Consider the following 56,301-nt stretch of genomic DNA (forward strand, 5'->3'; position numbering starts at 1 on the left):
CAACCCGCCGGGCCGCAGCAACGCGGACCGCCGCAGTGCGGTCGACCCAGACCGCGCCGGCCCCGCCGCGCTTGACCACGACCCGCCGGGCCGTCGCCGACAACGCCCGCCCCTGCGCCGCCGGGTCCAGCCCACCGGCGAGCACGGTGGCCTCGTCCGCGTTGACCAGCAGCAGGTCGACGTCGCGTACCCAACTCAGGAACGCCGCCGCGCCCACTCGCCGCAGCGGCGCCGCGGAGGCCGCGTCGACGCTGGTGGTGAGCCCACGCTCGCGCGCGGCGGCCAGCGCCCGCAGCCCGGCGTCGCGCGACCCGGCGTCCAACAGGGTGTACGCGGACAGGTGCAGATGCCCTGCGTCGGGCACCGCCGCGAGGGCCCGCTCGACGTGCGCGCCGGTCAGCCGCAGGTTCGCGCCCCGCTGGCTGATCATGGTGCGCTCGTCGTCGGTGGCCAACACGATCACCGTGCCGGTCGCCACGCCCTCGACGCGTTCGATCGCGCAGTCGACACCCGCCCGCTCCAGCTCGGCCACCCGGTCCCGCCCGGCGTCGTCGTCACCGACGGCGCCGACGAGCGTGACGTCCACCCGCTGCGCGGCTACCCAGGCGGCGGTGTTGGCCGCCTGACCGCCGCCGCCGATGCTGATCTCGGCTCCGGTGTCCGAGCCGGCCGCGAGCGGCCCGGACAGCACGGCGACCACATCGGTGATCACGTCCCCGACGACGACCATCCGGGCCGGTCGGGTCATGCCGAGGCGGTGGTGCGGCGGGCCGCTGCGGCGACCGCGATCCGCGCGGCCAGGTCGGCGTTGCGCAGGATGATCCGGACGTTCACCGCCAGGCTCGCGCCCTCGGTGGCCGAGTGGAAGTACGACAGCAGGTACGGCGTCACGGCCTTACCGGTGACCCCGTCCCGCTCCAGCAGGGCCAGGCCGTCGGCGAGCGTCCGGTCGTGCAGCTCCGGGTCGAGCTGCTCCTCGACCGGCAACGGGTTGGCGACGAGCAGTCCGCCGGTGTGTACGGCGTGCTCGTCGCGGGCGGCGAGCACGGCGGCGACCTGCTCCGGCGAGTCCACCGACCAGTCCAGGTCGAAGCCGGCGTCGGTCAGGTAGAAGCCGGGGAACCGGCGGGTGCGGTAACCCACCACGGCGACCCCGAGGGTCTCCAGCCGCTCCAGCGTCGCGCCCACGTCGAGGATCGACTTGACCCCGGCGCAGACCACCGCGATCGGAGTCTGGGCCAGGGTGCCCAGGTCCGCCGACTCGTCGAAGGTGTGCGCTGCCTCCCGGTGCACCCCACCCAGCCCGCCGGTGGCGAACACCCCGATCCCGGCCGCGGCGGCCACCGCGCTGGTCGCGGCGACGGTGGTGGCGCCGTCCGCGCCGGTCGCCGCCGCCAGCGCGAGATCGCGGACGGAGAGCTTGGTCACGCCGTCGACGGTGGCGAGGCGGGTCAACTGTGCGTCGTCGAGACCGACCACCAGCCTGCCGCTGATCATGCCGATCGTCGCCGGGACGGCCCCGGCGTCCCGGACCGTCTGCTCGATCTCCCTGGCCACCCGCAGGTTCTCCGGCCGGGGGAGGCCGTGCGAGACGATGGTGCTCTCCAGGGCGACGACGGGCAGGCCGTCGCGCAGGGCTTCGGCGACCTCGGTTCCGTAGCTGATGCGAAAGTCATTCACACGAGCACGGTACGGGGTGGGGCATGGGCCGGCCTCAAGTGGACCCGGCCGTGATGACCTGCCAAACTTGTCGGTTGGAGGTGCAGACGTGAGCACAGAGGTTCTCGAGCGTCCGGAGCTGAAGGACGCCGACACCGGTCCCGAGATGTTCCACTACGTCCGCAAGGAGAAGATCGCCGAAAGTGCCGTCATGGGCACCTACGTCGTCGCGCTCTGCGGCGAGACGTTCCCGGTCACCAAGGCGGCCAAGCCGGGTTCTCCGGTCTGCCCCCAGTGCAAGGAGATCTACGACTCGTACCGCGAGTGAACCTCGGCCGGTGCTCCGGCCGGCGACGTAGCCTGCGGCGGTGACCACCTCCACCGCCCTGCTCCTCGCCGACCTGACCGGGGTGGCGGTGTTCGCCGCGTCCGGGGCGTCGGCAGCGGTGGCGAAGCGACTGGACCTGTTCGGCGTCGCTTTCGTCGGTTTCGTGGCCGCCCTCGGCGGCGGGATCTTCCGGGACCTGGTCATCGACGAGGTGCCGCCGCTGGCCTTCGCCGACTGGCGGTACGCGGCCACCGCCGCGATCACCGCCCTCGCCGTCTTCTGGCTGCACCCGCAACTGGCCCGACTGCGCACCACCGTCCTGGTGCTGGACGCGGCGGGCCTGGCACTGTTCACCGTGACCGGCACGCTCAAGGCACTCGACGCCCGGGTGCCAGCGGTCGGTGCCTGCCTGATCGGCATGCTCACCGCCATCGGCGGCGGGCTCGGCCGCGATCTGCTCACCGCCGAGATCCCCGTCGTGCTGCGTCGGGAGATCTACGCCCTCGCCGCGCTGGCCGGCTCGGTGCTGGTGGTGCTGCTCTACGTGACCGGGCAGACCGGGCCCGTACCGCTCACCGCCGCTGCCGCCCTGGTCTTCGGGCTACGTCTGATCGCGTTGCGTCGGCGCTGGTCCGCGCCGGTGGCGACACTGCGCCCGCCGCGTGCCGATGGGGCGGATCCCCGCGCCGACCGGGAGTGGTGAGGCCATCCGCGCCAGGGTGGCGAATGTGACCAGCGTGGCGTCGCCTGGGCCGTGGGGCTCGCGCTGGTTATGCTGAGTCGGCCTTCGCGGCAGCTTCTGCGCGGAGGCGTTTTCATGGGCGGCGGTCATCGTGGCCCTCGCCCCGGGTCCGCCGTCGTGCGGTCGGAGAGGAGCTTTCGCGTGGCAGCCCGGACGCCGGTGCTCGAGACGTTCCCGGCACTACGCGCCTGGCAGCGCAAAGCCCTGGTGGAATACCTGCGCCGGCGCACCGAGGACTTCACAGCGGTCGCCACGCCGGGCGCCGGCAAGACCACCTTCGCCCTGCGGATCGCGGCCGAGCTGCTCGGTGACGGCACCGTGGAGGCGGTCACCGTGGTCGCCCCGACCGAGCACCTGAAGAACCAGTGGGCCGACGCCGCGGCCCGGGTCGGCATCCAGCTCGACGCCGCTTTCCGCAACGCCGACGTGCACTCCGCAGCCGACTTCCACGGCGCGGTGGTCACCTACGCCCAGGTGGGCATGGCACCGCAGGTGCATCGGCGACGCACCATGACCAGACGCACCCTGGTCATCCTCGACGAGATCCACCACGCGGGCGACTCCCGGTCCTGGGGAGACGGCGTGAAGAACGCCTTCGACCCCGCCGTACGCCGGCTGATGCTCACCGGGACGCCGTTCCGCTCCGACGACAACCCGATCCCGTTCGTCAGCTACGAGCGGGGCGGGGACGGGCTGCTGCGCTCACGTGCCGACTCCGTGTACGGCTACTCCGACGCCCTGCGCGACGGCGTGGTCCGGCCGGTGCTCTTCCTGGCGTACTCCGGCGAGACCCGTTGGCGGACCAACGCGGGGGAGGAGCTGGCCGCCCGCCTCGGTGAACCGATGACGCAGGACCTGGTGGCACAGGCGTGGCGTACCGCCCTGGACCCGGCCGGGGACTGGATGCCGCAGGTGCTGCGCGCCGCCGACGCCCGACTGACCGTGCTGCGCAACGCGGGCATGGCCGACGCCGGTGGTCTGATCATCGCCACCGACCAGCAGACCGCCCGTTCGTACGCCAAGCTGATCGAGCAGGTGACCGGCGAGAAGGCCGCCGTGGTGCTCTCCGACGACCAGGGCGCGTCCGCGCGGATCGCGACGTTCGCGGCGTCCGACCAGCGATGGCTGGTCGCGGTGCGGATGGTGTCCGAGGGTGTCGACATCCCCCGACTGGCGGTCGGCGTCTACGCCACCAGCGCCAGCACGCCGCTCTACTTCGCCCAGGCGATCGGCCGGTTCGTGCGAGCCCGCCGGCCCGGTGAGACCGCGTCGGTCTTCCTGCCCAGCGTGCCCCACCTGCTCGGCCTGGCCAGCGAGATGGAGACCGAACGGGACCACGTCCTCGGCAAACCCAAGGAATCCGACGGGCTCGACGACGATCTGCTGGAACGGGCGCAGCGCGACGACCAGGCCAGCGGCGAGTTGGAGAAGCGGTTCGCCGCGCTCTCGGCCACCGCCGAACTGGACCAGGTGATCTTCGACGGCGCGTCGTTCGGCACCGCGGCCCAGGCCGGCACCCCGGAGGAAGAGGAATACCTCGGCCTGCCCGGCCTGCTCACCGCCGACCAGGTGTCGCTGCTGCTGACCAAGCGGCAGGCCGCACAACTCGCCGCCCAACGCCGCCGTACCGCCGACGGGGCCGCTCAGCCGGCCTCTGCGCCCACGGCGGCGCCACCGGCACCCATGAGCGCCGCTCAGCGTCGCGTGGCGCTCCGGCGCCAACTGAACGCCCTGGTGGCCGCTCGCCACCATCGCACCGGCCAGCCGCACGGCAAGATCCACGCCGAGCTGCGCCGGCTCTGCGGCGGCCCTCCGAGCGCCCAGGCCACCATCGAGCAGCTCGAGGAACGCATCGCGACCGTCCAGACCCTCTAGACCTGCCGCATCGGCGATGCCTGCGGCCGAGGTCTGCGGTCGGGTCTGCGGCCGTGCTTGCTTCCGGCGTGATCCATTCGGTTTCCTTGAAAACGCGGTATTCGAGCGCGGCGGAAAGCGCGACTTCCGTGAAGTCGAGTGGATCACGGGCTGCCTGGGGTGAGACCGAGGTTTACGTGCCCGGGACGCCCGCGCGGGCCCTCTGCGGAGCGTCCTACTTCAAGATCGCGCAGTAACCGGGATGTAGTGGCATCGGCGCGTCGATGAGGCCACTACATCCTGGTTCGAGCACGATCTTGGGCGCGGGGCGCGGGGCGCGGGGCGCGGGGCGCGGGGCGCGGGGCGCGGGGCGCGGGGCGCGGGGCGCGGGGCGCGGGGCGCGGGGCGCGCGGGGCGCGGGGCGCGGAGCGCGAAGATCCGCACAGTTTCGGGGAAGTTGCTGCCTCGCGGGCGCCGGAGGCAGCAACTTCCCCGAAGTAGTGCGGATCTTGGCCGCACTCCGGCGGCGTGCGTTCCCTGGGGCCGGCGCGGGCAAGCGCGCGGGCGGGGCAAGCGCAACGGGAGGTGGGGCGAGCGCGCGGCATGGGTGGGGCGAGCGCGCGGCATGGGTGGGGCGAGCGCGCGGCATGGGCGGGGCGAGCGCGCGGCATGGGCGGGCGAGCGCATGAGCACGGGCGGGGCAAGCGCGGGGGGCAAGCGCACCGGGCGGAGGCAAGCGCGGGGCGGGCAAGCGCACGGGCGGGGCAAGTGCACGGGCGGGGCAAGCGCGGGGCGGGCAAGCGCACCGGGCGGGGCAAGTGCGGGCGAGGGCGATGGCCGGGCCGAGGTGGTTTGGGTAGCGAAAAGCCGACCGGAGACACCCTCGGGGTGCCTCCGGCCGGCTATGTCGGTTTGCGGATTTAGTTCGCCATCAGATCGGCGCCACGCCAGCTGAAATCGGGCTCCGTCGCGAACCGCTCGGTGATCTTCACGAGATCCTCCGCGTACTTGTTCGCATGGTGCCCGCAGAACACCAGCTCACTCCCACCCGTCAGGGTGATCCGGAGCTTCCCGGCAGCATTGCAGCGGTCGCACCGTTCATCGGCGGCTGGGGGAGCCGCCGTCACGGGCGGCGGCGTGAGGGTCGGGGTCATCGCCTTCCTCCTCTGGTCGTCACCGATGAACAATCTCTTCGGTCGTTGCTCACCTATGGTGCAACACCCTTACTAGGCACTGCCTTCCCTGTGTGCCCGCGGGGGACCGAGGTCACACCTGGCAGGGACAGTGTGCCGTGCACCCAGGGTGCCACGTCAACGATCACATTCGTGCATCCGGACGATCACCATCTGGTGTTGCACACCAGGTGGTCAAAACGACACGTTCGGTTGACGAAACCCGCTCAGTCCAGGTAATCCCGGAGGACCTGCGACCGGGACGGGTGACGCAGTTTGGACATCGTCTTGGACTCGATCTGCCGGATCCGCTCCCGGGTCACCCCGTAGACCTGGCCGATCTCGTCCAGCGTCCGCGGCTGACCGTCGGTCAGGCCGAAGCGCAGGCGTACCACACCCGCCTCACGCTCGGAGAGCGTCTGCAACACCTGCTGGAGCTGGTCCTGCAGGAGCGAGAACGAAACCGCGTCAACCGCGACCACGGCCTCGGAGTCCTCGATGAAGTCACCGAGCTGGCTGTCGCCCTCGTCGCCGATGGTCTGGTCCAGTGAGATGGGCTCCCGAGCGTACTGCTGGATCTCCAGCACCTTCTCGGGTGTGATGTCCATCTCCTTGGCCAGCTCCTCCGGAGTGGGCTCGCGGCCCAGGTCCTGGAGCAGCTCACGCTGTATGCGGCCAAGCTTGTTGATGACCTCGACCATGTGCACCGGGATGCGGATGGTGCGGGCCTGGTCGGCCATCGCGCGGGTGATCGCCTGCCGGATCCACCAGGTGGCGTACGTGGAGAACTTGTAGCCCTTGGTGTAATCGAACTTCTCCACCGCGCGGATCAGGCCGAGGTTGCCCTCCTGGATCAGGTCGAGGAACGCCATTCCACGGCCCGTGTACCTCTTGGCCAGCGACACCACCAGTCGGAGGTTCGCCTCCAGGAGGTGGTTCTTGGCCCGCTCGCCGTCGCGGGAGATCCAGCCCAGGTCACGGACCATGTCACGGACGAGCTTCTCCTCGCCCTCGTCGGCCGCGCGCAGCCGCTCGGCGGCGTAGAGCCCGGCCTCGATCCGCTTGGCCAGCTCCACCTCCTGCTCGGCGTTGAGCAGCGGAACCTTGCCGATCTGCTTCAGGTATGCGCGGACCGAGTCGGCGGAGGCGGTCAGCTCGGCGTCGCGCCGGGCCTGCTTGAGGGCCTCGGACTCCTCGTCGTCCCACTCGAAGTCGTTGTCGGTCGCCGAGGCGGCGGCGTCGGTCTCGGCGGCCTGGGCCAGCTCGGCCGGCTCCTCGACCACCACGTCCTCGATGGCGGCGGCCAGCTCCTCCGGGTCGATCTCACCCTCGGCGCCCTCGCCCTTGGCCTTGGTGCCGGCCTTGGCGCCAGCGGCGGCGACCGTGGCCTTGGTGGCCCGGGTCGACTTGGTGGCCTTCGCCGGCGTCGCACCGCCCTCGGCGGGGGTGGCCTTGCGGGCGGCCACCTTGCGCGGGGCAGGCGCGGACGGCGCGTCGTCGGAGGCGGGCGACTGCTTCGGGGCGGGCGCCGCGGCCTTCTTGGTGGTCTTGGCAGTGGTGGCCCGGGACGCCGGCGTGGTCGAACGGGCCGCGGCGACGCGGCGGCGGGTGCTCGCCGAGCCGTCCACCACCACGGTCACTCCCGCCTCGGAGAGCGCCCGCAGAATCTTCTTGGCCTGGGCCGGAGTCACCTCGGCGGACTCGACGGTGCGCGCGAGCTGGGCCGACGTGAGCTGACCACCGGCGCTCTGCGCGTGGGCGATCAGGGTGTCGGTGAGCGAGCGAACGTCGGCGCCGGTCTGGCGGGGTTCTGTCACGAATGACCTTCCGGAGGCGAAGAGCGGGCACGGCCGGGTTGTCCGGCACAGCGTGGGGCAACCGGGCCGGGCAGTGTGGTTGAGGGACCCCCGTGTCCCGGACCGGCCGGTGGTCGGCGGTCCGTGGCGCGTGGGCAGGGGTGAATTGTAACGCCGTCTGCCGCGATCTTCCTGCGCCGCACTGCTTAACGGCGGTGGGACCGCCGATTCGGCGCTGATGTGGACTTTGTAAGGATGATACTCGCGCGGGGCGCGGAACGCCCCGGTCGCGTGGAAGGGGACGTTGGGATGGACCGTTCGGCGCCGTCACCTCGGGAACTTTTGGCGGTCGCGCTGGGCGTCGCGCGCGATGCGGCGGCCACCGCGTACCGGATGCGGGTCGAGGGTGTCTCGGTGGCGGCGACCAAGAGCACTGTCACCGACGTTGTCACCGCGGCGGACCGGGCGGTCGAACGGCAGGTGCTCGACGCGCTGAAACAGTTGCGGCCGGACGACGCGGTGCTCGGCGAAGAATACGGCATTCGGGACACCGGGCCGGTCGCGCCGGGCGGGGTGCGCTGGATCGTCGACCCGATCGACGGCACCGTCAACTACCTCTACGGGCTGCCGTACAGCGCGGTGTCGCTGGCCGCCGAGGTGGACGGGGTGGTGGTCGCCGGCGTGGTGCGCAACGTGAACACCGGCGAGGAGTGGACGGCCACAGTCGGGGGCGGGGCCTGGCGCGACGGTGTCCGGTTGCGCTGCTCCGGCGAGACTGACCTGGGGCAGGCGCTGGTCGGCACCGGCTTCGGCTACGACGCTGGACGCCGCACGCACCAGGCCCAGGTGGTGGCCGGGCTGATCGCACACGTCCGGGACATCCGTCGGCTCGGTGCCGCCGCGCTGGATCTCTGCCTGGTCGCGGAGGGTCGGCTCGACGCGTACTTCGAGAAGGGCCTCGCGGCCTGGGACCTGGCGGCCGGCGGGCTGGTGGCCGCCGAGGCGGGCGTGCGTGTCGCCGGCCTGGCCGGTGGGCCGCCGGGGCCCGATCTGGTGGTCGCGGCCCCGCCCGCGCTCTTCGGGCCGCTGCATGACCGGCTGGCCGAGCTGGATGCCGCCGGCGGGCCCTGAGCGGCCGTCAGGGCGGTCAGGCCGTCACTTGGCGACGGGGGACGGGCAGGAGCCCTTGGGTGCCCGTGGCGCGCCGATGTCACCGAGGGACTGGTTGACCTCGGTCGTGGTGGCGAGCTGCTGGAAGCCGTTGCCCAGCACCACGTCCACGACGTCGTCGGTGCGCTTCTCGTCGTAGCCCGGCACGGCGTTGTTGAGGAAGTACGCCTGCAGCAGGTGCGCGGAGCCGACGCCCTTCGGGCCGTAGCGCAGCACTGCCACGTCGTCGATCCCCTTGGGGTCGTTGCCGACCTTCTTGACCTGGAACTTGCGGTTGCGGAAGTCGTCCGCGACGGTGCCGGCCCGGCCGGGCTCGTCGGTCGCGTTGAACACGTTGATCTTGACGTCCTTGGGCTCGTGCAGTGTCACGTCGGCCAGCGGCCAACCCTCCGGGCAGCCCGCGGCCGTGCCCGCCTTCCCCTGGGTGTCCCGGATGATCGCGGTGACCACGAACGCCAGGGCCAGCACCCCGAGCAGGCCGACGACGACGAGTGCTCGCACTCGCGCAAAACTCATCTGGGCACTCCCGGGACCTCAGGTGGGTGGCGGCAGCCGGCAACGATCAGACTGGCCGCCGGCCGTCGAATACGCCGCTGAGGTTAACGGTTGTCCGGCCGTCGCGTGGAAACAGCCCGACATGCCGGCGCGCCGACCGCGAACCGGGTACTACTACCCCTATCTTCGTGTCGCCTGAATCACATTGGGAACAACTTCGCGTGCGGGGGCGTACATCTCAGCCGCAAGGGCGGTATACATGCCTCGCCCAAGGGGGGGTAAGGTTCCGCGCTCGCAGGGGAGTCGCCCCAGCGAGCTCGACCCGTTCGGTCCTCGGGTCGGGTGCCCGACACAAGTGGTGGCCGGCCAGCGGAACCGAAACAGCGTCGTCCGGCGTTACAACCGGAAGCGACAACATCGATATGGGAGAGTGAAACCGATGGCCACCGACTACGACGCCCCGCGTCGCGACGAGGTCGACCTCGGCGAGGACAGCCTGGAAGAGCTCAAGGCACGGCGCGTCGACTCACAGTCGGGCGCGGTGGACGTCGACGAGGCCGAGGTGGCCGAGAGCTTCGAGCTGCCCGGTGCCGATCTGGCCGACGAGGAGCTCACGGTCAAGGTGCTTCCGATGCAGCAGGACGAGTTCCGGTGCGCCCGCTGCTTCCTGGTACATCACCGTAGCCAGCTGGCAGTCGAGCGTAACGGCGAGTTGATCTGCCGCGAGTGCGTCTGACAACCACGACACCGGCGGCGGCCTCCTGAACGGGGCCGCCGCTGCTGGTGTAGGCGTGCGCCGGTAGTGGGTACCTGCTTGACTCGTAGCGGGTAGCCACAGCACCGGGAGGTCCGATGAGCGATCGAGGCGGCACCACCGACGATGGCACGGGCAGCCTCGGTGCCACCGGCGGCACGGACGACCTCGGCGCCACCGTCGCGGCGTTGACCGCGGACGACCTCGCTCCGGCCCGTCGCCGCCAACTGCTGACCCGGATGGTCGGGCAGGCCCGCGCCCGGGGCATCTCCGACCTGTTCAAGCCCCGTGCCGCCGTGCGCTGGATGGTCGACACCGTCACCGAGGTCGCCCCGCACATCCCGGTGCGGGACCTGGCCACCCTGCGCCGGCATTTCCCCGGCCTGGACGATGCCGCCCTGGCCGACCGGCTCATCCGCAACGCGTCCCGGGCCACCGCCGCGATCGGCGCGGCCGGCGGGGGAGTCGCCGCCGTCGAGTGGACGGTCGCCCCTACCCTGCTCTCCGCGCCGGTGCTGCTCGCCGCCGAGACCGTCGCCGTGGTGTCGGTGGAACTGAAACTGGTCGGTGAGCTGCACGAGGTCCACGGCGTGGCGCTACCGGAGGGCGGCAGCCAACGGGCGGTCGCCCTGGTGCACTCCTGGGCCACCCAGCGTGGGGTCAACCCGATGGTGCCCGGCGTGGGGGTGGGCGCGGTGCTCGGCACCGCGGCCCGCAAGGAACTGCGGGACATGCTGCTGCGGCGTTTCGGTCGCAACCTCACCACGCTCGGGCCGTTCCTGACCGGCGCGGCCGTGGCCAGCTTCCTCAACCGCCGGGCCACCCAGCAGATGGCCGAGCAGCTTCAGGTGGACCTGCGCCGGCGGGGCATCGCCCGACCCGCGCCACCGGCAGCCCTGCCCGGCCCACCGACCGGCACCTGACCGGGTCGGCGGCGTCGGATCAGCCCTGCTCACCCGTGGTGGGTCGGGAGAGCGCCAGAGCGTCCCGCGCGGCCAGCACCGCCTCCGCCAGCTCGACGGGGTGCCGCGTGCTCACCACCCAGAACGGGGTCGGATCGGCCGGGTCGTCGAGCACCACCTGCACGGCGCCGCCGATCCACGGCCGCTGCACCACGAAGGCGAGCGGGTCCGCGCCGACCCCGAGCACCTCACGGCGGCCGGCCGCGTCCAGCGGCACCACGTCGGCCACGAAGCGGACCGGCAGGCGGGCGTCGTCCACCCGCAGCTCGGAGTCGGCGACCCCGATCCGGATCCGGCCGAGCCACCACAGCCCTGCCGCGGTGAGGGGCAGCAGCACGACGAACGGCAGCCAGGCGCGCACGCCGGCGGCGCCCATCCAGATCTCGACGGCCAGCAGCGCGGCGGCCACCAGCCCGCCCAGCCACAACCACCAGGGCAGATCCAACCGTTCGGCGTACGCCGGGCGGGCGTCGACCGGCGGCTGATCGGCGGAGGGAGAGGGCGACATGCTCACTCCTGCGAGGGTACGGCGCACGGCGGCTCGGCGAACCGGCAGGATGGCAGGGTCACCCCGAGAACCGGACGGAAGAGGGGACCCGTGACCGACGTCGTACCCGTGCCCGTGCAGCTGCTCGACTCCGAGCTGCCGCTGCCCACGTACGCCCATCCCGGCGACGCCGGGGCCGACCTGGTGGCGGCCGCGGACGTGGAACTGCCGCCCGGTGGCCGTGCCCTGGTGCCCACCGGCGTGGCCATCGCGCTGCCGGAGGGGTACGTGGGTCTGGTCCATCCCCGTTCCGGTCTGGCGGCCAGGCTCGGCGTGACGGTGCTCAACGCGCCCGGTACGGTCGACGCCGGCTACCGGGGTGAGATCCTGGTCAACCTGATCAACCATGATCGGGATGTGCCGGCGAAGATCTCCCGCGGCGACCGGATCGCGCAGCTCGTGGTCCAGCAGGTCGCACGGGTGCGGTTCGAGCCGGTGGTCGAGCTGCCCACGTCCCGGCGTGGGGTCGGCGGGCACGGGTCGACCGGCGGGCACGCCGGGCTGGTGCCGTCGCCGACGGGCCAGGACCGGGTCGAGCGGCGGCCAGACGAGCCGGGCCGCGGGCAGACGGAAGAGGTGGCAGGGTGAGTGTGAACAGCGGAGGGCAGGCGCAGTGATCTTCTCCCGAAAGCGGGCCGACGCCGAGCGGCAGACCCGTGACGAGCGGGCCACCCAGGTCCCCGACCAGGGCGATGCGGCGCCGACGTTGGAGCGCGGCCCGTACGACATCTCCGAGAGCTACGACGACGTGCAGCGACTCGACCTGGGCAGCCTGCACATCCCGGCGATCGCCGACGTCGAGGTGCGGGTGCAGGCCGACCCGCAGGGTGTGGTCCAGCAGGTGGTGCTGGTGCATGGCGACAACGCACTCCAGCTGGGCGTCTTCGCCGCCCCCCGGTCCGAGGGGATCTGGGGCGAGGTGCGCGAGGAGATTCGGCAGTCCCTGCTGCGCGACGGCGCGAGCGCGCAGGAGGTCGAGGGCGAGTACGGCCCGGAGCTGCACGCCCAGGTGAACACCCCGGACGGCCCGACGAACCTGCGGTTCGTCGGCATCGACGGGCCGCGCTGGATGGTCCGCGGGGTGTTCCAGGGCCCGGTGGCCACCAACCCGGCCGTGGCCGGGCCGCTGGTGGAGTGCCTGGACGGCCTGGTGGTCGACCGTGGCCAGGAGGCCAAGCCGGTCCGTGAGCCGCTGCCGCTGCGGCTGCCCCGCGAGATCGCCGACCAGGCCGACGCCGAGGCGGGCGCCGCCGACGCCGAGCCGCGCCAGGTCTGACCCGCGCGCACCGGCCCGCCGGAACCAGCCCCGTCGGCGTACGCTGGCGGCACGGTTCCGGCGCCGCCGGTGCCGGCCGGGGACGGCGAGCGTGGAGAGGGTGACGCGGAGGTCATGACGACCGACGAGGGCCGGGTGTCGCTGCGGCGCATCCTGCAACGGTTCACCGCCAGCGAGGCCGAGATAGACGCGCAGGAGCTGCGGCGCGAGAGCGCCCAGTGCGGCGGGATCCCGGCACAGCAGTGCTCCCGGGGTCAGCTGGTGTCGGTCGCCGGTCGGCTGCGCACGGTGGTCTACACGCCGCGCACCAACCTGCCCACCCTGGAGGCCGACCTGTATGACGGCAGCGACGTGGTCACCCTGGTCTGGTTGGGTCGACGGCACATCGCCGGGATCGAGCCGGGCCGGCACCTGACCGCCCGTGGCCGGGTGGCGGTGCGCGACGAGCGCAAGGTCATCTACAACCCCTACTACGAGCTGGACTCGCCGAAGTGACGGCGTTGCGGACGGAAGGCCGGCGATGACGACGGGACAGCACCGGGCGGCGCAGCCGGAGACCGGCCCTCCGGAGGAGGAGCCGCTGCCGACGATCGCCGAGCAGATGGCCGACCAGCTCGGCGGCTGGCGGGGGCTGGTCGAGTCGAGCATCCCGGTCGTGGTCTTCGTTCTCGCCAACGTCATCGGCGAGCTGCGACCGGCGGTGATCGCCTCGGTCTCCGTCGCGCTGCTGATCGCCGGGCTGCGGCTGGCCCAGCGTCGGCCGATCCGGCATGCCATCAACGGGCTGTTCGGCGTCGGCGTCGGCGCGGCCATCGCCTGGCGCACCGGCGACGAGCGCGATTTCTACCTTCCCGGCATCCTCTACGGCATCGGGTACGGCGTCGCCCTGCTGATCTCGGCGGCGATCCGGCAGCCGCTGGTGGGCTGGATCTGGTCGGTGCTGGTCGCCAAGGGCCGCTCGGAATGGCGCACCGACCCGAAGCTGGTGCGCACCTTCACTCAGCTCACCGTGCTCTGGGGCGTGGTCTGGTTGGCCAAGGTGGGCGTGCAGGCCGGGCTCTACCTGGCCCATCAGGACACCGCGCTGGGCGTGGCCCGGCTGGCGCTGGGCTACCCGCCGTACGCGCTGCTGCTGCTGATCACGGTCTGGACGGTGCGCCGGGTCACCCGGGAGTCGTCGCCGACCCCGCTGCCCGGCGCCTGACCGAACGGCCCGTCGGCTCAGCGTGAGCCGCGGGTCCGCTCGACGCTGTCCGGCCCGAGGATCACCGCGCGGACCTGGTCCTCCACCTCGGCGGTGCAGACGAAGATCAGCTCGTCGCCGGCCTCGATCGGGTCGTCCGGGCTGGGCACCAGGACCCGCTTGCCACGCAGGATCGCCACCAGCGCGGAGTCGCGGGGCAGCGGCACGGCGTGGATCGGCTGACCGACGTAGGGCGCGGTCGGCGGCAGGGTGATCTCGACCAGGTTCGCCTCACCCTGGCGGAAGGTCATCAGCCGGACCAGGTCGCCGACGGTGACCGCCTCCTCGACCAGAGCGGCCATCACCCGCGGCTTGCTCACCGCGACGTCGACGCCCCACTGCTCGGTGAACAGCCACTCGTTCTCGGCCCGGTTGACCCGGGCCACCACGCGCGGCACCGCGAACTCGGTCTTGGCCAACAGCGACAGCACCAGGTTGGTCTTGTCGTCGCCGGTCGCCGCGACCACCACGTCACACCCGGCGACGTTGGCCTCCTCCAGGCTGGCCACCTCGCACGCGTCGGCGAGCACCCACTCGGCCGCCGGCACCCGGTCCGGGCGCAGCATCTTGGGCTGGCGTTCGATCAGCATCACCTGGTGGCCGTTGTCGATCAGCTCCTGGGCGATCGAGCGGCCCACGTTGCCCGCGCCCGCGATGGCGACCCGCATGGCTCAGTGCCCCCCTTCCGGCGGCGCCGCCGCCACCGACGTGACCGTCGCCACGATGTCATCGCTGACCAGCATGAACACCTGGTCACCCTCCTGTACGACGGTGGAGCCGGTGGGCAGCGTGCCGATGCCGAAGCGGATCAGGTAGGCGATCCGTGCGCCGGACGCCTCCTCCAGGGTGCGCACCGACCGGCCGATCCAGTCCTTGTGGACCGGCACCTCGACGATCGACACGGTGCTCGTGGGGTCGCGGAAGATCTCCACGTTGCCCTCCGGCACCAGGTGCCGCAGCATCCGGTCGGCAGTCCAGCGCACTGTCGCGACGGTGGGGATGCCCAGCCGCTCGTAGACCTGCGCCCGGCGCTGGTCGTAGATGCGGGCGGCGACCCGGGACACGCCGAACGTCTCGCGGGCCAGCCGCGCCGAGATGATGTTGGAGTTGTCGCCGCTCGACACCGCCGCGAAGGCGTCCGCGCGCTCGATGCCGGCCTGTCGGAGCACCTCGCCGTCGAAGCCGGCCCCGGTCACCGTGATCCCGGCGAAGTCGGGGCCGAGCCGGCGGAAGGCGTCGGCGTCCTGGTCGATCACCGCCACCGAGTGCCCTCGGGACTCCAGGCTGTGGGCGAGGGTCGACCCGACCCGGCCACATCCCATGATCACGACGTGCACGCTGTCCCTCCCAAGGTGCGTACCGCCCCCGCTTCCGGTGGCCTCCGAGTGCGAGCCTGCCACGTCCCGGTGGGAAGCGGGGACCGACCGTACCCCGTCGTCGTGAGCAGCCGTGATCGCCCACCCCCTCGCCCCCGTCGTGGTGGTCGTACCCTTGGCGTTCGTGGCCAGTCCCACCTCGCTGCTGAAGCGGCTCCTCCTCGGTCGACCGTTCCGGTCCGACCGGCTCCAGCACACCCTCCTGCCGAAGCGCATCGCGCTGCCCGTGTTCGCGTCCGACGCGCTGTCCAGCGTCGCGTACGCGCCCGACGAGATCCTGCTCACCCTGTCCATCGCCGGCGCCTCGGCGTTCCTGTTCTCTCCATGGATCGCGCTGGCAGTGGTCGTCGTGATGCTCACCGTGGTGGCCAGCTACCGGCAGAACGTGCACGCCTACCCGTCCGGCGGTGGCGACTACGAGGTGGCCACTGTCAACCTGGGCCCGAAGTTCGGCGTCGGGGTGGCCAGTGCGCTGCTGGTCGACTACGTGCTCACGGTGGCGGTGTCGGTCTCCTCCGGGGTGGCCAACCTCGGCTCGGTGGTGCCGTTCGTGGCCACCCACAAGGTCCTGATCGCGGTGATCGCGGTGGTGCTGCTGACCGCTGTCAACCTGCGCGGGCTGCGCGAGTCGGGCACGGCGTTCGCCATCCCCACCTACGGTTTCGTGATCGTGATGCTCGGGATGCTGCTCACCGGGCTGTTCCGGGTCTTCGTGCTGGGCGACGACCTCCGTGCCCCGAGCGCCGACCTGGTGATCCAGGCCGAGCACAGCGTGACCGGGTTCGCGCTCATCTTCCTGCTGCTGAGGACGTTCAGCTCGGGCGCCGCCGCGCTCACCGGCGTGGAGGCGATCTCCAACGGTGTGCCGGCGTTCAAGGCGCCGAAGAGCCGCAACGCGGCCACCACCCTGCTGCTGCTCGGCACCATCTCGGTGAGCATGCTGGTCGGGATCATCTGGCTGGCCCGGCTGACCCACCTGCAGTTCGTCGAGGACCCGGCCCTGCAGATCGTCTCCGGCCCCGAGGGGTACGTGCAGAAGACCGTCACCACCCAGCTCGGTGAGACGGTCTTCGGGTCCGGGTCGATCCTGCTCTACGTGCTGGCCGGGGTGACCGCCCTGATCCTGTTCCTGGCCGCGAACACCGCGTTCAACGGGTTCCCGGTGCTCGGTTCGATCCTCGCGCAGGACCGCTACCTGCCCCGCCAGTTCCACACCCGCGGCGACCGGCTGGCGTTCTCCAACGGCATCACCTTCCTCGCCCTCTTCGCGATCGTGCTGATCGTCGGCTTCCAGGCCGAGGTGACGAAGCTGATCCAGCTCTACATCGTCGGGGTCTTCGTCTCGTTCACCGTCTCCCAGGCCGGCATGATCCGGCACTGGAACCGGCACCTGCGGACCGAGCGGGACCCGGAGGCGCGCCGCAAGATGTACCGGTCCCGGGCGATCAACACGTTCGGCATGGGCCTGACCGGCACGGTGCTGGTGATCGTCCTGGTCACGAAGTTCCTGCTCGGCGCCTGGATCGCGATCGCCGCGATGGCGGTGATCTACGTGCTGATGCTGGCCATCCGCCGGCACTACGACCGGATCGCCGTCGAGCTGACCCCGCCGGACGAGGGCCGGGCCACGCTGCCCGCCCGCAACCACGCGATAGTGCTGGTCAGCAAAGTCCACCAGCCGACGCTGCGGGCCATCGCCTACGCCCGGGCCACCCGGCCGGACACGCTGACCGCCGTGACCGTCAACGTGGACGAGAAGGACACCCGGGACCTGCAGGCCGACTGGGAGCGGCGGGAGATGGCCATCCCGCTCACCGTGATCGACTCGCCGTACCGGGAGATCACCCGCCCGATTCTGGACTTCGTCGCCTCCACCCGCCGCAAGTCACCCCGCGACGTGGTCACCGTCTTCATCCCGGAGTACGTGGTCGGCCGCTGGTGGGAGAACCTGCTGCACAACCAGAGCGCCCTGCGCCTCAAGGGCCGGCTGCTCTTCGAACCGGGGGTGATGGTGGTCAGCGTGCCGTGGCAGCTCGCGTCGACAGCGAGCAAGAACCTGGACCGGCTGGACGCCACGCTGTCCCGGACACCGGCGCGGGGGCCGCGCGGCACCGTGCCGCCGCTGGTCTCCGCACCGCCGGTGGTTTCTCCGCCGCCGCCTGGTGAGGGCGGCCCGGCGGACCGCGCAACGGAAGGAAACGGCCGTGACTGAGTCGGGCGGACAGCGAACCGCGACAACCCCGGTGCCACCGGCACCCGAGCGTGGGCTGGCCGAGGCGGAACGGGTCGAGCTGACCGTCGACGCGGTCGCCCCCGGCGGGCACTGCGTGGCACGGGTGGACGGGCAGGTCGTCTTCGTCCGGCACGCGCTGCCCGGTGAACGGGTCATCGCCGAGGTCACCGAGGTGCACCGGGGGTTCGTCCGGGCCGACGCGGTGACGGTGCTGGACCCCTCACCGGACCGGGTCGAGCCGCCCTGCCCGTACGCCAGGCCGGGCGCGTGTGGCGGCTGCGACCTGCAACACGTCGCCCCGGACGCGCAACTGGCCTGGAAGACCGCCGTGGTGCGCGAGCAGCTGGTCCGCCTCGGCGGGCTGACCGACGCCGAGCTGGACCAGCTCGGCATCCGGGTCGAGGCGCTGCCCGGCGGGCTGCTCGGCTGGCGCTCCCGGGTCCGGTACGCCGTGGATGCCGCGGACCGGGCCGGTCTGCTCAAGCACCGGTCGCACGAGGTGGTGCCGATCGACCGCTGCCGGATCGCCCACCCGGCCATCCAGCAGCTGCCGGTGCTCACCGAGCGCTGGCCGGCCGCCGAGGCGGTCGAGACGATCGCCAGCACCGGCGGGGACGTGACCGTCACGGAGATCCGCGACGGGGTGCCCACCCTGGTGAGCGGGCCGGCCGAGGTCCGCGAGGTGGCCGCCGGACGGGACTGGACGCTGCCCGCGTCCGCGTTCTGGCAGGTGCACCCGGCCGCGGCGGACACCCTCTGCGCGGCGGTGCTGGACCTGCTGGACCCACAACCGGGCGAGACCGGATGGGACCTCTACGGCGGCGCTGGGCTGTTCGCCGCGGCCCTCGCCGGACGGGTCGGCGACGCCCGGATCACCCTGGTCGAGTCGAGCCGGGACGGGGTGGACGCGGCCCGGGCCAACCTGGCCGACCTGCCCCAGGTCGAGGTGGTCGCCGCCCGGGTGGAGACCGCGCTGACCCGCCGACGGATCACCGGCCCGGTCGACGTGGTGGTGCTCGACCCGCCGCGCTCCGGCGCGGGCGCCCAGGTGGTGCGTGACATCGTCGCCGCCGGCCCGCGAGCGGTCGCGTACGTGGCCTGTGACCCGGCGGCCTTCGCCCGGGACGTACGCACCTTCACCGAGCTCGGTTGGCGGCTGGCGGCGCTGCGGGGCTTCGACCTGTTCCCGATGACACAGCACGTCGAGCAGGTGGGGCTGCTGCTCCCGCCGCGGATCGCGCTCTGACCAGGGGCTCAGCCGACCCGCACGGCCCGGGCCTCTCGGCCCAGGCTGCGGAGTACCGGGCGGCCGATAGACTCTCCGGTCATGAGTGTTGAAGAGGACACGGCCAACCACGGCCGGCTGCTGGGGACGGTACGCGGTCCGCAGGACGTCAAGCGGATGTCGGGCGAGGAGCTGGACGTCCTCGCCGCCGAGATCCGGGACTTCCTGATCGCCAAGGTCTCCCGCACCGGCGGGCACGTCGGGCCCAACCTCGGTGTGGTCGAGCTGACGCTGGCCATGCACCGCGTCTTCGACTCGCCCCGGGACCGGCTCCTGTTCGACACCGGCCACCAGGCGTACGTGCACAAGATCCTCACCGGACGCCAGGCCGGCTTCGACAAGCTCCGTCAGCGCGGTGGCCTCTCCGGCTACCCCAGCCAGGCGGAGAGCGAGCACGACCTCATCGAGAACTCGCACGCCTCCACCGCGCTCTCCTACGCCGACGGCCTCGCCAAGGCGTACGCGCTGCGGGGTGAGGCCCGCAGCGTCGTGGCCGTGGTCGGCGACGGCGCGCTCACCGGTGGCATGTGCTGGGAGGCGCTGAACAACATCGCCACCGCCGGCAACTCCCTCGTGATCGTGGTCAACGACAACGGCCGGTCCTACTCGCCGACCATCGGCGGGCTGGCCGACCACCTCTCCTCGCTGCGGCTCAACCCCGGCTACGAGAAGGTCCTCGACACCGTCAAGGACGCCCTCGGCTCCACGCCGCTGGTCGGCAAGCCGATGTACGAGGTGCTGCACGCGGTCAAGAAGGGCATCAAGGACGCGGTCGCCCCGCAGGCCATGTTCGAGGACCTGGGCATCAAGTACGTGGGCCCGGTGGACGGGCACGACGTGGCGGCCGTCGAGGCGGCGCTGCGCGCGGCGAAGAACTTCGGCGGCCCGGTGATCGTGCACGCGGTCACCCGCAAGGGCTACGGCTACCGCCCGGCCGAGGAGGACGAGGCGGACTGCCTGCACGGCCCGAGCAGCGCCTTCGACGTCGAGACCGGCGCGCTGCTGGCCGCCCCGTCGGTGAAGTGGACGCACGTGTTCGCCGACGAGCTGCTGGCCGTCGCCGACGAGCGGCCGGACGTGGTGGGCATCACCGCCGCGATGGCCGAGCCGACCGGCATCGCCAAGCTGGCTCGCAAGTACCCCGAGCGGGTGTACGACGTGGGCATCGCCGAGCAGCACGCCGCCACCTCGGCGGCCGGGCTGGCGCTCGGCGGTCTGCACCCGGTTGTCGCGGTCTACGCCACCTTCCTCAACCGCGCCTTCGACCAGGTCCTGCTGGACGTGGCGATGCACAAGCTGCCGGTGACCTTCGTGCTGGACCGGGCGGGCATCACCGGCCCGGACGGCCCCAGCCACTACGGCATCTGGGACATGTCGGTCTTCGGGGTGGTGCCCGGGCTGCGGATCGCCGCTCCCCGAGACGCCGCCACGCTGCGGGAGGAGCTGCGCGAGGCGGTGGCCGTCGACGACGGCCCCACCGTGGTGCGCTTCCCGACCGGCGCGGTCGCCGCGGACCTGCCGGCGCTGCGCCGGGTGGGCCCGGTCGACGTGTTGGCCGAGTCGGCGCGTACCGACGTGCTGCTGGTCGCTGTCGGCTCGTTCGGCCAGCTGGGCATGGAGGTGGCCGCCCGGGTCGCCGAGCAGGGCTACGGCGTCACCGTCGTCGACCCCCGCTGGGTGCGTCCGGTCCCGGCGGAGCTGGTCGACCTGGCCTCCCGCCACCGGCTCGTGGTCAGCGTCGAGGACGGGGTCCGGGTCGGCGGGGTGGGCGACGCGCTCGCCCAGGCCATGCGCGACGCCGATGTCCGGGTGCCGCTCAAGGACCTGGGCGTACCGGCCGAGTGGCACCCGCACGGCACCCGCGCGCAGATCCTCGCGGACCTGGGCCTGACCGCCCAGGACGTGGCGCGCAACGTGACCGGCTGGATCTCCGGCCTGGACGCCACCCCGGACCGCCTCACCCCCAGCGACGCGGCCGCGCAGAACTGACGAAACGACAACGGCGGGCGCCCCTCCCGAGGGACGCCCGCCGTCGTCGTTCGCACGAGCGGGTCAGTTGGTTGGCTTCACCGAGCGGTAGTGGGTCTTGTCGGTGTTGGCGAGGCTGTAGGTCTGGGAACGGGACGGGCCGGGGATGACCGCCAGGCCGGGGCGCTCGACCAGCAGGGGAGTGCCCGGCGGAACGGACAGGGAGCTGTCCCGGGTGGCTCGCCAGCTCAGCACCACGAGCGGCTGACCGGGCACCGGCAACTGGTACGCCTGCAACGGGGTGGCCCGGTCGGCGGGTGAGACGACGGGCGCGCTGCCGTCGGCCGGTCGGTAGACCACAGCGGTCATCGCGCCGGCGTCGGTGTCCCAGCTGAGCTGCTGCAACTCGGCTGCCTCACCACCGCCGAGGGCGACCTCGCCGAGCGAGCGGACGGTGAGTTTCGCCATCGGCCAGGACGTCGGCACCGAGCGCGGCGCGTCCCGGTCCCCGATCCGGCGGGGGATGCTGCCGAACGGGCCCCGGTCACCGCCCAGCACGCAGGTGTCCAGCCCGGTGAGCGCCTTCCGGCCGGTGCCGGACTCGTCGCGTACCAGTGGATAGCGCGGGTCGACGGTGCCGGTGCCCAGGTCGAGCAGCCGGTCAGCGGCCCGCCCGCGGGGCAGCGACTCGGTGGTCCGCAGGGTCGCTGTCACTCCGACCGCCGTGCAGGACGGCACGTCGACCGGCGCGCTGAGGCCGTCCGTGACGGGCAACGTCCGATCCTGTGGCCCGACCAGCGTCTGCACCCGCGCCGAGACCAGGTAGCGGCGGCCGGCGGCGGTCTGCACCGGCAGCACGTCGGAGTAGACGAGGTAGCCCGGGTCGGTGTACTCGGTGGCGCGGGTCACCGCGTACCGGTCGCCGTCGCGGGTGAGTTGCAGCAGCCAGGAGGCGCTCTCGCCGGGCACGTCGGCGGCCACGAGTGCCACCGGCGCGCCGTCGACCCGGCCGGAGAAGAGGATGCCGGACGAGGGCAGGTGCGCGCGGTCATCGGCCGGTGACCGCCAGTCGCGGACCGTCCTGGTGACCGCTGCCGTCACCGTGGAGTCCCCCGAGAGGTCGCCCCGGGGCGGCCACACGGCCAACGCGCCGTCCAGGCTGTCGTAGCCGACCCGTAGATCCTGCGGCTTCCTCTCGGCCACCGGACCGCAGGCCGTGGCGGCCAGCAGCGCGCTGAGCAGGACGGGAAGCGCCCTGCCGTACCGACGGCCTGGAGTCACCTGGTCCGCCCCCGATCGCCTCGCCGTCGCTGTCGGAAAGCGCCATAGTACGAGATGTCCGGTGCGGGACCCCAGGTGGTCGCCGTCAGACCCACCACAATGGACGTCACCGGGGCTTTAGTGCGTTTTCGTTGCTCCGGTAGACTCCGCCGACTGTGACGCCTGCCGAGTCCCGCGCCCTGCCCGCGCCGCACCCGGAGGCCGCAACCGGCCCCGACGAGATGGTGAGCTACCGCACACCGGGCGGCCTCTTCGCCGCCACCGCCCCCACCGAAGCACCGGCCGAGCCCGAAACACCGACGGACCCGGACACGCCGTCAGGGCCCGCGACGCCATCAGGGCCCGCAACGCCGTCCGAGCCCGCAACGCCAGCGGCCCCGCACGCGCCGGCGGAGGACGTGGCGGTGGCCGACGGCGCGGAGGTCGTACCGACGCGGGCGCGGTGGCGTCGCTGGACCCGGCGACGGCAACACCTCGCGGTGGGTGGCCTGTTCCTGCTCGCCGCGCTCTGGGTGACCAGTCGGATCTGGCTGGACCCGTCCGGTCGGGTGGCCTCGCTCTACACCGGTGACCCGGCCCAGGTGCAGTTCTTCCTCGCCCACTCGGTACGCGTGGTGCTGCACGGCGAGTACCCGTTCTACACCGAGCAGTTCAACTACCCCGACGGCGTCAACCTGATGGCCAACACGGCCGTGCTGGCGCTGGGCATCCCGATGGTCCCGGTGACGCTGCTCTTCGGGCCGGCGGTCTCCTTCGTGGTGCTGGTGACGCTCGGCCTCGCCGGCACCGCCATGGCCTGGTACCTCATGCTCTCCCGCCACCTGGTGCGTACTCCGCTGGCGGCGGCGGTCGGCGGCTGGTTCTGCGGCTTCTCGCCCGCGATGCTGTCGCACGCCAGTTGGCACCCGAACATCATCAGCCAGTTCCTGCTGCCGTTCATCGTCTGGCGGGTGCTGGTGCTCACCCGGTCCCGTCGGCCGGTCCGGGACGGGGCGCTGCTCGCCCTGCTGGTCACCGCGCAGGCGTTCATCAACGAGGAGATCCTGCTCTTCACGGCGCTGGCCTGCGGAGTGTTCCTGCTGGCCGTGCTCGCGCAGGAACCCGCCCGCTGGTCGGCGGCCTGGCGACCGCTCGGCATCGGCGTGGTGACCTGCGCGCTGCTGGCCGGGGCGCTGCTGGCGTACCCCCTGTACGTGCAGTTCGCCGGGCCGATGGCCTACCACGGGCTCAGCGATGCGGTGAAGGACTACGGCAACGACATCGCCGCCTTCTTCGCCCCCGGCTCGCCCACCCTCGGCGGCAACCAGCGAGCCAACATCAACCTGGCGCCGAACTACTCGGAGGAGAACGCGTTCTTCGGCTGGAGCCTGTCCATGCTCGCCATCGGCATCGTGGTCTGGCTGCGCCGGGAGCTGATCGTCCGGGCGCTCGCGGTGACCGGCCTGTTCTTCGCCGTCCTGTCGCTCGGTGAGCGGGTCTCCTGGTGGGACCGTGAGCTGGTCAGCGGGCCGTGGCAGTTGCTGGTCCACCTGCCGTTGCTGGACGCGGTGGTGCCGACCCGGTTCGGTCTGATCACCAGTGTGGTGATCGGTCTGCTGCTCGCGCTCGCCGTCGAGCGGGCCTGGGCGTTGCGACCGGCCGACCGGCGCACCGTGCGGACGCTCACCGCGGCGGGGCTGGCGTTCGCGCTGCTGCCGATCGCTCCGATGCCGCTGCGGATGGTCTCCCGACCGCCGGTGCCGGACTTCATCACGGCCGACCGCTGGCGGGCGTACGTCGGGCCGGACCAGACGCTGGTGCCGATCCCGGTGCCCAGTATGGGTAACACGCACGGGATGCGCTGGGCGGCGACCACCAACCTCGACTTCAAGATCCCCGGCGGTTACTTCCTCGCCCCGCGCAACGGCAACACCGGTGACGCGGGTCGGTTCGGTGGCCGACCCAGCGGGGTGGGTCAGATGCTGGAGGAGGTGGCGACCACCGGGCGGATGCCGAAGCTCGACGACCGGCAACGCCGCCGCTTCGCCGACGAGCTGCGTCACTGGCGGGCCGCGATCCTGGTGCTGCCGCTCCGTCAGCAGAACGCCGAGCCGTTGCGGCGTACCGTCGAGGACCTGGTCGGCCCCGGCCGCCAGGAGCTGGACGTCTGGGTGTGGGACGTCCGGGCGCTGACCGACCGTTCGGTCTGATGACCACCGGGACGACGTCCCCGGCCACCTCGCCCCTGGCGGTGGTGCCGACGTCCCGTCCGGTCTGGCTGCGGGACCTGCTGGTGGTGGTCGGCTATCTGGGCCTGGCCGCGGTGCTGACCAGCGCCCAGTGGGGCCAGCCGGGGCGGCTGTTCCACCAGGCGGGCGACCAGATCCTCTTCGAGTGGATGCTGGCCCACGCGGCGCACGCCGTGGTTGCGGGGGACAACCCCCTCCACAGTGCCGGGTTGAACGCGCCCGACGGGGTCAACCTGATGGCGAACACCTCGGTGCTCGGCCTGGGTGTCCCGTTGACCCCGGTCACCCTGCTCCTCGGCTCGCAGGTGGCGTTCTGCGTGGCGGTCGTCTGCTGCCTCGCCGGCACGGCCGCCGCCTGGTACGCGCTGCTGCGCCGTCGGCTGGTCACCACCCGTTCCGCCGCCGCGGTCGGTGGGCTGATCTGCGGCTTCGCCCCGGGAATGATCGCCCAGGCGGGCGCGCACCTGCACATCGCCGCGCAGTTCCTGGTGCCCCCGATCCTCGCCCTGGTGTTCCGGCCCGCCGTGGACCCGGCGCACCGGCTCGTCGGCGTGTGGCGGCCCGGCATCGTCCTCGGGCTGCTGCTGGTCTGGCAGGTCTTCATCGGTGAGGAGGTGCTGGTCTTCCTGGCGCTCGCGGCGGGGGTGTTCGCGCTGGGCTACGCGCTGGCCGACCGGGTGGCCGCCCGGCAGCTCGCCCCGGCCCTCCTCGGCCGGCTGGCGGTGGCGGCCGGGGTGGCGGCGGTGCCGCTGGCATACCCGCTGTGGTTCCAGTTCCACGGCCCGCAGCACTACTCCGGGATGGCGTTCGCCACGCACGCCTTCCAGTTGGACGCCGCGTCGTTCACCGCGTCGGCCCGGCAGACCGTGCTCGGCGACGACTGGCTGCCGGGCCTGCTCGCGCCGAACCCGACCGAGGAGAACTCCTTCTTCGGCCCGGGGCTGCTGGTGCTCGCCGTGGTGATCGTGATCTGGCTGTGGCGACGGCCGCTGGTCCGCGCGCTGGCCGGCTGTGGGCTGGTGTTCGCGCTGCTCTCCCTCGGCACCGAGCTGCGGGTCGACGGCACCGCCACCGGCATTCCGGGGCCGTATCGGCTGGTCGCCGGGCTGCCCCTGCTCGACCTCGCGGTGCCGGCCCGGTTCGCGCTGGTCTGCGTACCGGTGCTGGGTGTGCTGGTGGCGCTCTCCCTGGACCGGGTGCGGGCGGCGCGTCGGCTGTCGGCCGCACCCGGGCTGCCGGTGCGGCTGCTCTGGGCCGGCGCGGTGGCCGCCGCGTTGCTGCCGCTGGTCCCGACGCCGATCCGGGTGGTGCCGGTCACGCCGGTGCCGGGGTTCGTCGCCGACGGCGGGTGGCGTCCGCTGGTGCCGCCCGGCCGGACGGTGGTCGCCGTACCGCCGGTCACCGGCGCGGCGCAGAGCCCCGCGATGCTCTGGTCCGCCCGTACCGGTCTGGCGTTTCCCACGCCGGGCGGTTACTTCATCGGCCCGAGCGGCCCGGACGACCCGGCGGCCCGCTGGGGCGCGCCGGATCGGCCCACGTCGGTGCTGCTGCGGCGGGTCGCCGAGACCGGCACGGCGCCGGTGCTCACCGACGCCGACCGCCGCCAGGCCGTCGAGGACCTGCGGCACTGGCGGGCCGCCGTGGTGGTGCTCGGCCAGTTGACCAACGGCGAACCGGTCCGTCGGACCGTCGACGGCCTGCTCGGGCCGGGCCGCCAGGTCGACGGCGGGTGGATGTGGGACGTCCGGAACCAGGCCGACTGATCAGCTCACCAGGGCGCGGACGTCCCAGACCCAGACGTCGTCGACCCGCTGGGGCGGCCCGATCAGGCCGGTGATCAGCTCACGCAGCACCGCCTCGCGGGGATGCGCCCCCAGCACCACCACCGACGCCTGCCAGAACCGCAGATCCTCGACGGCCTGGCGGCGGTTCTCGTCGGTGAGCACCGGGACCGCGCCGGCGTCCATCGTGGAGTAGATGAGGGTGCTGGTGGGCCGGTTCGGCGCGCCGAAGACACCCTCGCCCAGCTCGTTCGGCCCGATGAAGTAGCCGCCCGGGACGGGGAACTCCTGCCTGGTCAGCGCACTCCACCGCAGCGTCGGCAGGCCGTGCACGTTGCTCGGGATCGGCACCGGCACCAGGGTTCGACCCGCCGGCACGTACGGCCGCCAGCCGCCCGCGCTGATGAAGTGCGGTGGCGGGTCGATCTGCTGGGCGGGCAGCGGCCGGGGAAAGAGCGGCAGAACGGCGAGGGCGACAGCCGCGTACCCCACCGGGCGCAGCCACCGGCGGCCCGCCGCGACCGGCGCGGGCGGGCTCGGCTCGTCGGACGTCGCCGGGGCCGCCTCCCCGACGCGCTGGGCCGGCACCCGCGGCTGGTCGGCCACCGGGCGCCCCTGGCGGTGCGCGGCGTCCCAGGTCAGCGCGAGCAGTACGCCCACCGCGGCGGCCACCACCAGCGTCAACCGGGTCGGCATCATCATCTCGACCAGCGGCAGGTCGTCCGGCACGTACGACCACGGGCCGCGTACACCGGTCTCGACGCCGTTGAACCGCACCCAGGGCCCGATCGACGCCACTGTGAAGACGACGATCAGCACGGCGGCGATCCGGGCCGGCAACGATCGGCGTACGAGCAGCACCAGGGCGACCACCGAGAGCAGCACCAGGGGCCAGCCGAACCAGGTGTTCTGCTCGGTCAACCCGATCGTCTTCTCGACGGCCGGATCACCGGCCCAGGTGTCCCGGGCGAAGGTGACGAAGGCGACCAGGTCCTCGCCCCAGTTGTGGAACACGCCACCCTGCAGGCCCCGGTAGGACTGCGGGCCGTTGAACTGGAACCAGATCGGGTAGGCGGCGAGCACCAGGGCCAGCCCGCCAGCGACGCCGAGCCCGGCCAGGAACGTGCCGGCGACGGCCCGGGTGGCCGTCGGGCGCTGCACGGCGTACGCCAGCACGACGACCAGGCAGGCCAGCGCGGTGAGCAGCAGCATCTCCTCGTTGATGAAGATCTGGTACGTCACCAGCGCCCCGAGCACCAACCCGTTGCGCCGCCACCGGCCGGGCTCGCCGAGGCGCAGCACCCGCACCACGATCAGCGGCAGCAGGAAGTTGGACACGAAGTTGGGCTGGCCGTTGGCGTGGTGGATGATTCCCGGCGCGAAGCCGAGGAACGCGCCGCCGACGAAGGCCGCCGCCCGGGAGCGCACCAGGTGGCGGGAGAGCATCCAGTAGCCGGTGCCGGCGGTGGCGGCCAGCGCCGCACCGAGGTAGAGCGCGTACATCACCTGCGGGCCGAGCAGCATGGTCAGCGGGGCCAGCGGCAGGGTCACCCCGAGCAGCGAGGTGTTGGCCATCATGTTCACCCCGTCCGGGGCGTTCTGCTGGGCCGTGAACAGCGGGTTCTCCAGGTGCCGCACCGAGTACGCGCCGTGCGCGAACAGCCACTCGAACCAGCTGTGGTCGGTGGGCAGGTGCGAGGAGACCCGGCCGGTGACGTCACCCCAGTAGTTGAGGCAGACGAAGACGCCCAGCAGGACATAGGCTCCGAGGGCCAACAGGTCGGCTCGGGCCGGGCGGCGTCGAGGCCGCCGTGTCGACTCGGCCTCGGCCGGGTCGGCGTCGGTCAGGGGATTCAGCGAAGGGTCTACCACCGGCACAGCCACGACGCGCCATCGTACAGGCGGGGTTCCGCCGCTTTTGCCGGCCCGGTGCGCTCACGGTCGGTTTGCCGGACGGTCACCCGTCGGTCAGCCTGAGTGGTGACGGAAGGACGATCGTTGTCGATCATCGAGCTGGGCGAGATCCGGGAGGAGCCGGCGTCGGCGCCTGCGGTCCGCCGCCCGCGCGCCGCCGGTCGCCCGCTGCGCAGCGCGGCGGTGCTGGTGCTCAGCCTGGTGGTGCTGGCCGGCGCCACGCCGTCACCGCAGCGAACGGTGAGCATCGTGCCGGCGTCGCCCACGGCCACGGCATACCTGGCCGGGGACGGCATCTTTGTCATCGACCCGCCGACACCCGACGGGGACCGCTACCTGACCGCCTACGCCCAGCCGGCACCATCCGGAACAGTCGTGCGGCGGCGGTGGCAGACGCCGCTGGTCCGCACCGGTGACTACCTGGACGTCCGGGTCGAGCGAGGGTTGGTGTTGACGATGGCGGTCAGCGCCCCGAACAGGGTGTTCCAGACCACCGCCTTCGACACCGTCACGGGCCGGCAACGCTGGCAGCATCCTGGTGCTCCCCAGCTGACAGCCAGCGGCGCTCTGCTGGTGACCGACGGCCGGGAGGACGGGTCGGGCGCGGTGAGCGGGGTCGAGCCCGACACCGGCCGGGTGCTCTGGTCGGTGTCGGTCCCGCCGGCCGCCAACCCGTCCTACCACCTCACTCCCGAGGGCCAGGTCGACCGGTTCGTGCTCCTGCAACCGACCGGCGAGGTGCAGTTGCACGACGCCAGCACCGGCCGCCTGCTGCGCAGCATCGACACACTGCCCGGTGACCGGTCGGCGTACCAGCGGGTGCAGGTCGTCGACGACCTGCTGCTGCTCGTCCCGCCCGGCAGCACCCGGCTGGTGAGCTACGGGCTGGCCGAGTTGGAACCACGATGGACGGCCGAGGTGACGCTGGTGTCGCATGTGGTCGACTGCGGCGCTCTGCTCTGTGCGGTACCGCAGACCGGCGGCCTCCAGGTGCTCGATCCCGCCACCGGCGCGGTGCGCTGGTCCGAACAGGGCCAGGACAACCTGGCCGACGTCCGGTACGGCCGGTTGCTGATGGCCAGGCCCGGCCAGGGGTACGAGGTGCGGGACGCGGCGACCGGGCAGGTAAGGACCGAGCTGGGCGCGTGGGGCCTGCTGCCGGTGCTCGGGCCGGACGATCCGCTGGTCGGCCTGCGCCAGGGGGCCGACGGCCGGATGGTCGTCGCCGAGTTGGACCTGGTGGCAGGTCAGGCGCGGATCCTCGACGTGCTCCGGGTCATCGCCGGCAGCTGCCAGGCGTCCCTGCCGGTCCTGCTCTGCCAGCGTGTCGACGGCGCGACCGCGTTGTGGCGGTTGACGCGGTGAGCGACTCGGTGATCGACCTCGGCGAGCTGCGGCACGGCACGGACCCGGAGCCGTTACCCCGCCCACCCCGCGCCGACGGCCGGCAGCTGCGCTGCGCGCTGGTCCTGCTCCTCGCGCTGGTCACGCTCGCTGCCTCCGCCGTGCCGCCACCCCGGCGGGCCCCGGTGACGCTGCCGACCCAGCCCGGGGCCGACGTCCTGGTCGACGGTGACCTCGTTCTGGTCATGGAGCCGACCAGCCCGGGGCGGCAGGGGCGGCTGGCCGCGTATCGGCTGCCCGGCGGCGAGCCGGTCTGGCAGGCGCCGCTGTCGGCGGAGGCGCGGTACTGGGGAATGACTCCGCTGGCCGGGATGATGCTGGTCACCGGGTACGAGATCGGCCCCGAGGGCCGGGAGACACGCACCGTCGCTCTGGACCGGGCGACCGGGGCGTACCGGTGGCAGCAGCCGGGCAGCGTCTTCGAGCTGACCGACGGCAACCTGCTGCTGCGTACCGGTGGCGAGACCCAGCCGTCCGGTCTGCGCGTGGTCGATCCGTGTTGCGGCACGGTGCGTTGGCAGCTGCCCGCCACCACCGCCGAGATCAACGTTCGGGACATCGGGCACGGAGTGGACCGGGTGGTGCTCAACCAGGTGGACGGACCGGTCGAGGTACGCGACGCGGTCACCGGCGCAGTGCTGGCCCGCGCCGACCTGCGCCCGCCCGACGGTGGTCCGATCAGAGTGGACCTGACGAAGGACCTGCTGCTGGCCATCGACAGAGGTTCCGGCACGGTCGCCGCGTACGGGCTGGACAAGCTCGACCAACGCTGGAGCCGCGCGGGTGTCAACGTGGACTTCGCGCTGGACTGTGGCCCTGTCCTGTGCGTGCGCACCGGCAACAACGAACTCCAGGCGATCGACACCGCAACCGGCGCGTTGCGCTGGCGCAACACCCGGTGGGGTTGGGCCTGGCCATACGACGGTCGCCTGCTGGTCAACGTGTTGAGCAGCGAAGACGGGCCGGAGCACTTCGTCGTGCTCGATCCGCTGACCGGGCGGGAGTTGGCCGACCTGGGCCGGTGGGACCTCTACCAACTCAGTCTCGGTGGTCGGCTGGTCGGCACACGACGGCATCCCGACGGAGGGGTGGTCGTCGGCGAGGTGGACGTCCGCGCCGGGAAGGTGCAGGTCCTGGACGTGCTGCCCCAGGCCATCGGCGAGTGTCAGGCGATGACCGGTCACCTGGTGTGCGGTGCCGCCCCGGCCGGCGCGTACCGGATCTGGGAGTTGCCGGACTGACTACCAGTTCGCCTGAGGGGGCGGTGGGGGCAGCGGCACCGACGGGGGCCGCAGCACGTACGCCACACCGCCGCTGCCGCTCTGCCAGACCGCCTCGAACCGCTGCCGGGGCACGGTACGGCGGACCGCGTCGTCGTCCGGGGCGTACGGGTCGTTGAGCACCGGGTCGCCGTCGACGGTGAAGCCGACCAGCACCATCAGGTGCCCTGCCGTGTCGTACCCGAGCCCCGGCACCTCGTCGGCCCGGAACGCGGCGGAGACGATCAGGGGGATGCCGGCCGCGATGAACGCCTCCGCCTCGACCAGCGACCGCAGCCGGGTGACGAACGCGTCCACCCCGTACCGGCCGGCGTACGCGGTGTTGAACGACCAGTTGCCCGCCCCGGCGTACGCGTGGTCGTAGCAGTGTCGGGCGGCGTGCACCACCACCGGACGTGGGCCGGGCGGCTCCACCCAGGCGTAGTGCTCCGGGGTCGGCTCGGCACCCCAGTGGGCGAGCACCATCGAGGTGCAGGTGGGGCTGCACCAGGAGTCGCCGCCGCCTCCCCACTGCGGGTACTGGCCGGCGTGCAGCCGCTGCGAGTAGCGGGGCACGTCCAGCACCCGGCCCCAGGCGGCGGACGAGGCGGGCTGCGCGTACCCCTGGTCGGTGCCCGTGGGACCGGTGGCGACCGCGCCGACGCTGCGCAGCACCGGGCCGGTCGGGCTTTCCGCCGGCCGGCACAGGGTGACCCGCGCCTGCCAACCGGTGACCGTCGCGCCGGTCACGATCAGGGTGTCGGTGTCGACCCGGGCGTCGCCGTCGCGCTGCCCGGGCACCGAGGTGCGTTCAACCGCCAGGTCGTCGGCCGCCCAGCGGGCCAACCGGTACCAGCCGGTGCTCGGCGCGTCATCGTGCCAGCCGCGCAGCTCGACCTCGATCCAGCAGCCGGCCGGGGTGTCGGCGGTCCAGGACGGCACCACCTCGCTGACGGGGAAGCCGACCCGCACCGGCGGCGACGTCCAGGTGCCCCGCTGGTTCACGCCGTCGAGGGCCAGCCCTCGACCGGTGGCGAGCAGGCCGTCGCCGTTGCCGGCCGTCGTGTCGGCCGGGAGGTGGAAACCCCGGTAGGCGATGTCCCGCCCGGTGGGTGGTGCCGCGATGGTCATGCCAGGTCCGTCCGTCCCTCGGTGCCGCGGGCCAGCATCGCGTACGCCGAGGTGGTCCGCAACGCCGACCGGTGCGGGCGGCGAGGGACGATGGTTGCCGACCGGCACTAGGTTGTCGGTGGTCAGCAGCGAGGAGGCCGGGATGCGGGTACTGGTGGTGGAGGACGAGCGCAACCTCGCCGACGCGATCGCGCGAGGGTTGCGCAAGCGGGGGATGGCCGTCGACGTGGCGTACGACGGCGACGCCGGCCACGAGGCGGCGTTCGTCACCCGGTACGACGTGGTGGTGCTCGACCGGGACCTGCCGGGTGTGCACGGTGACCAGATCTGCGCCGACCTGGCCGCCTCCGGCGCGCTGACCCGGGTGCTGATGCTCACCGCGAGTGGCACGGTGGCCGACCGGGTGGAGGGGTTGCAGCTCGGAGCGGACGACTACCTGCCCAAACCGTTCGCCTTCGACGAGCTGGTCGCCCGGGTGCAGGCGCTGGGCCGGCGGGCGACCCCGGCCGCGCCGCCGGTGCTCGAACTGGCCGACCTGGTGCTCGACCCGGCCCGTCGGGTGGCCACCCGCGCCGGCGTGCCCGTCGACCTCACCAACAAGGAGTTCGGGGTGCTCAGCGAGCTGCTCAAGGCTCGTGGCGCGGTGGTGTCCAGCGAGGAGCTGCTGGAACGGGTCTGGGACGCGAACACCGACCCGTTCACCACCATCGTCCGGGTCACCGTGATGACGCTGCGCAAGAAGCTCGGCGACCCGCCGCTGATCGAGACGGTGGTCGGAGCGGGTTACCGCACCGCCGAGGTTGGCGCATGAGCCGCCGGTTGCGGCCCACCCTGCGGTTGCGGCTGACCCTCCTCAACGGTGTGCTGCTGATCGGGGCCGGTGCGATCCTGGTGCTGCTGGCCTGGCTGCTGGTCCGTGACGCGCTGCGACCCACCGACGAGTTGCTGCCCGGCACGGTCGTGCTGCTGGCCGACGGCGAGTCGATGGACGCCGCCCAGTGGCAGCGGCAACTCGTCGACGCCGCCTCCGGAGAGTTGCTGGCCAAGGGCCTCGTCGCGCTGTTGGCGATCAGCGTCGTCGGGGTGGCCGGCGCGTACGCGGTGGCCGGGCGGGCGCTACGCCCACTGCACCAGGTCACCGCGACCGCCCAGCGGCTCGGCGAGGCGACCCTGGACCAGCGGATCGGCTACTCGGGCGCAGACGACGAGGTGGCCGAGCTGGCCAAGACGTTCGACGCCATGCTGGACCGGATCGCGTCCGCCTTCGAGGCGCAGAAGCGTTTCGTGGCCAACGCCTCGCACGAGCTGCGTACCCCGCTCGCCGTTATGCGCACCGAGATCGACGTGACGCTCAGCGACGACGACGCGGACGCCGCCGAGTACCGCCGGATGGCGACAGTGGTCCGTGACGCCTCGGAGCGGGCCAACGGCCTGGTGGACGCGCTGCTGGTGCTGGCCCGCAGCGAGGCCCAGGCCGGGCGGCAGTTGGGCCGGCGTACCGAGTGTGACCTCGCCGCCGGCACTGCCAACGCGCTGTCCGCGATGCGCCGGGAGGTGGAACGGATCGGGCTACGGGTCCAGACGTCACTGGAGTCCGCTCCGGTGGTCGGCGACCCGGGGCTGCTCGACCGGTTGGCCGGCAACCTCATCGAGAACGCGGTCCGCTACAACCACCTGCACGGCCGGCTCTGGGTGCGCACCGGCACCGACGGCGACCGGTCCTGGCTGGTGGTGGGCAACACCGGCTTCGAGGTGGACCAGGCCGACGTGCCGGGGCTGTTCGAGCCGTTCCGTCGCGGTGGCCGGGAACGGACCGGGGCCCGCGGCTCCGGCCTGGGGCTGTCCATCGTCCGGGCGGTCTGCACGGCGCACGGCGGCACCGTACGGGTGATCGCGCAGTCGGGTGGTGGTCTGGAGGTGACTGTCACCCTCCCCTCGGCGGACGCTCCGGCGGTCAACGGGTCGGTGCCCGGCCAGGGCTGAGGGGGTTGCGCGCGGCGTTCGGCCGGTGGCAAGATCACGGCGTCAGCCAGGAAGCGAAGGGGGGTGCGTCGATGTCCACCAATCATGACTCCGCACCCCGGGTGTGCGCCGGCTGACTCCCGGAAGCGGAGCGTCCCATCCCGTACGGAGGGAACACCCGTGTATCCACGGATCCGCAACATCAGTTTTGACTGTCACGACACGTACGCCCTGGCGGGCTTCTGGGCCGCCGTGCTCGGGTACGCCCGGCACTCCGAGGACGCCCCCGGTGACCCGGAGGCGGCCCTGCTGCCGCCGGACGACGCCACCCCGAACCTGTTCTTCCAAGAGGTGCCGGAGGAGAAGGTGACCAAGAACCGGCTCCACATCTGCCTGGAACCCGTCGACCGGACCAGAGATGAGGAGGTCGAGCGGGTGCTCGGCCTCGGTGCCACAGTGGTCGCCGACCGTCGGCGTGCCGACGGCACGGGTTGGGCGGTGCTCGCCGACCCCGAGGGCAACGAGTTCTGCGTGGTCCGCAGCGCTGGGGAACGTCTCGCCACTACCACCGTGGAGGACCAGCTGTGAGTTCGACGATCCACAACATCAGCATCGACTGTCACGACACGTACGCCCTGGCCGGCTTCTGGGCGCAGGTCTTCGACTGCCCCCGGCAGCCCGACGACTTCCCCGGTGACCCGGAGGCGATGCTCCTGCCGCCGGGCGGCCCGGAGGTGCTCTTCCTCGCCGTGCCCGAGGGCAAGACGGTGAAGAACCGGCTGCACCTGGACCTGCAACCCGCCGACCGGACCCGGGCCGAGGAGGTCGAGCGACTGCTCGGCATCGGCGCGACGCTCGTCGCCGACCACGTCGGCCCGACCGGCGGGGGTTGGGTGGTGCTGGCCGACCCGGAGGGCAACGAGTTCTGCGTGCTCGGCAACGCCGCTGAGCGGGCGGCCGCGGCGGCCGCGCGGGCCGCGGCAGCGGTTGCCGAACCGGCCTGACCGTCCACGGACGGCACGGGGCCCCGACCACCCTCAGGTGGCCGGGGCCCCACGCCACCCTGCTGGGGCAGGACTTGCCCGCAAGATTCAGGCGGTGGCCGTGTCGTAGCGCGGTGACTAGACGAAGTTCGTCACGCCCTCGTATTCCGCCACCGGGGCGGCGCCGACATGCTCGTACTCGAGCAGGAGCAGGCCGTTCGCGGTTGCGTCGTGGTGGACGAGTCGAAGGCCGGTGGCTGCGCTCGGGTGGTCGAGCAGCCGTCGTCCGGAACCGACCACGGTGGGGGCGACGACGAGTCGGAGGGTGTCGACGAGGCCGGCCGACAACAGGGCCCTGCCGAGCCGCGCGCTGCCGTGGATCTGGATCTCCCGTCCTGGCTGCGCCTTGAGCTCCCCGACGGTGTGGATCGGGTCACCGTGGAGCAGTGTCGTCGGGGGCCAACAACCCTCCGCCAGGGAGTTGGTCACGACGTACTTCGGTAGTGAGTTCATCCGTTCGGTGAACGGATCGTTCGGGTCGGTGATCTGCGGCCAGTCGCGAGCGAACGCCTCGTAGGTCCGCCGTCCGAGCAGCAGACCGTCGGCGAGACCCAACCAGTCAGAGGTGCGGCGGACGAAGGCCTCATCCAGGTAGGGCACGAGCCAGCCGCCGCGGGTGAAGCCGTCGCTCGGATCCTCGGTCGGCGAGCCGGGACCCTGGCTGACGCCGTCGAGAGTGACGAACTCGGTAAGGACGAGCTTCACGGCGCACCCTGGCTCTCGGCGACCCCGGCGAGTTGTTCGGTGACAGAGCCCCAGCCGTCCACAAAGCCGATCTTCTCGTGCAGGTCACGAGCGGCGGGATCACCGTGGCGGACGATGATCCGGTAGTCAGTACCGTCCGGATGATCTCTCATGGTGATCTCCGCGGTCATCGGGACCGGGGCAGGGTTCGTGGGCCGCCAGGCGCTGTCGATCACGTTTGTGAACACGATCCGCTCATGATCGTCGACGACGAGGAAGCACGCGTCGAGGTGTGGGACGAACTCCACCCCGTCATCGCTCAGTCGGGTCACCAGCGCTCCACCGGGCCGGACGTCCAGGCGGTCGACGCGGCACAGGGACGGCGCCGGGATCCACCACCTCGCGAAGCGGGACGGGTCGGTCCAGGCGCTCCACACGGCGGAGCGGGGGGCGCGGATGACCCGCGTCATGGTGAGGTCCAGGTCGGGATTCACTGCTGATCCTCCTGCTGATCGGTGACGAGGCGTTCGAGGCGATCCGTGCGCTCTTCCCAGATCCGGCGCTGCTCCGCGAGCCAGTCGTCGACGAGGGCGAGGCGCTCGCGGTTGAGCACGCAGGTGCGGACCCGGCCGGACTTGGTCGTGCGGATCAGCCCGTTCGATTCGAGCGTCTGCACGTGCTTCATGAACGAGGGAAGGGTCATCGGGAACTCGCGGGCGAGGTCACCGACGCTCGTCGGGCCGTGGCCGAGGCGTCGGATGACCCAGCGCCGGGTCGGGTCAGCGAGGGCGACGAACACGCCGTCGAGCTGCGCCGAATACTGTGCCATGTGGCTAAGTATTGCGGGAGATGACACTTAGCGCAAGGGCTAAGTATTTGCCAGGATGGGCAACCCGATGCTCGGCAGACACGGCACGGGGCCCCGACCACCCGAGGGTGGCCGGGGCCCCGTCGTCCACTGTCAGGAGCGCTGCTCGACCTGGCCCCGGATCGTGATGAACTCGGCCTTGGCCTGTTCGGCGGACTTGAAGTACGTGACCACCATGCCCAGGCTGCCCTTGTCGGCCCAGACGCAGACGCCCAGCGGCACGCTCTCCGCCTTGCCGTCGCCGCAGCTCGCCTCACCGCCGAGTGGGCCGGGATCGACGGCCACCATGTTGGTCACCGTCAGCTCGGTGGAGAGCCCGCTGATGGCTTCGTCCATCTCCTTCTTCGGGTCGGACATCAGGCCGGACGCGCCGGCGATCATGACGAGGTCCTGCTTGGTCGGGTCGCCGTAGAAGGCGCCGACCGTGCTGGTCTCGTTCTGCACCGACGACTTCATCTCGCGGACCAGCTGGTCGGCGGCCGTCTGGAGCTCCGCGTCGGTGACCTTCGGCCGGCCGGCGAGGGTGGCCGGCGCGACCACCCGGGTCTTGCTGGCGTCGACGACGTCGCCCACCTCGTCCTTGACCGCGAACCAGGTGATCACCGCGCCGCCGACGCAGAGCACCAGCACCACGGCCAGCACGATCAGCACGATCTTGCCGACCTTCGACTTCTTCGCCGGCTGCGGGGGACCGAGAAGGCTGGGGTCGCCGTACGGCTGACCCGGCTGCGCGGGCGGGAATCCCTGCTGCTGCGGCGGGGACCAGCCACCGGGCTGCTGCGGCTGGCCCGGCTGACCGGGCTGCTGCGGCGGGGTGGGGGAATCGTGCGGCGGGCCGTAAGGGTTGGCCGGCGGCTGGGACATTCAGTCAGCTCCAAGTTGGGGGTGCAAAGCGCGTGATCTTAACCCGCCGAGGACCCCGGCGTTGTCCCTGCACGGGCCCCTGCCAGCCGCCATGTGATCACAAACAGTCGCGGTGGCCGGATCGTCCACGAGGGACGCTCCGACCACCGCGACGGTGGTGCTGCGATCTCCTCAGGCCGGCAGGCTCGCCGCCCCGCGCGGCAGGAACCGCTGACCGGTGACCCGCTCGGACGTGCCGGTCCGGTCCAGGTATGGAGTGACCCCACCCAGGTGGAACGGCCAACCGGCGCCCAGGATCATGCACAGGTCGATGTCCTGCGCCTCGGCGACCACGCCCTCGTCCAGCATCAGCCGGATCTCCTGCGCGAGCGCGTCGAGCGCGTTCTGGCGCACCTGCTCGGCGGTCAGCGGCTGGTCACCGACGACGAGCAGCTTGGCCACCTCGTCGTTGACCTGGTCGTCGACCACGATCGGTTGGCCCGAGTCGGCGATCCGCTTGAGGTTCTCGCTGACACCGAACCGGTCCGGGTACGCGGCGTGCAGAGTGCCGCCCACGTGGTACGCGACGGCCGGACCGACCAGCTGGAGCAGGGCCAACGGGCGCATCGGCAGGCCCAGCGGGTCCAGTGCGCTGTTGGCCACGTCCAGCGGGGTGCCCTGGTCGACAGCGGCGAAGACGGTGCCCAGGAAGCGGGTGAGCAGCCGGTTCACCACGAACGCCGGAGCGTCCTTGACCAGCACGCTCGACTTCTTGAGCTGCTTGCCGACCGCGAACGCGGTGGCCAGCGTGACGTCGTCGGTGCGCTCGCCCCGGACGATCTCCAGCAGCGGCAGCACCGCCACCGGGTTGAAGAAGTGGAAGCCGACCACCCGCTCCGGGTGCTCCAGCTCGGCGGCCATCTCGGTGATCGACAGCGAACTGGTGTTGGTGGCGAGCACCGCCTCCGGGGAGACGATCTTCTCCAACTCGGCCCAGACCTGCTTCTTGACACCCAGGTCCTCGAAGACCGCCTCGATGACGAAGTCGGCGTCCGCGAAGGCGCTCTTGTCGACAGTGCCGCTGACCAGGCCGTACAACTTGGCGGCGGTGTTCTTGTCCATCCGGCCCTTGGTGACGGCCTTCTCGATCTGGGTGTGCACGTAGCCGACGCCCTTGTCCACCCGGGACTGGTCGAGGTCGGACATCACCACCGGCACCTGGAGGCGGCGGGCGAACAGCAGCGCCAACTGGCTGGCCATCAGGCCGGCGCCGACGATGCCGACCTTGGTGATCGTGCGGGCCAGGCCCTTGTCCGGCGCGCCGGCCGGCCGCTTGGCCCGCCGCTGCACCAGGTCGAAGGCGTACAGACCGCTGCGCAGTTCCTCGGAGAAGACCAGGTCCGCGAGGGCCTCGTCCTCGGCGGCGGTGCCGGCGGCGAAGTCGCCGTCCTTCGCCGTCTCCAGCAGGTCGAGCGCCTTGTACGCGGCCGGGACCGCGCCGTGCAGCCGCTGGTTCAGCGTCTCCCGGGCGAAGTAGAGCACGCCCGCCCACATGTCCTTGTCGACCTCGGGCCGGGTCACGGTGACCTGACCCCGGACCACCCCGGCGGCCCACTCCAGGGACCGCTCCAGGAAGTCGGCCGGCTCCAGCAGGATGTCAGCGATGCCCAGCTCGGCGGCCTGCTTCGGCTTGAGCATCTTGTTCTGCATCAGCGGGTTCTGGATGATCACCTGGGTGGCGGCGGGAATGCCGATCAGGTTCGGCAGCAGCTGGGTGCCGCCCCAGCCCGGTACCAGACCGAGGGAGACCTCGGGCAGAGCCAGAGCCGCCGCACCACCGGAGAGCGTCCGGTAGTGGCAGTGCAGCGCCAGCTCCAGGCCGCCGCCCATCGCCGCGCCGTTGACGAACGCGAAGGTGGGGACGGTGCTGTCCTTGAGCCGGGCGAAGACCCGGTGGCCCAGCCGGCCGATCTCCAGCGCCTGCGCGCGGTCGGCGAGCTGCGGCAGGCCGACGATGTCCGCGCCCACGCAGAAGATGTACGGCTTACCGGTCACCGCGATGAACGCCGGGTCGGCGGCGAGCGCGGCGGTGATCGCCTCGTCCAGGCTGGCCAGACCACCGGGGCCGAACGTGTTCGGCTTGGTGTGGTCGAAGCCGTTGTCCAGCGTGATCAGGGCGGCCGGACGGTCCAGCCCCGGCACGTTCACCTGGCGCAGCAGCGCCTTGGTGACGACCTCGTTGGTTGCGGCGAGCGCGCTCACTTGTTGCCCTCCGTCCAGTGCGGGTTCTCCCAGATGACCGTGCCGCCCATGCCGATGCCGATGCACATCGCCGTCACGCCGTAACGGACCTCGGGGTGCTCGGCGAACTGGCGGGCCAACTGGGTCATCAGGCGTACGCCGGAGGAGGCCAGCGGGTGACCGATGGCGATCGCGCCGCCCCACGGGTTGACCCGCGCGTCGTCGTCGGCGATGCCGAAGTGGTCGAGGAACGCGAGCACCTGCACGGCGAACGCCTCGTTCAGCTCGAACAGGCCGATGTCGTCGATGCTGAGCCCGGCCAGGCGCAGCGCCTTCTCCGTCGACGGGATCGGGCCGACGCCCATCACCTCCGGCTCCACACCGACGAAACCGAACGACACCAACCGCATGGCGATCGGCAGGCCCAGCTCACGGGCGGTGGCCTCGTCGGCGAGCAGGCTCGCGGTGGCGCCGTCGTTCAGGCCGGCCGCGTTGCCCGCGGTGACCTTGCCGTGTGGGCGGAACGGGGTCTTCAGGGTGGCGAGCTTCTCCAGTGAGGTGTCCCGTGGGGCTTCGTCCACTGTGGCCAGACCCCAGCCGCCCTCGGCGTCGCGGATCGACATCGGCACCAGGTCGTCCTGGAGCTTGCCGTTGGCGTACGCCTTGGCGGTCTTCTGCTGCGAGGCGAGCGCGAACGCGTCGGTGCGTGCCTTGGTGATGTGCGGGACCAGGTCGTGCAGGTTCTCCGCGGTGGAGCCCATGACCAGCGCGGACGGGTCGACCAGCTTCTCCGCGATGATGCGCGGGTTGGGGTCGACGCCCTCACCCATCGGGTGACGGCCCATGTGCTCGACGCCACCCGCGATGGCGATGTCGTACGCGCCAATCGCGATGCCGCTGGCCACGGTGGTCACCGCGGTCATCGCGCCGGCGCACATGCGGTCGATGGCGAAGCCGGGAACGGTCTTGGGCAGACCCGCCAGCAGCGCGGCGGTACGGCCGATGGTGAGGCCCTGGTCACCGATCTGGGTGGTGGCCGCGATGGCGACCTCCTCGACCCGCTCCGGGGGCAGCTGCGGGTTGCGGCGCAGCAGCTCACGGATGCAGCGGATCACCAGATCGTCGGCGCGGGTGTTGGCGTACATGCCACCCGCCTTGCCGAACGGGGTACGGACGCCATCGACGAAGACGACATCCCGAACTTCACGGGGCACTTGAGCCTCCTATTCGACCATGATCCGGCTTTCGCGCCGAGCGGCGCTGCGGACTGAACCAAGGGTCGCCGACACGGGCAGGTTCCCCCGAAATGCTACTCGCCAGTAACCAACCCCGTCCCGACCCCCCGCTGTGGCCCACCCCACACCGCCCGGTGACCCACGCCCCCGAGCACCGTGCCGGGAGCGTGGGGTCAGGGGGTGGGGTCCAGGGCTTCGGTCAGGTCGGGTGTGAGGAGGCCGATCTGCCACTCGCGGGCGTTGAGACCGCGCAGGGTCTCCGCGACCGTCTCCTCGGTCAGCTCCTCCGGCGGGGTCCAGGCCAACCGGCGGACCGAATCCGGCGTGATCAGGTTTTCCGGCGGCAGGTTGTGCTCACCGGCGATGCGGATCACCACCTCCCGGCAGCGGGCCAGTCGACCAGCCGCCACCGGGTCCCGTTCGGCCCAGCGGTGTGGCGGGGGCGGGCCCTCCACGGTCGGGGAGACCGGCAGGGAGTCCTCCGGGAGCTGTCGGGCGTCGTCGAGCGCGGCGAGCCAGGTGCGAGCCAACCGCCGCACCGACCGGCCGCCGAAACCGGGCAGGGTCAGCAGGGTCTTCTCGTCCTTCGGGTCCAGCTCGGCCGCGGCGATGATCGCCGAGTCGGGCAACACCCGACCGGGCGCGGCGTCCCGCCGGGAGGCGATCTGGTCCCGGGCATACCACATGGAGCGGACCCGGGCCTGGGCCCGCGCTCCCCGCAGCCGGTGGATGCCGGACGTGCGCCGCCAGGGCTCGGCGCGGACCCGCGGTGGGCGCGCCCCGGTGCGGACCAGCGCGGCGAACTCCTCCGCGGCCCAGGCCGACTTGCCCTGCCGGGTCAGCTCGGCGTCGAGCGCGTCGCGCAGGTCGGTGAGCAGCTCCACGTCGAGAGCGGCGTACGTCAGCCACGACTCGGGCAACGGTCGGCTCGACCAGTCGGCCGCCGAGTGGTGCTTCTCCAGGGTGAATCCGAGTAGCTGCTCGGTCAGCGCGGCCAGCCCGACCCGCTCGAATCCGGCCAGCCGAGCAGCCAGTTCGGTGTCGAACAACCGGCGCGGGCGCAGCCCCACCTCGGCCAGGCAGGGCAGATCCTGACTGGCAGCGTGCAGCACCCACTCGGCCTCGCCGATCGCCGCGTCCAGCGTGCTGAGGTCCGGAAGCGGCAGCGGGTCGATCAGCGCCGTACCCGCACCGGCCCGGCGCAGTTGCACCAGGTACGCGCGTTGGCTGTAGCGGTAACCGGAGGCTCGCTCGGCGTCCAGGGCGACGGGGCCGGTGCCCGCCGCGAAACGGGCAACGACCTCGGCAAGCTCGGCCGGAGCGGCCACCGGATCAGGGGTGCCGTCACGCGGGGCGATCAGCGGAACGGGCCCACCGTCGGCCGGGTCGGCTCCCTCGCCTGCCAGCTGCGGCTGGGCCGACGGCGGGTGCTGGGGTGCGTTTCCCGGAAGGTCTTCGGTGGGCCGACGGCGCAGGGGTGGTTCGTCGGTCACCTGCCAACCCTAGTGCGCGCGATGATCCGGCGGGTGCAGCCGGTCCGGCGTGTGTCGGTCAGGTGTCCACAAGGTGTCCCTTCGGATGCCGGACATCGGGGGAGACAAAGCCCGATCGCACAGGTACGTTCCATCGAACCGCCGGCCGGGACGACGAGTCGACGGCGGCGGGAAGACCACGGGAAAGGCACGGCGATCATGACGGCTGGCTTCGGTTCGGGGGACGGGCGACCGGCGGGTGCCGAACCCGCCGACGCGAGCGGGTCGATGGCCGGCCGACCCGGTCCGCTGCCACCGCGCATCGAGCCCCAATCCGGTTCGACCTGGTCCACGCCCCCCTCGGGCGGCACGGACCAGGCCCGACCCATCCCCGCACCCCGCCCCGAGCGTCCCGTCCCGCCCAATACCGGGCAGTGGGGCCCGCCGCCGACCCCGTTCGGCGGCGCCGGACACCAGGGCGCGGGCGCTCCGACGGCCGCCCCCGGCCCCGCCGCCTATCCGACGGCCGCCCCCGGCCCCGCCGCCTATCCGACGGTCGCCCCCGGCCCCGGCGCCTATCCGCCGGTCGCCCCCGGCCCCGGCGCCTATCCGCCGGCCGCACCCGGGTTTCCGGGCGTGGCCGGTTATCCGCCGCCCGGTCCGGCCGGCACTGGGCCCTCCACGGCCGCCGGTTACCCCGGCGGCCCCGCGCACTGGCCAGCCTCCCCGCCGGCCGGCCGGCCTACCCGTCGTCGGTGGCCGGCCGTGCTCGCCACGGTGGCCGTCGTCGTGCTCGCGGCGGTGGCCGGGCTCCAGGCTTACCAGCTCGACCGGCTCGGCGACCGGCTCGCCGACACCGACCGCCGGCTGGCGCAGGCCCAGGACGGCGACCTCGCCCGCCTCGACAGCCTGGACAAGCGCGCGGAGACATTGGAGAAGCAGGCGGGTGCCGCGTTCAACCCGGAAGCGGTGGCCAGCGCGGTGCTGCCGAGCGTGTTCCGGGTCCGGGCCGGTGAGTTCACCGGCACCGCGTTCGCGGTGGGCAAGCCGGCGAGCGGCGGCGGGACGAACCTGTTCACCAACTTCCACGTGGTCGAAGCGGTCTGGGACCGCGGCGGCCGCGAAGTGTTCCTGGAGCGCACCAGCCAGCGCTTCCCGGCGACGATCGTCAAGGTCGACAAGACCAACGACGTGGCGCACCTGCGTGCCAGCGGCAAGTTCAGCGGCCTGGTCACCGCGCCCGCCGCGGCGAAGTCCGGCCAGCAGATCGTCGTCGTCGGCGCGCCGCTCGGCCTGGAGGACAGCGTGACAACCGGCGTGGTGAGCGCGTTGCGGCCGGCCCAGGGCGGGTCCGGGCCGGCGATCCAGTTCGACGCCCCGATCAACCCGGGCAACTCCGGCGGGCCGGTGATCAACGGCAGCAAGGAGGTTGTCGGCATCGCCACCGCCAAGGCGCGCAACGCCGAGGGCATCGGGCTGGCCGTACCGATCAAGGTCGCCTGCGACGGCTTCAAGATCTGCTGAACCGGTGGCCGGCGACGCCGCCGGCCGCACGCACCACCCACGGCCATTGCCGACCCATCGCCGACCCGGCTGATCAGCCGGTATCAGGCGATCTCTTCGCCGCACGTCACCGCGCCTGCCGAGGCGGGCGCGCCCATCTGGAGGAATGAAGATGTCCCAACCATCGCCCGAGTCGCAGGCTGCCCCGCCGGTCTCTCCGACGCCCCCCGACCCCGACCGGACCGTGGCGCACGCCGTAGGTCCCCAGGCCGGTCCGTCCCGCGCTGAACCGACCGTTCCGCAGCAGGCCGTTTGGCAGTCGACCAACGCCGACCCGACCGTCCCGCACCCGGTCGCCCAGCCCGCCCCGCAGCCGTACGCGCCGGGACAGGTCCCGCCGCAGTACCCCGCGAACCCTCCCGTGCCACCCCAGTACGGCATGCCGCAGGGCTCGCCGGGCTACCCGGCCAGCGCCCCGCCGTACACCGGCCAGCCGATGTCCGCGCCGCCGATGTCCGCGCCGCCGGTCTCCGGCCCCGGGTACGGGCCGCCGATGTCCGCGCCGCCCGTCTCCGGCCCGGGATACGGGCCGCCGTACGGCCCTCCCGGTGCGCCGGCGGCCGGGCGTGGGCGCGCGGTGCTGGTGCTGGCCCTGGTGGCCGCGCTGCTCTTCGTCGTCAGCGGCGTGATGACCGGGCTGTTCGTGACGAAGAACAACGAGCTGAACCGCACCGAGAAGCGTCTCACCGGTCAGGTCAGCCAACGCGACGGCACCATCGCCGCCAATGCCACCGAGATCACAAGGCTGAAGGCCGACCTGGGGACGATGCAGGCGAAGCTCGACAACACCGAGCAGGACCTGACCGGCACCCGCAACGACCGTGACGAGCAGGCCCGGCAGAAGACGGTCATCGCGAGCTGCCTGGACAAGCTGACGACCGCGCTGGGAGCGGCGTCGGCCGGCAACAAGGCCGCCTACGACGCGGCCATGAAGGGTCTCGACAAGGTCTGCGACGAGGCGGAGAACTACCTGTAGCCCCCCCGCCGCCCCTCGCCGGGTCAGGCTGCGCCGGCGGGGCGGCGGTCGGACAGGGCCGTCACGCCGGGTGGGGGGAGCCCGGCCGTGGAGGCGAGCAGCGCACACCAGCCGAGCAGGTGCGCGCTGAGGTCGTCGTCGACCGGCGTCCAGGAGGCGCGGATCTCGATGTCACCGACTGTCGGTGGGCCGGCGAGGTCACCGAACCGGGTCGACATGGTCTGCGTCACCGTCCCGCCGATCGCCCGGTGGCCGGCGTCCTGGGCGTCCAACGCGTCGGTCAGCCACGTCCAGCCAACCCCGGGCAGCAGCGGGTCGGCGGCCAGGTCGACCTCCAACTCGGCGGTCACGTAGGTGACCAAACGCAGGGTGCCCTGCCACGCCTCGTGCCCGACCGGGTCGTGCAGCAGGATCAGCCGGCCGGTGGCCACCTCGTCGCCGTCGCGCAGCACGGCCGCCGAGAGCGCGAACGCGTACGGGGCGAGCCGCTGGGGGGCGCCGACCTCCTCCAGAGTGATTTCCGGCCGGGGGGCCGCCGACCGCAGCCCGGCGACCGCGCGGGCGAACGTCTCCGGGAGCGCGATCGGGGGGGCCATGTCGGCAGCCTATGCCGCCCGCCCGTCCCCCGCTTCGACGGCGCGCCGACGCTCATCGAGGGGCCCCGGCTCCGACGTGGGAGTAAGGAACGGTGCCCTTCATCTCACCCCCACCCGGGTGGGGGTGGTGGGCGTGGCACGATTGCGGCGATGACCACGGACACCACGGGCACTGTCGCCCGAGACGGAGAATCCCGCCCCGGCGGGCCGGCCGACTCGCCCTTCATTCGGGCCTGCCGACGCCGGCCAGGCCCGCACACCCCGGTCTGGTTCATGCGCCAGGCCGGCCGCTCGCTGCCGGAATACCGGGAGATCCGGGCGACCGTGCCGATGCTGGAGTCCTGCCGCCGCCCGGAGCTGGTCACCGAGATCACCCTCCAACCGGTGCGCCGGCACGGGGTGGACGCGGCCATCCTGTTCAGCGACATCGTGGTGCCCGTGGCCGCGGCCGGCGTCGACCTGGACATCGTGCCGGGCACCGGTCCGGTCGTCGCCGAGCCGATCCGCACCGCCGCCGACGTGGAGCGGGTCCGCCCGATCACCCGCGACGACGTCTGGTACGTCGACGAGGCAGTCCGGCAGTTGGTGGTCGAGCTGGGTGACACCCCGCTGATCGGTTTCGCCGGCGCGCCGTTCACCCTGGCCAGCTACCTGGTCGAGGGCGGGCCGTCGCGGACCCACGCGAAGACCAAGGCCCTGATGTACGGCGACGAGGAGCTGTGGCACGCGCTCTGCGGCCGGCTGGCCGAGGTGACGCTGGCCTTCCTGCGGGTGCAGATCGACGCCGGCGTGTCCGCCGTGCAGCTCTTCGACTCGTGGGCCGGGGCGCTCTCCGAGGCCGACTACCGCCGTTTCGTGCTGCCGCACTCGACCGCCGTGCTGAGCGGGCTTGTTGACGCCGGGGTGCCGCGGATCCACTTCGGGGTGGGCACCGCCGAGTTGCTCGGCGCGATGGGTGAGGCCGGCGCGGACGTTGTCGGTGTCGACTGGCGCACCCCGCTGGACGTGGCCACCGGCCGGATCGGCCCGGACAAGGCGGTGCAGGGCAACCTCGACCCGTGTGTGCTGCTCGCGCCGTGGCCGGTGGTCGAGGCCGAGGTGCGCCGGATTCTGGAGCAGGGCCGGGCGGCTCCTGGGCACGTGTTCAACCTCGGTCACGGGGTGCTGCCGGAAACCGACCCGGAGGTGCTGACCCGGGTGGTCGCGCTGGTGCACGAACTGTCCAGCCGCCGGGCCGACCAGGGCTGACCGGCGATGCGGCAGCCCTGGCGGGTGGCGGTGGTCGGCGGCGGGATCGCCGGGCTGGCCGCCGCGGTCCGCCTGCGCGACCGCGCACCGGCCGGCACCGAGATCACGGTGTACGAGCAGTCCGGCGCGCTCGGCGGCAAGCTGCGCACCGGTGAGCTGGCCGGCCAGCCGGTGGAGTTCGGCGCCGAGTCGTTCCTGATGCGCGACCCGGCGGGCGCCGAGAGCGCGGCGGTGGCGTTGGCCCGCCGGCTCGGTCTCGCCGAGAAGATCGTGCACCCCACGGTGGGGCAGGCCGCGCTGGTCGTCGACGGTGGGCTGCGCCCGATCCCGGGCGGCACGCTGGTGGGCGTACCCGGGGATCTGGACCGGGTGACGTCGGTCGCCCGCCCGCTCGCGGGCGCCGACACCGACGGTGGTCGGCCGCTGGTCGGGCCGGACGCGGACGTCTCGGTGGGTGCGCTGGTCCGGTCCCGCTTCGGTGACGAGGTGGTCGAGCGGCTGGTCGACCCGATGCTGGGCGGCGTGTACGCGGGCCGCGCCGACGACCTCTCCCTGGTCACGACGATGCCGGCGCTGGCCCGCACGGCCCGGGTGGAGCACACCCTGACCGGTGCGGTCCGGGCCGCGCAGGCCGCCGCGCCGCGCGCGCCCGGCGCCCCGGTTTTCGGCACCCTGGTCGGTGGGCTCAGCACCCTGATCGAGGCCGCCGTGACGGCCAGCGGCGCGACGGTACGACGGGACGCCGCCGTCCGTGAGTTGACCCCGACCGACACGGGTTGGCGGCTCACTGTCGGCCCGACGCGTGGGCCTGAGCTGGTCGACGTGGACGCCGTGGTGCTGGCGGTGCCGGCGCGACCGGCGGCCCGGCTGCTCGCGGGCCCGGCCCCGGCAGCCGCAGCGGGCATCGGCGAGCTGGACTACGCGAGCGTCGCGTTGGTCACCCTCGCGGTGCCGCAGCCGCAGCTGCCCGAGCTGTCCGGCTTCCTGGTGCCGAGCACCGAAGGGCTGCTGATCAAGGCCGCCACCTTCTTCACCACCAAGTGGGGGCACCTGCGCCGGCCGGACGGCGTGGCGTTGGTGCGCGCCTCGGTGGGCCGGTACGGCGAGGAGGCGCATCTCCAGCGCCCCGACGCGGACCTGGCGGCCACCGTGCATCGAGAGCTCTCGGCGGTGCTCGGCACCCCGCTGCCGGCCCCGGTCGACGGGCACGTGCAGCGGTGGGGCGGGGCGCTGCCCCAGTACGCCCCCGGGCACGCCGACCGGGTCGCCGCCGCGCGCACGGCGTTGCGGGCGGCGCACCCCACACTGGTCCTCGCCGGCGCCGGATACGACGGCGTCGGCATCCCGGTCTGCGTCCGCTCCGGCGAGACGGCGGCCGAGGAGATCGTCACAGCACTGGGAGGATCGGCGAGATGACCGAGCAGACCAACGCGGCCCGCCTGCGGGAGCTCAACGACAGCATCCGCTACACCATGTGGTCGGTGTTCCGGGCCAGCGCGCCGCTGCCCTCACTGCGGGACAACGTCACCAGCGAGGTCGTGGCGCTCTTCGACGAGCTGGCCGGCAAGGACGTGGTGGTCCGGGGCGTGTACGACGTCGCTGGTCTGCGTGCCGACGCGGACGTGATGATCTGGTGGCACTCCGCGTCCCCCGACGCGCTCCAGGACGCGTACCTGCGGTTCCGCCGCACCACGCTGGGGCGGGCGTTGACCCCGGTCTGGTCGCAGATGGCGCTGCACCGGCCGGCGGAGTTCAACAAGAGCCACATCCCGGCGTTCCTGGCCGGCGAGGAGGCCCGCCCCTACATCTGCGTGTACCCGTTCGTCCGCTCCTACGAGTGGTACCTGCTGCCCGACGCCGAGCGGCGCGAGATGCTCGCCGAGCACGGGAAGATGGCCCGCGGCTATCCGGACGTCCGGGCCAACACGGTGGCCTCGTTCGCGCTCGGGGACTACGAGTGGATGCTCGCCTTCGAGGCCGACGAACTGCACCGGATCGTGGACCTGATGCGGGACCTGCGCGCGTCCGGCGCCCGCCGGCACGTCCGGGAAGAGGTCCCCTTCTACACCGGCCGCCGGCGCTCGGTCGCCGAGATCGTCAACTGCCTGGTCTGAGCAGGGACGCTGCCTCGTCTGAGCCCGGACGCTGCCTGGTCTGAGCCCGGACGCACGCTTCGGGCCCGCCGGCCGGTGCCGCACCCCCGCCCGGGTGCGGCACCGGACGGGGGTCAACTGGTCGTCGTGCAGGAGACCAGCGGAACCGGGTTGCTGCCGTTCCACGAGCCGAGGAAACCGAACGTGGTGCTCGCTCCGGCGGCGAGGGTGCCGTTGTGGTTGGCGTTACGTGCGGTGACCAGCGTGCCGTTGGCGCTGACCGTCGCGTTCCACGACGAGGTGACCTGCTGGCCGTTGCCGTAGTTCCAGCTCACCGACCAGCCCTTTGTGGGTGAACCGCCCGCGGTCACCTTCACGTCGGCCTGGAAGCCACCGGACCACTGACCGGTCACCTGGTACGTCGCCGTGCAGGCACCGGCCGGCGGCGGGGTGGTCGGCGGCGGGGTGGTCGGCGGCGGGGTGGTCGGCGGTGGCGTGGTGGGCGGCGGGGTCGTCGGCGGGGGAGTGGTCGGTGGCGGGGTGGTCGACCCACCGCCGAAGTCGACGTCGCTGCACAGGTAGTACGACTGGTCCAGGTGGCTGGCCTGCCAGACGGTGTAGACGATGTGGCGCCCGGTGCGTCCCGACGCGTTGACCGGGATCTGGATGGAGACGCCACCGGTGTCCGGGTTCCACTGCGAGGCCGGGGTGTTGCCGATCTGGCCGGCCAGCTCCAGGTCGTCCCAGCCGAGCGGCTCGGTGAGCGCGTTGAAGCCCTGCTTGGTCACGTACACGCGGATGTAGTCGGCGCCGTGACTGGCCTGGTCGAAGAAGCGGAGCCGGAAGTTGTTCGACACCGAGGTGGTCTTCCAGGCGCCGATGGTGTCCAGCGAGTTGTAGCGAGGGCTCTGGGTGCGCCCGCCGCTGCACAGCTGGCCGTTGGGAACGGCGCCCTGGTGGTTGCCGCCCACGCCCTCACGGAACAGGCCGTTCCAGTTCCACATGGCGGCCGGATCGGCCTGCCAGGCCTGCCAGCACATCGGGTCCTCGGTGGCCATGCGAGGGTTCTGGAAGTCGTCACCCCAGCGCTGCCAGCAGCTGTAGTTGCGCGAGGCCGGGTCGACGACCGAGCCGTGCGCGGAGGCGGGCCTGGCCTGGATGGTGGTCAGCGCGGTGGTCAACAGGAGCGCGGCGGCCGTCGCGATGGCGAACAACCAGAACACGCGTCGTGATCGGATGAGAGTGGACATGGAGCCCCCGGGGGGATGAGGTCGGACGACGACACCCGGACCGACGGGAGTTGCCCACTCCCGCGCCTACTCGCTGGCTCCTGCGATGGCTCTACCCGGCACCATGCCAGCTCGATCGTCAGACGTCAATGGCATCGCGTCGCATCGGCGTGTGCGGGATGCCGTCCTCGACGTACTCCGGGCCGCTGACCGCGAAGCCGTGCCGGGTGTAGAAGGCGACCAGGTGCGACTGGGCGTCCAGCACGCAGGACCGGTTGCCCACCACCTCCAGCGCCGCGGTCATCAGTCGGCCGGCCTGCCCGCCGCCGCGCGCCGCCGGTGCCACCACCACCCGACCGATTCGGGCGGTGCCGTCCGGGTCGGCCAGGATCCGCAGGTACGCCAGCGGCGCGCCGCCGTCGGTCAGCCAGAGGTGCCGCGTGCCCGGCTCGACGTCGCGCCCGTCGAGTTCCGGGTACGGGCAGTTCTGCTCCACCACGAACACGTCGATGCGCAGCTTGAGCAGGTCATGGAAGGTGCGGGTGTTCAGGTCGGCGAAGGAGGCCGTCCGGATCTCGGTGGTCTGCGAGGGCATCCGACGATGGTAGGCCGCCTCACCTGGTGTCCGGTCGAGGTGCCAGGTAGGTGGCGGCCACGGCGGTGAGCAGCAGGACGCCGCCGGCGACGACCGGCAGCGGAAGCGGCTCGTGCAGCAGCACCACCGCCAGCGCCGCGGCGGTGAGCGGTTCGAGCAGGGTCAGCACGGCGGCGACGCTGCCCGGGGTGGTGCGCAGCCCGGCGTAGAACAGCGCGTACGCCACCGCGGTGGTGATCACGCCGAGGTGCAGCAGCAGTGCCACCGTGTCGGGGCGTACCGGCACGCTCACCCCGGCGACCACGGCGAACGGCGCCAGGGTCAGCGCTCCGACAACTGTGGAGATGGTGGTCAGCGTCATCGGTGCGACGCGCTGCGACACCTGTCGGCTGATCAGGGTCGTCACCGCGTACCCGAGGCCGGAGCCGGCAGCCGCGAGCAGGCCGAGCAGCGGCGCGGGCGCCGCGGCGGTCGGGTCCGCCGTCGCCCCGGTGATCAGGGCGAGACCGACCACGGCCGCGACCAGCGTGGCGAGACGCAGCGGGCCGGGGATCCGTCGGGCGCGCGCCGACTCCCAGGCCGCGGCGAGCACCGGGGCCAGGCCCAGGCTGACGACGGTGGCCACGCTGACGCCGGCCCAGGCCACGGCCGCGAAGTAGAGCGCCTGGTAGAGGCCGAGGCCGACGCCGGTGAGCAGCAGGGGTACGGGTGCCGCGCGCAGGGCGGCCAGGGTCGCGCCGAGCCGACCGGCGGTGCACGCCAGCAGGACGAGCGCGGCGATCGCGAGGCGGTGGAAGCCGATGCTCACCGGGCTGAGCCCGGTGCTGTCGTGCAGGAGTTGCACCGCCACACCGGTGGTGCCCCACAGCACGCCGGTGACGGTGATCTGGATCAGGCCGGTGCGGGCCTGGTCGACGGCCGGCGCCGAGGCGGCCGGTTGCACGGTACGGGAAACGGACACGGATGCGCTCCGAAGGATGAGCCGTTGACGGGGACGACGTCGACGGAGCGCGTGCAGCGGCGAGCCGGGTCGGGTCAGGTCACCCGATCGGCGAGAGGCGCGGCGCTCCGATCAGGAGCGCGGCGGGGGCAGGACGCCCAGCAGTGGCCGCATGGGGACGACCGTACCGCAGGCGCGGTCAGGCCGGGCGTGCGCCGACGGCGTCGCGGATCTCCGCGCCCACGTCGCCCTCGACGGCACGGGCGCAGTGCCCGCAGCAGAAGAAGCGGCCGTTGACCTCGACGCCGTGCCCGACGATCTTGATCTGGCAGTGCTCGCAGATCGGTGCCAACCGGTGGATCGCGCACTCGAACGAGTCGAAGGTGTGCACGTCACCGCTGACGGTGCGCACCTCGAACGCCATCCAGTAGTCGTTGCCGCAGACCTCACACGTTGCCACTGAAACCTCCCATATCACGACATGTATCTACAGACTGCTCTCGGCTCGGCGGCTCGCGAGGCGAAATGTCGAGGTGCAGGGGTCGTGGCGGCGTGTCGGCGTCGGCGTGTTGTCCGTTGTGTGGGGTGAACCGCCGCAACCCCGGAGGATCACAGTGATCAAGCGCAACAAGCTCTTTGGCAACCAGACCCGGGTCACCTTCTGCCTCCCCCGGGACGCCCCGCCCGGCCCGGTGAGCGTGGTCGGCTCCTTCAACGGATGGGAGCCGGGCCGGCACGAGATGGTGACCCGCCGCGACGGCACCCGGACGGTGACCGTGAAGCTTCCCCCTGGTGAATACCGGTTCCGCTACCTCGCCACCGGCGGCGTCTGGCTGGACGACGAGTCAGCCGACCAGGTCGACGACCGGGGGAGCCTGCTCCGGATCTGAGGGAAAACTCGCCACCATCGATGGATTTATCGATGGGAGCCTTTACTGTTAACAAAGTTTAAATTACCTTGAGGGGCACCCACCGTACCTGGAGAAGGAGCTGCCCCGATGCGTCGAAGAATGACCATTCCGCTGGTGGCGGCGGGTGCTGTCGCCGCCACCCTCACCGTCGCCGCCCCCGCGCAGGCGCACGGCTACGTCTCCGCCCCACCCAGCCGGCAGGCGCTCTGCGCGCAGGGCCGGGTGCCCGACTGCGGGCAGATCAAGTACGAGCCGCAGAGCGTCGAGGGCCCCAAGGGCCTGCGCAGCTGCAACGCCGGAATCGCCCAGTTCGCCGTCCTCAACGACGACAGCCGGGGCTGGCCGGCCACCTCGGTCGGCAGCTCGCTGACCTTCACCTGGGTGAACACCGCCCGGCACGCCACCAGCAACTGGGAGTACTGGATCGGCAACACCCGCGTCGGCGTGGTCAACGGCAACAACCAGCAGCCGGGCGCCACCGTCTCGCACAACGTCAACCTCGGCGGCTTCTCCGGCCGGCAGAAGATCCTCGCGGTGTGGAACATCTCCGACACGGCGAACGCCTTCTACTCCTGCATCGACGTGCAGATCGGCGGCGGCGGGTCGAACCCGACCCCCACGCCCACCCCCACCACTTCACCCACCCCACGGCCCACGCCGACCGCCACGCCGACCACTCCGCCCGCGCCGGGCGGCAGTTGGACGACGGGTCGGGCGTACCAGGTCGGCGACCAGGTCACCTACGGCGGAGCCACCTACCGCTGCCGGCAGGCGCACACCGCGATTCCCGGCTGGGAGCCGCCGAACGTACCGGCGCTCTGGCTCCAGGTCTGACCGCACGGGTGCGGCCCATGGCCGCACCCGTGTTCGCCGCCCTCGCGTGAACGGAGCACCCGGCATGCCTCGCCGTACCCGTCTGGCGTCCCTGATCGCCGCTCTGCTGCTCACCGGCGGCTGCGCCGGGTCGCCCACGTCGAACCCGTCAGCCCGGCCGCAACCGGCGCCCGCGTCCCCGGCCGGGTCGGCGGCGGCCGGGTCCGCGGATGCCGGTTCCCCGGGCGCCGGAGCCTCAGGCGCCGGTGCCGCCCCGGCCGGGGACACGATCGACGCCGCCACGATGAGCGGGATCGACGTGGTGTTCCTCAGCACGATGGTCGGGCACAGCGAACGCACCCTGCAGATCGTCCGGTTGGCTTCCGACCGGCTGCGCGACGACGCGCTGCGCACCCTGGCCGCCGCCATCGAGGCGACCGAAGCCGACGAGCTGGCCGCGATGCGTGGCTGGTTGCCCACTACCGGGCCCGGCGCCAGCGCGGCCGCCCACCACCACGAAGGGCACGGCGACGACGCCGCGCTCGACCGGCTGCGGACCGCGCCGGGCGCGGACGTCGACCGGGTGCTGCGCGAGGTGCTCGCCGACCACCAGCGGTCGGCCGCCGACCTGGCCCGGGCCCAGATCGACGTCGGCCGCAACGAGCGGGTCCGCGACCTGGCCCGGCGCATCGAGCAGTCCCGGACCGCCGAGGTCGAGCTGTTGAGGGGTACGCCCTGAGCGTGGTCACGCCCTGGGCGTGGTTATGCCCGGGGTGCCCTGGTCAGCGGGGTTCCAGCTTGATGGAGACCGAGTTGACGCAGTGCCGGGTGTCCTTCGGGGTGAAGCCCTCGCCGTGGAAGACGTGCCCGAGGTGACTGTCGCAGCGGGCGCAGCGGATCTCCGTACGCGCCATGCCGAGGGTGCGGTCCTCGATTTCCTTCACCCGGCCCGGGATGGCGTCGTCGAAGCTCGGCCAGCCGCAGTGCGAGTCGAACTTCGTGTCACTGGAGAACAGCTCCAACCCGCAGGCGCGGCAGTGGTAGACGCCCTGGGTCTTCGTGTCCACGTACTCGCCGGTCCACGGTCGCTCGGTGCCGGCCTCCCGTAGGACGTGGAACTCCTCGGGGGTCAGTCGGACCCGCCACTCGTCGTCGGTGCGGGGCAGCTCATTGTCGTCAAGACTCACCCGTCAACGGTACGTCGAAGGTCGGGGTCGTGGCATAAGGTCGCGGGATGGCTGGCACCAAGGCGGCGGTCACCGAGGTCGAGGTGGCCGGGCACAGCGTACGGCTGAGCAGTCCGGACCGGGTGATCTTCCCCCAGCGGGGGTTCACCAAGGCGGACGTCTTCCACTACTACCTCGCCGTCGGCGACGGGATCATGCGCGCCCTGCGGGACCGGCCCACAACGCTGCAACGCTTCCCCGAGGGCGTCGAGGGTGAGGCGTTCTTCCAGAAGCGGGTGCCCACCCGAGGGGTGCCGCCCTGGGTGACGACCGCGCAGATCACCTTCCCCAGCGGTCGGAGCGCGGCGGAGCTGTGCCCGGTCGACCTCGCACACGTGGCCTGGGCTGCGCAGATGGGCACCATCGTGTTCCACCCCTGGCCCGTCCGCGCCGCCGACGCCGACCGGCCCGACGAGCTGCGCATCGACCTGGACCCACAGCCCGGCACCGACTTCGCCGACGCGGCCCGGGCCGCCGGGGAGGTTCGTGCGCTCCTCGACGAGCTGGGCGTGGCCGGTTGGCCGAAGACCTCCGGCGGTCGAGGTGTGCACGTCTACCTGCGAATCCAGCCCCGTTGGACGTTCACCGAGGTGCGCCGGGCCACCATCGCGCTCGCCCGGGAGGTGGAACGCCGCCACCCCGACCTGGTCACCACCGCGTGGTGGAAGGAGGAACGCGGCAGCCGCGTCTTCGTCGACTTCAACCAGATGGCGCGCGACCGCACGATCGCCTGCGCGTACTCGCTGCGGGCCAACGCCCGGGCCACCGTCTCGACCCCGGTCACCTGGGACGAGCTGCCCGACGTCGACCCGGACGACTTCGACCTGCGCACCGTCCCGGCCCGGCTCGCCGAACGCGGCGACCCGCACGCCGGCATCGACGACGCACCATGGGACATCACCCCGCTGCTGGAGTGGGCGGATCGGGACGCCGCCGCCGGTCAGGGCGACCTGCCGTACCCGCCGGACCACCCGAAGATGCCCGGCGAACCCAAGCGCGTGCAGCCCAGCCGCGCCAAGCGCACCCCCGACGACGACAACGCCTGACCGACCTCGCCTCAGGTGGGTGACGGGGCAGTCCACGCCAGGAACCTGTCGAACAGCTCTCGGGGGTCCGGTGCCGGTTCGGGGTTGAGTTTGAGCAGGTCGGCCGTCGCGTCGAACAGTTGGCTGGCCATGTAGATCGACAACGCCACCCGGTCGGTCCCGTACTCCACCCGCAGCAACATCCGTGCGGATGGGCACGGCCAGGTGGCGGCGCACACCCGGCACAGCCACGAGGGCCGACGCGGCAGATGCTGGTGCACGGGGTGCAGGTTGCTCAGCGGTGGACGGTCGTGGCTGGGGGAGGGCTTCGGCGCGGTCACCGGCCAATCGTGGCGTCATCTATTGCTTGTGTCAACGGTCTCCGTAGTTGTCGCCGTCTGACGACGCCGCCGCTGTCATCGTCAATGAGTGGACCTGGTGGGCGTGTCGGAGATTCGGGAGATGCTGGGCAATGTGTCCCGGCAGCGTGCGTCCGTGATCGCCAATCAACGGAACTTTCCTGAGCCGGTCGCCGTGCTGGCGATGGGGAAGGTCTGGCGGAAGTCGGACGTCGCGGCCTGGATTCGGGAGCACCGCCCGGAGTTGGCCGACAGCTGAGAGAAATCTCTGGGCGGTCGGCCCGAGCTTCATCGTGCGGCCGAGATTTGTCGTACACCTGTTCTAGAATTCGGGTGTGATCGATGAGTTGGTGCGGGCGGAGAGTGCGGTGGCGACCTGCGCCGACGCGGCCGCCTGGCCTCTCACCGAGCACGAGCTGATCGCGGCGCTCGACGCCGCGCACCGCTTGGAGCAGCGTCTCGCCGCCGTGAAGCTGGCGTTGGTGCGGGAGGTGGACGGTCGGGGCACTGCGGTCGAGCAG

The 56,301-nt window shown here is 72.3% G+C and carries 57 protein-coding genes (2 of these 57 cut by a window edge); 32 read left to right on the forward strand and 25 right to left on the reverse strand.

All coding sequences use genetic code 11. The features are described from left to right. Positions 1-748: the 5' portion of a carbohydrate kinase family protein gene (locus AC3CF1_RS27180; protein WP_488451569.1), read on the reverse strand. The gene continues 152 nt to the left of window position 1, outside the view; the window shows 748 of its 900 coding nt (coding positions 1-748); it begins with the start codon at positions 746-748; its stop codon lies beyond the left edge, outside the window. Then, entirely contained in the window at positions 745-1,680 is a 936-nt protein-coding gene (locus AC3CF1_RS27185; RefSeq protein WP_210792301.1) for a pseudouridine-5'-phosphate glycosidase, read from the reverse strand. The genes AC3CF1_RS27180 and AC3CF1_RS27185 overlap by 4 nt, the downstream gene beginning before the upstream one ends. Before the next feature lie 88 nt (positions 1,681-1,768). Here AC3CF1_RS27185 and AC3CF1_RS27190 point away from each other — a divergent pair, with 88 nt between their 5' ends. The 3 genes from AC3CF1_RS27190 (at position 1,769) to AC3CF1_RS27200 (ending at position 4,604) form a co-directional block, all read left to right on the forward strand. Continuing rightward, positions 1,769-1,987 (forward strand): DUF3039 domain-containing protein, encoded by a 219-nt coding sequence (locus AC3CF1_RS27190; protein WP_488451570.1) that lies wholly within the window; start codon positions 1,769-1,771, stop codon positions 1,985-1,987. A gap of 40 nt (positions 1,988-2,027) precedes the next feature. Continuing rightward, positions 2,028-2,690, forward strand: a complete 663-nt coding sequence (locus AC3CF1_RS27195; protein ID WP_088946801.1) for a trimeric intracellular cation channel family protein — start codon at positions 2,028-2,030, stop codon at positions 2,688-2,690. Between the two features lie 180 nt (positions 2,691-2,870). Beyond that, positions 2,871-4,604, forward strand: coding sequence for a DEAD/DEAH box helicase (locus AC3CF1_RS27200; protein WP_088946802.1), 1,734 nt, complete (start codon positions 2,871-2,873; stop codon positions 4,602-4,604). 899 nt (positions 4,605-5,503) lie between these two features. Here the strand turns inward: AC3CF1_RS27200 and AC3CF1_RS27205 are convergent. Both AC3CF1_RS27205 and AC3CF1_RS27210 read right to left on the reverse strand, forming a co-directional pair. Next, positions 5,504-5,737: a DUF7455 domain-containing protein gene (locus AC3CF1_RS27205; protein WP_030489368.1), complete on the reverse strand. Its 234-nt coding sequence runs from the start codon at positions 5,735-5,737 to the stop codon at positions 5,504-5,506. A 245-nt stretch (positions 5,738-5,982) separates the two neighbouring features. After that, the gene (locus tag AC3CF1_RS27210; protein ID WP_354983911.1) at positions 5,983-7,572 is read right to left on the reverse strand and encodes an RNA polymerase sigma factor; all 1,590 of its coding nucleotides are present in this window, start codon (positions 7,570-7,572) and stop codon (positions 5,983-5,985) included. 288 nt (positions 7,573-7,860) lie between these two features. Here AC3CF1_RS27210 and AC3CF1_RS27215 point away from each other — a divergent pair, with 288 nt between their 5' ends. Further along, the gene (locus AC3CF1_RS27215; RefSeq protein ID WP_354983910.1) at positions 7,861-8,682 is read left to right on the forward strand and encodes an inositol monophosphatase family protein; all 822 of its coding nucleotides are present in this window, start codon (positions 7,861-7,863) and stop codon (positions 8,680-8,682) included. 24 nt (positions 8,683-8,706) lie between these two features. Here AC3CF1_RS27215 and AC3CF1_RS27220 read toward each other — a convergent pair whose 3' ends face one another. Further along, positions 8,707-9,222, reverse strand: coding sequence for a LytR C-terminal domain-containing protein (locus tag AC3CF1_RS27220; RefSeq protein WP_172862169.1), 516 nt, complete (start codon positions 9,220-9,222; stop codon positions 8,707-8,709). A gap of 433 nt (positions 9,223-9,655) precedes the next feature. On the opposite strand from AC3CF1_RS27220, the gene AC3CF1_RS27225 reads away from it, so the two are divergent. Further along, positions 9,656-9,952: a DUF4193 domain-containing protein gene (locus AC3CF1_RS27225; RefSeq protein ID WP_007075406.1), complete on the forward strand. Its 297-nt coding sequence runs from the start codon at positions 9,656-9,658 to the stop codon at positions 9,950-9,952. Positions 9,953-10,068: 116 nt separating this feature from the next. Further along, the gene (locus tag AC3CF1_RS27230; RefSeq protein ID WP_099851418.1) at positions 10,069-10,893 is read left to right on the forward strand and encodes a hypothetical protein; all 825 of its coding nucleotides are present in this window, start codon (positions 10,069-10,071) and stop codon (positions 10,891-10,893) included. A gap of 19 nt (positions 10,894-10,912) precedes the next feature. Here AC3CF1_RS27230 and AC3CF1_RS27235 read toward each other — a convergent pair whose 3' ends face one another. Then, entirely contained in the window at positions 10,913-11,440 is a 528-nt protein-coding gene (locus tag AC3CF1_RS27235; RefSeq protein ID WP_354983909.1) for a DUF3093 domain-containing protein, read from the reverse strand. Positions 11,441-11,530: 90 nt separating this feature from the next. Here AC3CF1_RS27235 and dut point away from each other — a divergent pair, with 90 nt between their 5' ends. The 4 genes from dut (at position 11,531) to AC3CF1_RS27255 (ending at position 13,959) form a co-directional block, all read left to right on the forward strand. Beyond that, a complete protein-coding gene (gene dut / locus AC3CF1_RS27240) occupies positions 11,531-12,067 on the forward strand; it encodes a dUTP diphosphatase (protein WP_210792315.1) in 537 nt (178 codons plus the stop codon). A gap of 25 nt (positions 12,068-12,092) precedes the next feature. Then, entirely contained in the window at positions 12,093-12,755 is a 663-nt protein-coding gene (locus AC3CF1_RS27245; protein ID WP_354983908.1) for a DUF3710 domain-containing protein, read from the forward strand. Positions 12,756-12,869: 114 nt separating this feature from the next. Continuing rightward, positions 12,870-13,250, forward strand: coding sequence for an OB-fold nucleic acid binding domain-containing protein (locus tag AC3CF1_RS27250; protein WP_088951536.1), 381 nt, complete (start codon positions 12,870-12,872; stop codon positions 13,248-13,250). A gap of 25 nt (positions 13,251-13,275) precedes the next feature. Continuing rightward, positions 13,276-13,959: a DUF3159 domain-containing protein gene (locus AC3CF1_RS27255; RefSeq protein WP_088946810.1), complete on the forward strand. Its 684-nt coding sequence runs from the start codon at positions 13,276-13,278 to the stop codon at positions 13,957-13,959. A 17-nt stretch (positions 13,960-13,976) separates the two neighbouring features. Here the strand turns inward: AC3CF1_RS27255 and AC3CF1_RS27260 are convergent, their stop codons facing one another. Continuing rightward, on the reverse strand, positions 13,977-14,666 hold the full coding sequence (locus AC3CF1_RS27260; protein WP_099851425.1) for a potassium channel family protein: 690 nt from the start codon (positions 14,664-14,666) through the stop codon (positions 13,977-13,979). Positions 14,667-14,669: 3 nt separating this feature from the next. Then, positions 14,670-15,335, reverse strand: a complete 666-nt coding sequence (locus tag AC3CF1_RS27265) for a potassium channel family protein (RefSeq protein ID WP_355161928.1) — start codon at positions 15,333-15,335, stop codon at positions 14,670-14,672. Between the two features lie 163 nt (positions 15,336-15,498). Here AC3CF1_RS27265 and AC3CF1_RS27270 point away from each other — a divergent pair, with 163 nt between their 5' ends. The 3 genes from AC3CF1_RS27270 (at position 15,499) to dxs (ending at position 20,881) form a co-directional block, all read left to right on the forward strand. Continuing rightward, positions 15,499-17,586 carry an APC family permease gene (locus AC3CF1_RS27270; protein WP_354983907.1) on the forward strand — a complete coding sequence of 696 codons (2,088 nt, stop codon included), beginning with the start codon at positions 15,499-15,501 and terminating at the stop codon, positions 17,584-17,586. Positions 17,587-17,617: 31 nt separating this feature from the next. Then, positions 17,618-18,853 (forward strand): class I SAM-dependent RNA methyltransferase, encoded by a 1,236-nt coding sequence (locus AC3CF1_RS27275; protein WP_355161932.1) that lies wholly within the window; start codon positions 17,618-17,620, stop codon positions 18,851-18,853. Between the two features lie 81 nt (positions 18,854-18,934). Further along, positions 18,935-20,881 carry a 1-deoxy-D-xylulose-5-phosphate synthase gene (gene dxs, locus AC3CF1_RS27280; protein ID WP_488451571.1) on the forward strand — a complete coding sequence of 649 codons (1,947 nt, stop codon included), beginning with the start codon at positions 18,935-18,937 and terminating at the stop codon, positions 20,879-20,881. Positions 20,882-20,944: 63 nt separating this feature from the next. Here the strand turns inward: dxs and AC3CF1_RS27285 are convergent, their stop codons facing one another. Continuing rightward, positions 20,945-22,141, reverse strand: coding sequence for a hypothetical protein (locus tag AC3CF1_RS27285; protein WP_435794892.1), 1,197 nt, complete (start codon positions 22,139-22,141; stop codon positions 20,945-20,947). A 155-nt stretch (positions 22,142-22,296) separates the two neighbouring features. On the opposite strand from AC3CF1_RS27285, the gene AC3CF1_RS27290 reads away from it, so the two are divergent. Together AC3CF1_RS27290 and AC3CF1_RS27295 are read left to right on the forward strand one after the other, a co-directional pair. Next, on the forward strand, positions 22,297-24,330 hold the full coding sequence (locus tag AC3CF1_RS27290; protein ID WP_435794891.1) for a DUF6311 domain-containing protein: 2,034 nt from the start codon (positions 22,297-22,299) through the stop codon (positions 24,328-24,330). Further along, on the forward strand, positions 24,330-26,132 hold the full coding sequence (locus AC3CF1_RS27295; protein ID WP_488451572.1) for a DUF6311 domain-containing protein: 1,803 nt from the start codon (positions 24,330-24,332) through the stop codon (positions 26,130-26,132). Before AC3CF1_RS27290 ends, AC3CF1_RS27295 begins: the two co-directional genes overlap by 1 nt. Here AC3CF1_RS27295 and AC3CF1_RS27300 read toward each other — a convergent pair whose 3' ends face one another. Beyond that, positions 26,133-28,022 (reverse strand): DUF6311 domain-containing protein, encoded by a 1,890-nt coding sequence (locus AC3CF1_RS27300; protein ID WP_488452137.1) that lies wholly within the window; start codon positions 28,020-28,022, stop codon positions 26,133-26,135. It lies immediately after the preceding gene. Between the two features lie 126 nt (positions 28,023-28,148). On the opposite strand from AC3CF1_RS27300, the gene AC3CF1_RS27305 reads away from it, so the two are divergent. Next, positions 28,149-29,429, forward strand: a complete 1,281-nt coding sequence (locus tag AC3CF1_RS27305) for an outer membrane protein assembly factor BamB family protein (protein ID WP_354983905.1) — start codon at positions 28,149-28,151, stop codon at positions 29,427-29,429. Then, on the forward strand, positions 29,426-30,709 hold the full coding sequence (locus AC3CF1_RS27310) for an outer membrane protein assembly factor BamB family protein (RefSeq protein ID WP_488451573.1): 1,284 nt from the start codon (positions 29,426-29,428) through the stop codon (positions 30,707-30,709). Before AC3CF1_RS27305 ends, AC3CF1_RS27310 begins: the two co-directional genes overlap by 4 nt. Here AC3CF1_RS27310 and AC3CF1_RS27315 read toward each other — a convergent pair whose 3' ends face one another. Next, a complete protein-coding gene (locus AC3CF1_RS27315) occupies positions 30,710-31,858 on the reverse strand; it encodes a C39 family peptidase (RefSeq protein WP_355160428.1) in 1,149 nt (382 codons plus the stop codon). Between the two features lie 142 nt (positions 31,859-32,000). Between AC3CF1_RS27315 and AC3CF1_RS27320 the strand changes: the two genes are divergently transcribed. The 4 genes from AC3CF1_RS27320 (at position 32,001) to AC3CF1_RS27335 (ending at position 34,824) form a co-directional block, all read left to right on the forward strand. Continuing rightward, positions 32,001-32,669: a response regulator transcription factor gene (locus AC3CF1_RS27320; RefSeq protein WP_088951539.1), complete on the forward strand. Its 669-nt coding sequence runs from the start codon at positions 32,001-32,003 to the stop codon at positions 32,667-32,669. Next, positions 32,666-33,841: a sensor histidine kinase gene (locus tag AC3CF1_RS27325; RefSeq protein WP_088946821.1), complete on the forward strand. Its 1,176-nt coding sequence runs from the start codon at positions 32,666-32,668 to the stop codon at positions 33,839-33,841. Before AC3CF1_RS27320 ends, AC3CF1_RS27325 begins: the two co-directional genes overlap by 4 nt. 159 nt (positions 33,842-34,000) lie before the next feature. Then, the gene (locus tag AC3CF1_RS27330) at positions 34,001-34,408 is read left to right on the forward strand and encodes a VOC family protein (protein ID WP_088946822.1); all 408 of its coding nucleotides are present in this window, start codon (positions 34,001-34,003) and stop codon (positions 34,406-34,408) included. Beyond that, complete coding sequence (locus AC3CF1_RS27335; RefSeq protein ID WP_088946823.1) at positions 34,405-34,824, forward strand: VOC family protein; 420 nt, start codon at positions 34,405-34,407, stop codon at positions 34,822-34,824. The genes AC3CF1_RS27330 and AC3CF1_RS27335 overlap by 4 nt, the downstream gene beginning before the upstream one ends. Positions 34,825-34,941: 117 nt before the next feature. Here AC3CF1_RS27335 and AC3CF1_RS27340 read toward each other — a convergent pair whose 3' ends face one another. The 7 genes from AC3CF1_RS27340 to AC3CF1_RS27370 all read right to left on the reverse strand — a co-directional run bounded on the left by AC3CF1_RS27340 (position 34,942) and on the right by AC3CF1_RS27370 (position 42,227). After that, the gene (locus AC3CF1_RS27340; RefSeq protein ID WP_354983902.1) at positions 34,942-35,568 is read right to left on the reverse strand and encodes a dihydrofolate reductase family protein; all 627 of its coding nucleotides are present in this window, start codon (positions 35,566-35,568) and stop codon (positions 34,942-34,944) included. Continuing rightward, positions 35,565-36,041 carry an SRPBCC domain-containing protein gene (locus AC3CF1_RS27345; protein ID WP_354983901.1) on the reverse strand — a complete coding sequence of 159 codons (477 nt, stop codon included), beginning with the start codon at positions 36,039-36,041 and terminating at the stop codon, positions 35,565-35,567. Before AC3CF1_RS27345 ends, AC3CF1_RS27340 begins: the two co-directional genes overlap by 4 nt. Then, complete coding sequence (locus tag AC3CF1_RS27350) at positions 36,038-36,376, reverse strand: ArsR/SmtB family transcription factor (RefSeq protein ID WP_179782715.1); 339 nt, start codon at positions 36,374-36,376, stop codon at positions 36,038-36,040. Before AC3CF1_RS27350 ends, AC3CF1_RS27345 begins: the two co-directional genes overlap by 4 nt. 132 nt (positions 36,377-36,508) lie before the next feature. Beyond that, the gene (locus AC3CF1_RS27355; RefSeq protein WP_354983900.1) at positions 36,509-37,279 is read right to left on the reverse strand and encodes a hypothetical protein; all 771 of its coding nucleotides are present in this window, start codon (positions 37,277-37,279) and stop codon (positions 36,509-36,511) included. Positions 37,280-37,450: 171 nt separating this feature from the next. Continuing rightward, the gene (locus AC3CF1_RS27360) at positions 37,451-39,520 is read right to left on the reverse strand and encodes a 3-hydroxyacyl-CoA dehydrogenase NAD-binding domain-containing protein (protein WP_355160425.1); all 2,070 of its coding nucleotides are present in this window, start codon (positions 39,518-39,520) and stop codon (positions 37,451-37,453) included. Continuing rightward, the gene (locus tag AC3CF1_RS27365) at positions 39,517-40,713 is read right to left on the reverse strand and encodes a thiolase family protein (protein ID WP_088946829.1); all 1,197 of its coding nucleotides are present in this window, start codon (positions 40,711-40,713) and stop codon (positions 39,517-39,519) included. The genes AC3CF1_RS27360 and AC3CF1_RS27365 overlap by 4 nt, the downstream gene beginning before the upstream one ends. A 194-nt stretch (positions 40,714-40,907) precedes the next feature. After that, the gene (locus tag AC3CF1_RS27370; RefSeq protein ID WP_099851451.1) at positions 40,908-42,227 is read right to left on the reverse strand and encodes a ribonuclease D; all 1,320 of its coding nucleotides are present in this window, start codon (positions 42,225-42,227) and stop codon (positions 40,908-40,910) included. A 198-nt stretch (positions 42,228-42,425) separates the two neighbouring features. On the opposite strand from AC3CF1_RS27370, the gene AC3CF1_RS27375 reads away from it, so the two are divergent. After that, entirely contained in the window at positions 42,426-43,730 is a 1,305-nt protein-coding gene (locus AC3CF1_RS27375; RefSeq protein ID WP_488451574.1) for a S1C family serine protease, read from the forward strand. A gap of 151 nt (positions 43,731-43,881) precedes the next feature. Next, on the forward strand, positions 43,882-44,745 hold the full coding sequence (locus tag AC3CF1_RS27380; protein WP_355160423.1) for a hypothetical protein: 864 nt from the start codon (positions 43,882-43,884) through the stop codon (positions 44,743-44,745). Positions 44,746-44,768: 23 nt separating this feature from the next. On the opposite strand, the gene AC3CF1_RS27385 is transcribed toward AC3CF1_RS27380, so the two are convergent. Beyond that, positions 44,769-45,341: a DUF3000 domain-containing protein gene (locus AC3CF1_RS27385; protein WP_088946832.1), complete on the reverse strand. Its 573-nt coding sequence runs from the start codon at positions 45,339-45,341 to the stop codon at positions 44,769-44,771. 150 nt (positions 45,342-45,491) lie between these two features. Here AC3CF1_RS27385 and hemE point away from each other — a divergent pair, with 150 nt between their 5' ends. Genes hemE through hemQ form a run of 3 tightly spaced genes read left to right on the forward strand, consistent with a single transcriptional unit; the run spans position 45,492 to position 48,703 of the window. Beyond that, positions 45,492-46,589, forward strand: a complete 1,098-nt coding sequence (gene hemE, locus AC3CF1_RS27390) for a uroporphyrinogen decarboxylase (protein WP_354983896.1) — start codon at positions 45,492-45,494, stop codon at positions 46,587-46,589. 6 nt (positions 46,590-46,595) lie between these two features. Beyond that, complete coding sequence (hemG, locus tag AC3CF1_RS27395; RefSeq protein WP_327649781.1) at positions 46,596-48,005, forward strand: protoporphyrinogen oxidase; 1,410 nt, start codon at positions 46,596-46,598, stop codon at positions 48,003-48,005. Next, positions 48,002-48,703, forward strand: coding sequence for a hydrogen peroxide-dependent heme synthase (gene hemQ / locus AC3CF1_RS27400; RefSeq protein ID WP_088946835.1), 702 nt, complete (start codon positions 48,002-48,004; stop codon positions 48,701-48,703). Before hemG ends, hemQ begins: the two co-directional genes overlap by 4 nt. A 113-nt stretch (positions 48,704-48,816) precedes the next feature. On the opposite strand, the gene AC3CF1_RS27405 is transcribed toward hemQ, so the two are convergent. The 4 genes from AC3CF1_RS27405 to AC3CF1_RS27420 all read right to left on the reverse strand — a co-directional run bounded on the left by AC3CF1_RS27405 (position 48,817) and on the right by AC3CF1_RS27420 (position 51,906). Next, positions 48,817-49,932, reverse strand: a complete 1,116-nt coding sequence (locus tag AC3CF1_RS27405; protein WP_488451575.1) for a lytic polysaccharide monooxygenase auxiliary activity family 9 protein — start codon at positions 49,930-49,932, stop codon at positions 48,817-48,819. Between the two features lie 118 nt (positions 49,933-50,050). Further along, positions 50,051-50,506, reverse strand: a complete 456-nt coding sequence (locus AC3CF1_RS27410; RefSeq protein WP_488451576.1) for a GNAT family N-acetyltransferase — start codon at positions 50,504-50,506, stop codon at positions 50,051-50,053. A gap of 19 nt (positions 50,507-50,525) precedes the next feature. Further along, complete coding sequence (locus AC3CF1_RS27415) at positions 50,526-51,467, reverse strand: DMT family transporter (RefSeq protein WP_488451577.1); 942 nt, start codon at positions 51,465-51,467, stop codon at positions 50,526-50,528. Between the two features lie 178 nt (positions 51,468-51,645). Then, positions 51,646-51,906, reverse strand: a complete 261-nt coding sequence (locus AC3CF1_RS27420) for a Prokaryotic metallothionein (RefSeq protein WP_099851461.1) — start codon at positions 51,904-51,906, stop codon at positions 51,646-51,648. A 154-nt stretch (positions 51,907-52,060) separates the two neighbouring features. Here AC3CF1_RS27420 and AC3CF1_RS27425 point away from each other — a divergent pair, with 154 nt between their 5' ends. The 3 genes from AC3CF1_RS27425 (at position 52,061) to AC3CF1_RS27435 (ending at position 53,909) form a co-directional block, all read left to right on the forward strand. Further along, positions 52,061-52,336 (forward strand): isoamylase early set domain-containing protein, encoded by a 276-nt coding sequence (locus AC3CF1_RS27425; RefSeq protein ID WP_088946839.1) that lies wholly within the window; start codon positions 52,061-52,063, stop codon positions 52,334-52,336. 108 nt (positions 52,337-52,444) lie between these two features. Next, positions 52,445-53,191, forward strand: a complete 747-nt coding sequence (locus AC3CF1_RS27430; protein ID WP_354983893.1) for a lytic polysaccharide monooxygenase — start codon at positions 52,445-52,447, stop codon at positions 53,189-53,191. Between the two features lie 64 nt (positions 53,192-53,255). Beyond that, complete coding sequence (locus AC3CF1_RS27435; protein ID WP_488451578.1) at positions 53,256-53,909, forward strand: DUF305 domain-containing protein; 654 nt, start codon at positions 53,256-53,258, stop codon at positions 53,907-53,909. 43 nt (positions 53,910-53,952) lie between these two features. Here the strand turns inward: AC3CF1_RS27435 and msrB are convergent, their stop codons facing one another. After that, on the reverse strand, positions 53,953-54,357 hold the full coding sequence (gene msrB, locus AC3CF1_RS27440; protein ID WP_088946842.1) for a peptide-methionine (R)-S-oxide reductase MsrB: 405 nt from the start codon (positions 54,355-54,357) through the stop codon (positions 53,953-53,955). A gap of 47 nt (positions 54,358-54,404) precedes the next feature. On the opposite strand from msrB, the gene ligD reads away from it, so the two are divergent. Further along, a complete protein-coding gene (gene ligD, locus AC3CF1_RS27445) occupies positions 54,405-55,442 on the forward strand; it encodes a non-homologous end-joining DNA ligase (protein ID WP_210794225.1) in 1,038 nt (345 codons plus the stop codon). 11 nt (positions 55,443-55,453) lie between these two features. Here the strand turns inward: ligD and AC3CF1_RS27450 are convergent, their stop codons facing one another. Next, positions 55,454-55,720: a hypothetical protein gene (locus tag AC3CF1_RS27450; protein WP_488452138.1), complete on the reverse strand. Its 267-nt coding sequence runs from the start codon at positions 55,718-55,720 to the stop codon at positions 55,454-55,456. A gap of 130 nt (positions 55,721-55,850) precedes the next feature. Here AC3CF1_RS27450 and AC3CF1_RS27455 point away from each other — a divergent pair, with 130 nt between their 5' ends. Next, positions 55,851-56,039 carry a hypothetical protein gene (locus tag AC3CF1_RS27455; RefSeq protein WP_328849559.1) on the forward strand — a complete coding sequence of 63 codons (189 nt, stop codon included), beginning with the start codon at positions 55,851-55,853 and terminating at the stop codon, positions 56,037-56,039. Positions 56,040-56,115: 76 nt separating this feature from the next. Next, positions 56,116-56,301: the 5' portion of an HNH endonuclease signature motif containing protein gene (locus AC3CF1_RS27460; RefSeq protein ID WP_488451579.1), read on the forward strand. 1,065 nt of this gene lie beyond the right edge of the window; the window shows 186 of its 1,251 coding nt (coding positions 1-186); its start codon is at positions 56,116-56,118; the stop codon falls past the right edge of the window.

The organism is Micromonospora sp. MGP-C2, assembly GCF_057766525.1.

Coding starts and splice junctions, on each gene's coding strand:
- AC3CF1_RS27205 (WP_030489368.1), bottom strand. CDS start 5,737: ATGACCCCGACCCTCACGCCGCCGCCCGTGACGGCGGCTCCCCCAGCC.
- AC3CF1_RS27215 (WP_354983910.1), top strand. CDS start 7,861: ATGGACCGTTCGGCGCCGTCACCTCGGGAACTTTTGGCGGTCGCGCTG.
- AC3CF1_RS27225 (WP_007075406.1), top strand. CDS start 9,656: ATGGCCACCGACTACGACGCCCCGCGTCGCGACGAGGTCGACCTCGGC.
- AC3CF1_RS27230 (WP_099851418.1), top strand. CDS start 10,069: ATGAGCGATCGAGGCGGCACCACCGACGATGGCACGGGCAGCCTCGGT.
- AC3CF1_RS27235 (WP_354983909.1), bottom strand. CDS start 11,440: ATGTCGCCCTCTCCCTCCGCCGATCAGCCGCCGGTCGACGCCCGCCCG.
- AC3CF1_RS27250 (WP_088951536.1), top strand. CDS start 12,870: ATGACGACCGACGAGGGCCGGGTGTCGCTGCGGCGCATCCTGCAACGG.
- AC3CF1_RS27255 (WP_088946810.1), top strand. CDS start 13,276: ATGACGACGGGACAGCACCGGGCGGCGCAGCCGGAGACCGGCCCTCCG.
- AC3CF1_RS27260 (WP_099851425.1), bottom strand. CDS start 14,666: ATGCGGGTCGCCATCGCGGGCGCGGGCAACGTGGGCCGCTCGATCGCC.
- dxs (WP_488451571.1), top strand. CDS start 18,935: ATGAGTGTTGAAGAGGACACGGCCAACCACGGCCGGCTGCTGGGGACG.
- AC3CF1_RS27295 (WP_488451572.1), top strand. CDS start 24,330: ATGACCACCGGGACGACGTCCCCGGCCACCTCGCCCCTGGCGGTGGTG.
- AC3CF1_RS27315 (WP_355160428.1), bottom strand. CDS start 31,858: ATGACCATCGCGGCACCACCCACCGGGCGGGACATCGCCTACCGGGGT.
- AC3CF1_RS27320 (WP_088951539.1), top strand. CDS start 32,001: ATGCGGGTACTGGTGGTGGAGGACGAGCGCAACCTCGCCGACGCGATC.
- AC3CF1_RS27325 (WP_088946821.1), top strand. CDS start 32,666: ATGAGCCGCCGGTTGCGGCCCACCCTGCGGTTGCGGCTGACCCTCCTC.
- AC3CF1_RS27350 (WP_179782715.1), bottom strand. CDS start 36,376: ATGGCACAGTATTCGGCGCAGCTCGACGGCGTGTTCGTCGCCCTCGCT.
- AC3CF1_RS27355 (WP_354983900.1), bottom strand. CDS start 37,279: ATGTCCCAGCCGCCGGCCAACCCTTACGGCCCGCCGCACGATTCCCCC.
- AC3CF1_RS27375 (WP_488451574.1), top strand. CDS start 42,426: ATGACGGCTGGCTTCGGTTCGGGGGACGGGCGACCGGCGGGTGCCGAA.
- AC3CF1_RS27380 (WP_355160423.1), top strand. CDS start 43,882: ATGTCCCAACCATCGCCCGAGTCGCAGGCTGCCCCGCCGGTCTCTCCG.
- AC3CF1_RS27385 (WP_088946832.1), bottom strand. CDS start 45,341: ATGGCCCCCCCGATCGCGCTCCCGGAGACGTTCGCCCGCGCGGTCGCC.
- hemE (WP_354983896.1), top strand. CDS start 45,492: ATGACCACGGACACCACGGGCACTGTCGCCCGAGACGGAGAATCCCGC.
- hemG (WP_327649781.1), top strand. CDS start 46,596: ATGCGGCAGCCCTGGCGGGTGGCGGTGGTCGGCGGCGGGATCGCCGGG.
- hemQ (WP_088946835.1), top strand. CDS start 48,002: ATGACCGAGCAGACCAACGCGGCCCGCCTGCGGGAGCTCAACGACAGC.
- AC3CF1_RS27405 (WP_488451575.1), bottom strand. CDS start 49,932: ATGTCCACTCTCATCCGATCACGACGCGTGTTCTGGTTGTTCGCCATC.
- AC3CF1_RS27410 (WP_488451576.1), bottom strand. CDS start 50,506: ATGCCCTCGCAGACCACCGAGATCCGGACGGCCTCCTTCGCCGACCTG.
- AC3CF1_RS27430 (WP_354983893.1), top strand. CDS start 52,445: ATGCGTCGAAGAATGACCATTCCGCTGGTGGCGGCGGGTGCTGTCGCC.
- AC3CF1_RS27435 (WP_488451578.1), top strand. CDS start 53,256: ATGCCTCGCCGTACCCGTCTGGCGTCCCTGATCGCCGCTCTGCTGCTC.
- ligD (WP_210794225.1), top strand. CDS start 54,405: ATGGCTGGCACCAAGGCGGCGGTCACCGAGGTCGAGGTGGCCGGGCAC.